The sequence below is a fragment of the Variovorax sp. J31P207 genome, from assembly GCF_030316965.1.
Taxonomy (GTDB): Bacteria; Pseudomonadota; Gammaproteobacteria; order Burkholderiales; family Burkholderiaceae_C; genus Variovorax; species Variovorax ginsengisoli_B.
In genome coordinates this window covers 275,069-329,169 of the sequence record NZ_JASZYN010000003.1, presented here as the reverse complement: position 1 = coordinate 329,169, position 54,101 = coordinate 275,069, and the positions used below count along the sequence as shown (strand labels likewise).

Sequence of the window (54,101 nt, the reverse complement as noted above, 5' to 3'; positions counted from 1 at the left end):
GCGACCATGCGATGCCGCAGGGCCTCGCGCCCACGGTGTTCGTGATGGTGAACCCCATGAAACCGGTCGCCGACGCGGTGCGCGCCCAGGGCGTGGCCTGCGTGAGCGCACCCGACTTCCGCTGGCAGAAGGCCCACATCAAGGCCACCAGCCTGCTCGGCGCGGTGCTGGCGCGACAGATCAGCGTCGAGGCCGGTGCCGCCGAAACGATCATGTTCCGCGACGAGGGGCTCAGCGAGGCCTCCTCCAGCAACGTCTGGGTGGTCAAGGACGGCATCGTCAGCGGCCCGCCCAAGGACCAGTTGGTGCTGGCCGGGATCCGCTACGGCCTGATCGAGCAGATCTGCGCCGACGCCGGCATCCCGTTCACGCTGCGCCGCATCACGCGCGACGAAGTGTTCGGCGCCGACGAGCTGCTGCTTTCGTCCGCCAGCAAGGAAGTCCTGCCGGTCGTGACGCTCGACGGCCGCACCATCGGCGCCGGCCGCCCCGGCCCGATCTACCAGGCGCTCTACGCCGGCTACCAGCAGGCCAAGGCCCGCAGCACGCAACGACAAGGATTTCAAGGAGTGCCCGCATGACCCAAGCCCCCGACACCCCGATCGACGCCCGCAAGGAATCGCTGATCGAGTACCCCTCCCAGTTCCCGATCAAGGTGATGGGCGCGAAGGCCGATGGCTTCGTGCATGCCGTGACGCTGATCGCCGAGCAGTTCGACCCGACCTTCGACGCCACCACCATCGAGCTGCGCAACAGCAAGGCCGGCAACTACCTCGGCGTGACCATCACCGTGACCGCCACCAGCCGCGAACAGCTCGACGACATCTATCGCGCGCTGTCGAGCCACCCGATGGTGAAGGTGGTGCTCTGACCCCAGCGCTCGCGCCGACGCTGCTCGGCCGCGTCGACTACGCCCCGACCTACGCCGCCATGCAGCAGGCGACGCAGGCGCGCAGCCCCGACAGTCCCGACCAGCTGTGGCTCTGCGAGCATCCGCCGGTCTACACCCAGGGCCTGGCGGGCAAGGCCGACCACGTGCTGAACCCGGGCCCGATTCCCGTGGTGCAGACCGACCGCGGCGGCCAGGTGACCTACCACGGCCCCGGCCAGGTGGTGGCCTACCCGCTGATCGACCTCAAGCGGGCCGGCTACTACGTGAAGGAATACGTCTACCGGATCGAGGAGGCCGTGATCCGCACGCTGGCCCATTTCGAGGTCACGGGGCACCGGGTGGCCGGCGCACCCGGCATCTACGTGCGGCTGGACGACCCGTTCTCGCATGCGGCGCTGACCGGCCCGCAGCATCCCGCCGACCCTTTCCGGGGCCTGGGCAAGATCGCCGCGCTCGGGATCAAGGTCAGTCGCCACTGCACCTACCACGGCGTGGCGCTCAACGTGGCGATGGACCTGGAACCCTTCACCCGCATCAACCCTTGCGGCTACGCAGGGCTTGAAACCGTCGATCTTTCTACAATCGGCGTTCGAACAACCTGGGACGAAGCCGCGCAGGTGCTTGGCCGCAAGCTGGCCGCCTACCTCGCGCCCTGAGCCCCGTCAAAGAGAGTTGCCATGAGCACCGTCGAAGTCGTCCGCGACGCACAAGGCCCCGAAAACTACAACCCGCTCGCCAAGCAGAAGGCCGCGGCCAAGCTGTCGCGCATCCCGGTCAAGGTGGTGCAGGGCGAGGTGCTCAAGAAGCCCGAGTGGATCCGGGTCAAGGCCGGCTCGCCGACCACCCGCTTCTACGAGATCAAGCAGATCCTGCGCGAGAGCAACCTGCACACGGTGTGCGAGGAGGCTTCGTGCCCGAACATCGGCGAGTGCTTCGGCAACGGCACGGCCACCTTCATGATCATGGGCGACAAGTGCACCCGGCGCTGCCCGTTCTGCGACGTCGGCCACGGCCGGCCCGACCCGCTCGACACCGACGAGCCGCTGAACCTGGCCAAGACCATCGCCAAGCTGCGCCTGAAGTACGTGGTGATCACCAGCGTCGACCGCGACGACCTGCGCGACGGCGGCAGCCAGCATTTCGTCGACTGCATCCGCAACATCCGCGAGCTTTCGCCGACGACGCAGATCGAGATCCTGGTGCCCGACTTCCGCGGCCGCGACGACCGCGCGCTGGAGATCCTCAAGGCCGCGCCGCCGGACGTGATGAACCACAACCTCGAGACTGCGCCGCGCCTCTACAAGGAAGCGCGGCCGGGCAGCGACTACCAGTTCAGCCTCAACCTGCTGAAGAAGTTCAAGGCGCTGCACCCCGACGTGCCGACCAAGAGCGGCATCATGGTCGGCCTCGGCGAGACCGACGAAGAGATCCTGCAGGTGATGCGCGACATGCGCGCCCACGACATCGACATGCTGACCATCGGCCAGTACCTGTCGCCCAGCAACAGCCACCTGCCGGTGCGCCGCTACGTGCATCCCGACACCTTCAAGATGTTCGAGGAAGAGGCCTACAAGATGGGCTTCAGCCATGCGGCCGTCGGCGCGATGGTGCGCTCGAGCTACCACGCGGACCAGCAGGCTGGGCACGTCCTGGCCGGCGCGCCTTCGCTCGGCTGAGAGTGCGCACCACTGCGCCGGGCCCGGCTGCCGGGCGCCCCCTGAACATCCTGCTCGCGATGTGCTATCTCGTGCATCGCACGGGTGCGGAGATGTTCACCCGCGATCTGGCACTTTGGCTGCGTCGGCGCGGGCATGCGGTCACCGTCTTCGCCACCGCCTTTGGCGACATGGCCGACGAACTGCGATACGCCTCGATCGCCTGTGTCACGGACGTGGCCGACATGGCCGCGCGGCCCGACGTGATCATCGGCAACACCCTCCACGAGACGGTGCGCGCCCTGCTTCATTTCCACGACGTGCCGACTCTCACGATCTGCCACGACCGCAGCGCCGACCACGGGCGCCCGGCCAGGTTCGCCCAGGTCCTGTGCCACGTGGCCGTCGACGAGAACTGCGCCGAGCGCCTGGTGCACGAATTCGGGATCACGCGCGAGCGCATCGAACTGATCCAGAACGGGGTCGACCTCTCGCGCTTCCTGCCGCGCCCCGCGCTGCCGGTGCGGCCACGCAGCGCGCTGGTGTTCAGCAACTACGCGTCGCACGATGCGCAACTCGAAGAAGTCCGGGCCGCCTGCGCGCAGCGTGGACTGACTCTCGACGTGATCGGCAGCGGCAGCGGCAACCACATGCCCGACCCGGCGGCGGCGCTCGGCCGCTACGACGTGGTCTTCGCCAAGGGCCGCTGTGCCACCGAGGCGCTGGTGACCGGCAATGCCGTGGTGGTGCTCGACCCCAGCGCGGGGATGGGCGAGATGGTGACGGCGGGCAAGGTCGCGCACGCACGGCGCTGGAACTTCGGCCGCGGCTTGATGGTTCGCCCGATCACGCGGGACAACGTGGGCGCCGAACTCGACCGGTATGACGCGCAGGACGCGGGCGCCGCCGCTGCGTGGGGCCGCGCAAAAGGTGGACTCGATGTGACGCTGGGCGCGCTGGAGGCCTGCGCACTGCGACTCTCGCAGCAATACCCGACTGTCAAGGTCCCTTCGGACCAACGCGCACGCGAGATGGCGCACTACATGGACGACTGGATCCGGCGCGGCAGCCCCACGGCAGCGCATCTCGCCATGGCGTCGTTGCAGCAGCAGCTCGCGGTGCTGCATCAAGCCCTCAACGACCGCCAGCGCGTGCACCAAGTTGAGCTCGACGCGCGGCAGGCCCAGGTGCAGGGTCATGCGGACCGAGCGACCTCGCAGGCCGAGCAGTTGCGAGCCACCGAGGCCGCATGCAGCGCCAGGCTGGCCGACGCCGAGCAACAGACCCGGCAGGCGCGCGCCGAACTGGCGGGCCTGCAGGCGCAGTTGCGCGAGGTCCACGCCAGCCGTTCATGGCGCGTGACCGCGCCGATGCGCCGGATTTCGACCTTCCTCCTGTCGAGAAGCCAGCGCGCATGAAATCCCTCGTGATCGCCGCCCATTCGGGGCACGAACTGCTGCTGTGGAAATGGCTGCGCAACGAGCGGCCCGATTTCGTGGTGCTGACGAACGGCGCCGGATCGAGCGGCGTGCCGCGGCTCGACCCCACGCTCGCCAACCTGGCCGGTGCCGGCGCGAACTGGCTGCCGGAGGTCGTGCAGCCCGTGGCCGACGCGGATATCTACCGGGGGCTGCTGGAGGGCGACAGCCGCCTCTTCGCCCGGTGGCTCGAGGCCTTGACGACGCATGTGCTCGCACGGGGCATCGACTGCATCGTCGCGGACGAGGCGGAGGACTACAACCCGTCGCACGACCTCTGCCGCCTGTTGGCCAACCAGGTCGCGGCGCGCTGTGCGGCGCGCGGCCATGCGGTCGCCGCGTTCGGCTATCCGACCGTGGGCCATCCGAGTCCGCCGGCCCGCCTGGCTGCGGAGCAGCATCTGATGATCGAGCTCGATGAACGCGAGCTGCAGGCCAAGCTCGACGACATGCACGGCTACGCACGCAGTTTCGGTGGCCAGTTGGAGCGCGAACTCGACGGCTTCATCGCCGAGTTCGGGGCCCGGGCCTATGGCCGGGAGTGTCTCTTCGCCGCACAGCCCACCCGCTACGAGCGGGCCGAGGCGGCGCTCGCCAAGCCGGCGTTCGAAATCTTCGGCGAAGAACGCGTCGCTGCCGGCGTCTACCGCCACGTGATCCGCGGCGCCCACCTCCAAGCCGTCGCCGACCGATTGCGCGGACCGGCTCGCTGAAGCGCCCCCCGGAATCGATGACTTTCTCGACCCCCGCCTTCACAGACGGCCCGATCGACGCGCCCACGGGGCAGCCGCCGTCTCGTCGCGTCGAAGCCGACCTCCTCCATGCCGTCGTCGGTCTCGGCCGCTTCGGCCGCACGCACGCGCGCAAGCTGGCCGGGCTGCCGGGGTTTTGCCTGCGCGCCGCGGTGGATCGTTCGCCGGCAGCCGATGCCGAGCTTGCGGCGCTGCCGCTGCTGTCGCACGTGGACGAACTGCCGTCGGACATCGCATCGGCCACCGTCGCCACCAGCGACGCGGCGCATGCCGAGGTCGCGCTGGCCCTGATGCGCCGGGGCTGTCACGTGCTGGTCGAGAAGCCGTTGTGCATCGACCCGCGCGAAGGCGCCCAGATGATCAAGACCGCCCGGCAATGTGGTGTCACGCTGAGCACCGGGCATATTGAACGCTTCAATCCGGTGTTCGACGACGTCACGCTGGCGCGACTGCGGCACGCGGCAGCGGACCACGGCCGCCGCGATAGCGCCCATCCGTTCCTGCGCTTTCGCCGCTATTCCACGCGCGATGCCGCGGCCGCCGACAGCATCCTGGATCTGATGGTGCACGACATCGACCTGCTGGCCTGGCTGTGCGCCGTGCCCACGGAAGCGCCACTGCGGGTCATCGCCCGAAAGATCGGCATGCGCAGCGTCAGCGCGCGCGTGCAATTGGGCGGCCTCGTCGCCGACCTGGAAAGCGGCTATGACAGCGCGTCGCCACAGACCCGGCTGCAGGTCGACGAAGCCGGCCGCGAGCTCATGCTCGACCTGCGCGAGGGCGGGCGCCGTCTGGCGTCAGGCGACGACGCGCTGGCGCAGCAATACCAGGACTTCCGGCGCGCGATCCACGGTCAGGGCCGCCGCATCGCGTCGGGTGCCGACGGACTGGCAGCCGTAACTCGGGCTTTGCAGGTCCTGGACGCGTGAAGAAGACGATCCCGCTGTTCCGCTCGGCGGCCGCCGCCGAACCGATGGCGGCCCACCTGGGAAAGCTTTGCGCCGACGTGCTGCGAAGCGGGATCTACATCCTCGGCCCCCAGGTCCGGATGCTCGAAGCGCGGCTGTCAGGCTTGCTGAAGGGTCGCGAGACCGTGGCCGTGGGTTCGGGTTCCGAAGCGCTGCTGCTGGCCTTCAAGACCCTGGGCATCGGCAGCGCAGGCGGGGGAACCGCGCAAGACGAAGTCCTCCTTCCGTCCTACACCTTTGTCGCCTGCGCGGAAGCCGTCATCGTGGCCGGCGCGCGCCCGGTCTTCGTCGACAGCGCCGCCGATGACTTCTTGCCCTCGCTTGCAGATTTCCGCCAGGCGCGCTCGCCGCGCACGCGCGCCGTTCTCGCGGTCGGCCTGTTCGGCGATCCCACCGGCCTGCCCGAGCTCGCCGCCTACTGCCGGGGCGAGCAACTGCACTTGATCGAGGACGTGGCGCAATGCCTGGGCGCCGGCACGGGCGACGCAACGGGTTGCCTGGAACCGGCAGGCACCTGGGGCGACGCCACGGCGATGAGCTTCTATCCGACCAAGACGCTGGGCGCGGCCGGTGATGCCGGCGCGCTGGCCTTCCGCGATCCGCGCCACGCGCAACAGGCGCGCCTGCTGCGCAACCACGGCTGGAGCGACGACCGCCATCATTGCCTGGGACACAACAGCCGCATGGACGAACTGCAGGCCTGCCTGCTCAACGCGGCGCTGGATGGCTTTCATGCGGCGATCACGCGGCGGCAAGCGATCGCGACGCGCTACCTCGCAGCTTGGTCTGGCTGCCCGATGCGGCTGCCGCGCGATGCCGCGGGCCACGCCTGGAACTATTTCGTCGTCGCCTTGCCCGAACGGCGCGAGCGCGACAGGCTCGCGGCTCGGCTGGCCGAATCCGGCGTTGCCACCCGCATCTACTACGAGCAGCCGCTGCACCGGCACGAAGCGCTTCGTGCCTGGCACGGCACGCGCGCCTTGCCACACAGCGAAAAGCTGGCAGACTGCTCGCTGGCCCTGCCGCTCTATCCCATGCTCGAAGACGAGGAAGTCGAATACGTCATCCGTGCGGTACGGCAAGCCGCCGTCGAGATCGCGGATCCGGGTCTCCGCGGAGACCCATGCGACTTCAGCTAGTCTTTCCAGCGCACTTCCGAATCCGGACGGATCTAACGATGGTGCGCTCGAGCTACCACGCGGACCAGCAGGCGCACGCCGCGGGCGTCTAGCCTCCCCCGCCCAGCCGCAGCGCAAAGAACGCCAGGATCTCGTCGCGCGCCGCGATCGTGGGCTGGCCCGCTTCGTCGATCAGGTGGGCGGTCACGACGCTGTGCGGGCTGGCGACCACCTGGGAGAAGAAGGGCGGCAGGGCGTGGCGATTGGCCGCGCTGTCGGGCAGCACGCGCGCCACGAAGCGCTCCCCCAGGGCATCGGCATAGGCGGCGAAGCGCTGGGCGGTGCAGAACCGGTCGCCTTCGAAGCGATAGGCCAGGACGGTCAGCTGGTCCCGCTCCAGGCGCTGCCGAACCGCCGCGAGCTCGTCCGGCGGGCTCTCGACGGCCGCCGGCTGGTCCAGCGGCAGCGACGGCTGGCACAGGACCGGCGCGAGCACCGACGCATCGAGCGCCATCGTCAACGCGAAATTCCCCGTGAAGCACATCCCGATCGCGCCGACGCCCGGGCCGCCGCACTGCCGATGGGCCAGGCGCGCGAGGGCGCGCAGCCATTGCGTCACGGGGCTGGCCCGGTCGGCCGCGAAGGCCCGGAACTCGGCGCTGACGCAGGCTCGCCGGACGATGGCCGTGCCCTCCTCGACCTCCGGCACGGCCCCGTCGCGGCCGAACAGCGACGGCATGTAGACGGTGAACCCCGCGTCGCGGACCCAGCGGGCGAATCGAGCGACATGCGGACTGATGCCCGGCATCTCGGCCATGACGATCACGGCCGGGCCGGTGCCGGCCACGTGCACCCGCTTGGCGACGCCATCCAGCGTGATCTCGCGCGGATCGAAATCGTCCAGCGGATCGGGCAGGTTCGGGTCGCGGTCCGACTTCATCGGGGCTCCTGGCCATGGGGGATGTCGACGAGGATCGTGGACACGGGCGTCCTTTTTCCGGGTGGCGGATCGCATTGGAACCGGCGCCATCTTAGACTGCTGGTGGCGCGACTGACGCAGTGCATCGGGGCGGCTCCGTCGCGTCGGCCCCGCGTGTCCGACGCGTAAGATTCATGCGGCCCCTCGCGGCCATCGCCCGACCCCTAGAAGCTGAAGAGACCATGAGCAATTTCGAGGCAGCCATCCAACGCGACTTCGGCCTGATCGCCGATCTGATCGCCATCCACGCGCAGCAAGCGCCCGAGCGGCCCGCCCTGGCCGACGCCACGCATGAACTCAGCTACGGCGCGCTCGACGCCTTGATGGACCGCATCGCGGCCAGCCTGCAGCGCGACGGCCTGGCGGCCGGCGACGCCATCGCCATCTGCGCCGCATCGAGCGTCAACTACGCGGCCGTGTTCCTGGGCGCACTGCGCGCCGGCGTCGCGGTCGCTCCGCTGGCGCCCGGCTCCACACAAGCCAGCCTGGCGCGCATGATCGAGGACGCGGGCGCACGGATCCTGTTCGTCGACCAGGCGGCGGCCGAGGTGATCGGACCGGCGGCGCCGGGCGCCATCCCGCGCCTCGCGCTCGACGGCTCGGCCGCCGGCGGCGACTTCGAGGCCTGGCTCGCACCAGCCGGCGTGCGGCCCGCCCCGGTCGAGCTGCAGCGCGCCTCGCCCTTCAACATCATCTATTCGTCCGGCACCACCGGCGAGCCCAAGGGCATCGTCCAGGGCCACGGTATGCGCTGGGCGCACGTGCAGCGCGGCGCCAGGTACGAGTACCGCCCCGAGACGGTCACGCTGCTGTCGACGCCGCTCTACTCCAACACCACGCTGGTCGTGTTCTTCCCGACCCTGGCCTTCGGCGGCTGCGTGCTGCTGATGCCGAAGTTCGATGCGGCCGCCTACCTGAAGCTCGCCGAAAGCCGGCGCGTGACCCACACCATGCTGGTGCCGGTGCAGTACCAGCGCCTGATGGCCCGCCCCGATTTCGACGCCCACGACCTGGCCAGCTTCCAGTACAAGTTCAGCACCAGCGCGCCCTTCAATGCGGCCCTCAAGGCCGACGTGCTCCAGCGCTGGCCCGGCGGCCTGATCGAGTTCTACGGCATGACCGAAGGCGGCGGCACCTGCATCCTCGAGGCCCACCTGCATCCGGACAAGCTGCACACCGTCGGCCAGCCGGCCGAGGGCAGCGACATCCGGCTGATCGACGAGGAAGGCCGCGAGGTGGCGCGCGGCGAAGCCGGCGAAGTGGTCGGGCACTCGGCCGGCATGATGGTCGGCTACCACCGCCAGCCCGCCAAGACGCGCGAAGCCGAATGGTTCGACCCGAGCGGCAAGCGCTTCATCCGCACCGGCGATGTCGGCCGCTTCGACGACGACGGCTTCCTGACCCTGTTCGACCGCAAGAAGGACATGATCATCAGCGGCGGCTTCAACATCTACCCGAGCGACCTCGAGACCGTGGTGCGGGCCCATCCGTCGGTGGCCGACGTCGCGGTGGTCGGCGTTCCGTCGGAGCAATGGGGCGAGACGCCAGTGGCCTTCGTGGTGCGCCGGGCCGGCGACGACACCGCGGCCGAGACGATCCTGCAATGGACCAACGAGCAGCTCGGCAAGACCCAGCGCCTGGCTCGGCTGCAGTTCATCGACGAGTTGCCGCGCAGCGCGATCGGCAAGGTGCTCAAGCGCGAACTGCGTGAACTCGTCGCGCGCTGAACCTACCCCGGAGGCCGCGCCGCACGAAGGCGGCGGCAACGGCCTGCTCTGGGTGCTGATCGCCGCGGCCGTCCTCTTCGCCCTGGTCCGGCCGCGCGCACCGATGGACTACATCCGGCTGGTCGACTGGCAGACCATCGGGTCCTTGGCCGGGCTGCTGGCGATCACCCAGGGCGTCGAGCGCAGCGGCATGCTGCAGGCCGCCGCGGCGCGGCTGCTGGCGCGCACGGACGACCTGCGCAGCCTGGTGCTGCTGCTGGCCGCCAGCGCGGCCGTGTTGTCGGCCCTGGTGACCAACGACGTCAGCCTGTTCCTGCTGGTGCCGCTCACGCGGGTGCTGGCGACCCAGGCCCATCTGCCGCTGGCGCGGCTGGTGGTGATCGAGGCGCTGGCGGTCAACGCCGGCTCGGCGCTGACGCCGATCGGCAACCCGCAGAACCTGTTCCTCTGGCATCGCTCGGGCGAGAGCTTCATCGGCTTCGTGGCCATGATGGGGCCGACCGTGGCGGTGATGCTGTTCTGGCTCTTCGCGGCCATCTGGTTCGGCGTGCCGCGGGCACCCATCGCGCTCAAGCCATCGGAGGACACCGCGCCGGTGCAGCCGCGCCTGCTGGCGCTGTCGGGCTTGCTGTTCGTGGGTTTCGTGATCGCGCTCGATCGCCACTGGCTGCTGGCCGGCCTCGGCGTGGTCTTCGGTGCCTTCCTGCTGCTGCGCCCGCGGGTGCTGCTGGGCGTCGACTGGGCGTTGCTGGCCATCATCGCGCTGATGTTCGTGGACCTGCGGCAGCTGGCCGAACTGCCGGCGGTGGCGACCTTGCTCGGCGGCCTGCCGATCGGCGAGGGCTGGCGCGCCTACCTGGCGGCGATCTTCACCTCGCAGTTCATCAGCAACGTGCCCGCCACGATCGTGCTCGACCCCTTCGTGCACGACCTGCCGGCCCTGGCCGCGGGCGTGAGCGTCGGCGGCTTCGGCTGCGTGCTCGGCTCGCTGGCCAACCTGATCGCACTGCGGCTGGCGAAGCTGCCGAACGGGCTGCGCGAATTCCATCGCCTGAGCATCCCGTTCCTGCTCGTGTGCGGGGCCTCGGCGCTGCTGCTGCGGCTGGGGTGATGCGCTTCATGGGCGCCCACCGGCGCTGCGCTTAAGCTCGGCGCCCATGTCCCCGACCCTCAACGCCCTTGCCGCCATCGCCCTCTGGGCCACCCTCGCCTCGCTGGGCACCGCGCTCGCCCACCTGCCGCCCTTCCTGCTCACCGGCCTCGCCCTGATCATCGGCAGCGTCATGAGCTGGCCGCTGGCGCTGCGCGACCGCAAGGCCTGGGCGATCCCGCCGCGCACGCTGGCGCTCGGCGTCTACGGCCTGTTCGGCTTCCACTTCCTGCTTTTCATCGCGCTGCGCCATGCGCCGCCGGTCGAAGCCAACCTCGTCAACTACCTCTGGCCCTTGTTCATGGTGGTGCTGGCGCCGGTGCTGCTGCCCGGCATGTCGCTGCGTCCCCTGCACGTGCTGGCGGCGCTGCTGGGTTTCGCCGGCGCGGCGATCGCGATCCTCGGCGCGCGCGGCGGCGCCGGCGCGTCGGGCGCGACCTCGTACTGGGGCTTCCTGCCGGCGCTGGGCTCGGCCTTCATCTGGGCCAGCTATTCGCTCTGGACGCAGCGCGTGCCGGCCTTCCCGACCACCGCGATCGGGCTGTTCGGCCTGCTGTCCGGGGCACTCTCGCTGGTCTGCCATGCGCTGCTCGAGCCTTCGGTCGCGCTGTCGCCGCGCGACTGGATGCTGGTCGTGCTCTGCGGGCTGGGCCCGCTGGGCGCCGCCTTCTTCTTCTGGGACCTGGCGCTCAAGCGCGGCGATGCGCGGCAGATCGGCATCCTGAGCTACCTCACGCCGCTGGCCTCGACCGCGCTGCTGATGCTGGTCACCGGGCGGGCCCTCAGCTGGAGCATCGCGCTGGCCGCGGTGCTGATCATCTCGGCTGCCGTGATGGGCACGCGGGCGCGCTAGGGCGTGTTCACCCTATTTCCAGGGTCGCGAAGGCATGCCAAGGCGGGCCAGTCAAGGAGCGCGACGCCGCATGTGCGTTGGCACATGCAAGGAGTGCAACGCGGAGTGGCACGCCTTGGCATGCCTTCCCTTCGGGTTGGCCGGGCAACGCGATCCCTGGAAATAGGGTGAACACGCCCTCGCGGGGATCAGTCGCTGACCTTGAGCACCAGCTTGCCGAAGTTCTCTCCCGTGAAAAGGCGAGTGAGCGCCTCCGGGAAGGTGTCGATGCCCTCGACCACGTCCTCGCGGCTCTTCATGCGGCCGTCCTTCAGGTAGCCCGACAGTTCGGCCACTGCCTCGCCGTAGCGGTCGGCGTAGTCGAACACGACGATGCCCTGCATCCGCGCGCGGTTGACCAGCAGGCTGAGGTAGTTCTTCGGGCCCTGCACCGGCGTCGTGTTGTTGTACTGGCTGATGGCGCCGCAGATGATGATCCGGGCGCCGCGCGCCAGCTTCGCCAGCACCGTGTCGAGGATGTCGCCGCCGACGTTGTCGAAATAGATGTCGACGCCTTTCGGGCAATGGGCCTTCAGGCCCTCGCGCACGGCCGAAGGCCCGGCCTTGTAGTCGATGCAGGCGTCGAAGCCGAGCTCCTTCACGACCCAGTCGCACTTGGCGGCGCCGCCGGCGATGCCGACCACGCGGCAGCCCTTGATCTTCGCCAGCTGGCCCACGGTCTGGCCGACCGCGCCGGCCGCCCCCGACACCACGACGGTCTCGCCGGGCTTCGGCTGGCCGACGTCCATGAGGCCGAAGTAGCCGGTCATGCCGGGCATGCCCAGCACGTTGAGCCACTGGCCGATGGTGCCGGCGCGCAGGTCGATCTTGACCAGGCCGTTGCGCTTGATCTCCTCCTGCGGGATCAGCGCGTACCGCTGCACGCCGAGCGTGCCGTACACGGTGTCGCCGACCGCGAAGGCCGGGTTGCGCGAGGCCACCACGCGGCCGACGCCGCCGGCGCGCATCACGGCGCCGATCTCGACCGGCGCGATGTAGCTCTTGCCTTCGTTCATCCAGCCGCGCATCGCCGGGTCGAGCGAGAGCGACAGGGTCTGGACCAGAACGCCGCCTTCGGCCGGTTCGCCGACCGGCTCGTCGGTGAACTGCCAGTTGTCGCGCGTCGCGGCGCCTTCGGGTCGCTTGGCCAGGCGCACCTGGCGATTGGTGAGGGTGCTCATGCGCGGGTCTCCTTGGGGTGTCTGATGCCGGCGCATCGTAGACCCAAGCCGCCCGGCGGCCGGTAGCGCAGGCGACAACGCCCGCGCGGTTCAGAACGGGTAATGCCGCGGCGTGGTCTGCACCGTGATCCAGCGCAGCTCGGTGAAGGCCTCCACGCCGGCCTTGCCGCCGAAACGGCCGTAGCCCGAGGCCTTGACGCCGCCGAAGGGCATCTGGGCCTCGTCGTGCACCGTCGGGCCGTTGACGTGGCAGATGCCGGCCTCGATCCGGCGCGCCACGTTCCAGGCCCGCGCGACATCGCGCCCGAACACCGCGGACGAGAGGCCGAACTCGTTGTCGTTGGCGGTGGCGATGGCCGCCTCGACGCCGTCGACGCGCACCACGGCCTTCACCGGCCCGAAGGACTCCTCGCGGTAGATCTGCATCGCCGGCGTCACGTGGTCGAGCACCGTGGCCGGCATCAGCGTGTTGCGCGCCTTGCCGCCGCAGACCAGCGTGGCGCCCTTGGCGAGCGCATCGTCGATCAGGGCGTTGCAGCGCACCACGGTCGCCATGTCGACCACCGAGCCCAGCACCACCGGCCCTTCGCGCGGATCGCCCAGCGGCAGGCTCTGCGCCTTGGCCGCGAAGCGGGCGACGAATTCGTCGGCGACCTGGCGGTCGACCACGATCCGCTCGGTCGACATGCAGATCTGGCCCGAATTGGCGAAGGCGCCGAAGGCGGCGCCGGCGACGGCGGCGTCGATGTCGGCGTCGTCGAGGATCACCATCGGGGCCTTGCCGCCCAGTTCCAGCACCACCGGCTTGAGGTACCTGGCGCAGGTCTGCGCGATGATCCGGCCGACCTTGGTCGAGCCGGTGAAGTTCACGCGCCGCACCGCCGGATGCGCCACCATGGCCTCGACCACCGCGCCCGCATCGGCCGGCGCATTGGTCACGAAGTTCACGACGCCGGCCGGCAGGCCGGCCTCCTGCAGCGCCTCGATGATCAGGCCGTGGGTGGCCGGGCACAGCTCCGAGCCCTTGAGCACCACCGTGTTGCCGCAGGCCAGCGGCGTCGCGATGGCCCGCACCGCGAGGATCACCGGTGCGTTCCACGGCGCGATGCCCAGCACCACGCCGGCCGGCTGCCGCACCGCCATCGCCAGGCTGCCCGGGACGTCGGAGGGGATCACCTCGCCGTTGATCTGGGTCGTCAGCGAGGCCGCCTCGAGCAGCATGCCGGCGGCCAGGTGGACATTGAAGCCGGCCCACATGCCGGAGGCGCCGGTCTCGGCCGCCATCGCATCGGCAAAGGCAGCGCCCTTGGCCTCGAGCGCGACGGAGGCCTTGAGCAGCAGGCCGCGGCGTTCGCCCGGGCCCATCGCGGACCAGGCCGGGAAGGCGGCCGCGGCGGCCTCCACGGCGGCGACCGCATCGGCCGGGCTGGCCGCCGGGGCGACGGTCGCGACGCTGCCGTCCAGCGGGTTGCGGCGCTCGAAAATGGCGCCGCCCTCGGCCGAGCGGCGCTCGCCGTTGATGAGCATCGAAATGGAAGTCATGGGTGAAGTCCTTGAAGAAAAGCTGGTCAGGCGACGCCGAGGTAGGCCTTGCGGATCGCGTCGGATTCGAGCAGCGCCCGCGCCTCGCCGGCGGCGACGATGCGGCCGCGCTCCAGCACGTAGCCGCGGTCGGCGGCCTGCAGCGCCTTGCGCACGTTCTGCTCGACCATCAGCACGGTCACGCCCTGGGCCGCGATGCGCCGGACGATGGCGAGCAGTTCGTCGACCATGCGCGGCGCCAGGCCGAGCGAGGGCTCGTCGAGCATCAGCAGGCGCGGCCCGCTCATCATGGCGCGCGCCACCGCCACCATCTGCTGCTCGCCGCCGCTCATCGTGCCGGCCAGTTGCGCGGCGCGCTCCCGCAGGCGCGGGAAGTCGTCGAAGGCGCGGGCCAGGCGCTCGCTGCGCAGGCGAGCCGGCGTCAGCCAGCCGCCGAGCTCGAGGTTCTCGGTGACCGTCATCTGCGGAAAGAGCTGCCGCCCCTCGGCGACCAGCGCCAGCCCCTGGCGCACGCAGGTCGTGGCCTCGCCCGAGGGCAGCGCGACACCGTCCAGAGTGGCGTCGCCGACCCGCGGCAGCAGCCCGGCCAGCGCCTTCAGCAGGGTCGTCTTGCCGGCACCGTTCGGCCCGAGCACGACCGTGATGCCGGGCCGCACGTCGAGATCCAGGCCCTGCAGCACCTGGAAGCCGTGGTAGCCCGCCGCGAGGCCGCGCACCGTCAAATTGGCACTCATCCGGCGGCCTCCATTTCGTCGCCCAGATAGGCCTCGACCACCTCCGCATTGCGCACCACTTCGGCCGGCGTGCCGTCGGCGATCTTGCGGCCCTGGTGCAGCACCAGCACCCGCTCGACATACTTCAGCAGCGTGGTCACTGCATGTTCGATCCAGACCACCGTGAGGCCGTGGTCGTCGCGCAGCGCGCGGATGCGGCGCGCCATCGCGTCGACCTCGGCCTCGGTCAGGCCGGCGGCGACCTCGTCGAGCAGCAGCACGCGCGGCCGGGTGCCGAGCGCCATGCCGATCTCCAGCAGCCGCTGCTGCGAGGGCGTCACGTCGGCGGCCAGCTGGTCGGCGAGCGCGTCCAGGCCCAGCATGGCGAGGATGTCGCCCTCGGTGCGCAGGCCGGCGACCGGCGTGCGGTGGCGGCCCGCGAACTGCATGCCGAAGCGCACGTTGTCGGCCAGCGTCATGTCGGCCATCACGCGCGGCGTCTGGAAGGTGCGCGCGATGCCGTGCGCCGCGTACTTGTGCGGGCCGCGGCCCGTGAGGTCGATGCCGCCCTGCACCAGCAGCTGGCCCGAGGTCGGCGCGACGACGCCCGAGATCGCATTGAAGAAAGTCGTCTTGCCGGCGCCGTTCGGGCCGATGATGCCGACCAGCTCTCCCTGGTGCAGGCGGACGCCGACCGCATCGACCGCGGTCAGGCCGCCGAAGCGCACCGTGAGCGCGCGGGCCTCCAGCAGCAGTTCAGCCATGGCTGCGCCCCTTCGCCGCGGCCCGGCGCTGCCACAGCGAGGCCAGCCCGTTGGGCAGGTACATCACGCACAGGATCAGCAGCAGGCCGAGCACCATCATGTAGCCGTAGGGCAGCTGCAGCCGCAGGGTCTCGGCCAGCAAGCTGAAGACGATGGCGGCCAGCACCGGCCCGCCGATGCTGGCCGCGCCGCCGATCAGGGCGATCAGCACGGTCTGGAAGCCGATGAAGGGGCTGAACACCGCGGCCGGCTCGATGTAGGTCCAGCGCACCGCCATCGCCGCGCCGATCGCGCCGGCAAAGGCGGCGGTGAGTGCGAAGCCCGCGACCTTGATGCGGCGGGTGTCGACGCCCAGCGTCTGGGCGCGCTGCTCGTCGGCGCCGATGCCCGCCAGCGCCAGGCCGAAGCGGCTTCGCTTGACGACGATCGCGGTGGCGATCGCGCCGCCGGCGATCGCCAGCACCGTCAGGTAGACCGTTTCGTTCGACGGCACCACCGCCAGCACGCGGCCCACCGTGCCCGAGACTTGCTTCTCGACGAAGGTGACGGCATGGCGGATCAGCTCGGTCATGCCGAAAGTCAGCACCGCGAAGTAGGTCCCGCGCAGGTGCAGCACGGCCGCGCCCATGAGCACCGCCACCGCGCTCGCGATCGCCGCGCCGCAGAGGATCACCAGCGGCCATGGCAGCAGCTCGAGCAGGGTCGCGCTGGCGTAGGCGCCGAGCCCGAAGAAGGCCGAGGTCGCGAGCGACAGGTAGCGTGTGGCGCCGCAGAACAGCGACCAGCTGGTCGCCAGCGCGATGTACATGAGGCAGCTGAGCGCCACCGAGGCGACGAAGTCGGAGGCGATCCAGGGCACGCAGCCCGCGCCCAGCATGCCGATGCCCAGCCACAGCCAGGGCTTGTTCGCGAGTTGCGCCTTCATCGGGAGAACAGTCCGTTGGGGCGCCAGATCAGCACGCCGATGAACACCGCGTAGGACAGCAGCATCTTGAGCGAGGGGCTCGTGAAGTGCATGCCGAGCGCCTCGACCACGCCCAGCAGCAGGCCACCGACCAGGCTGCCCGCAATGCTGCCGAAGCCGCCGAGCGTGATGACGATCAGCGCCGTCACTGTGTAGGGCTCGCCCATCGAGGGCGAGATCTCATAGGTCATCGACAGCAGCGCCCCCGCCACCCCCGACAGGCCGAGGCCGATGCCGAACATCAGCGGATGCAGCCGCTTGGTGTTGATGCCCACCAGCTGCGCACCGACCGGCGACTGCATGAGCGCCCGCACGGCCTTGCCCAGCAGGGTGAGCTTGAGCAGCGCGATCAGCGCGAAGCTGAGCGCCAGCGCGACGCCGAACAGCACCAGCTTGTTGGCGGTGAAGCGCATCTCGCCGAACTGCACCGGCTCGGCCAGGTACTCGTAGCCGCGCAGGTCGCCGCCCCAGATCAGGAGCGCCGTGTTCTGCACGAAGAACATCAGGCCGAAGCCGACCATCAGGCTGCGGGCCTCGAACACCTCCACGCTGGGCGCGCGCGCCGCCACCTGGCGGAAGCACAGCCAGTGCACCGCCATGCCGAGCGCCATCAGCGCGACGAAGGCCAGCGGCAGGAACAGCAGGGGCGAGATGCCCAGCGCCGTATGGGCCCACCAGGTCAGGAAGGCGCCGAGCATCAGGAACTCGCCGTGCGAGATGTTCATGATGCGCATCAGGCCGTACTGCAGGTTCAACCCGATCGCCACCAGCGCGTAGATGCCGCCCGTGATCAATCCGCCGGCCAGCAGCTCGGCCCATCCGCTCAGCGACACGCTACTTCCACGCCGGCTTCGGCTTCAGCTGCGCGGTGGCGCGGTCCTTGGGCCAGACCACCTCGAACTCGCCGTTCTGCCATTGCGCGACGGTGCCCGGGATCGAGGCGTTCTCGCCGCCGTCGAAACGGATCGGACCGAGGATGGTCTTGAACTCGCTCTTGGCGATGTTGTCGCGCAGCGCCTTGCGGTCGAGCCCGACCTTGGCCACCGACTGCTGCAGGATCTCGAGCCCGGCCCAGGCGTGGCCGCTGGCCCAGCGGTCGGGCTCCTTGCCGAACTTCTTGCTGTGGGCCTCGAAATAGGCGCGGGCCTCGGGGCTGGTGTTGGCGTTCCACGAACCCATGCCGATCACGCCCTCGGCGTTGCCCGCCATCACGTTCTTGTAGAGCTGGAAGGCGGTGCCGACCGAGGCGTAGAAGAACTTCGGGTTGAAGCCCACTTCGCGCGCCTGCCGGCTGGCCAGGATGGTGTCCGGCGGGTAGGTGATGCCGATGAAGGCGTCCGGGTTCAGGTCCTTCATGGTGCGCAGCACCGGCGCCAGGTCCTTGACGCCCAGCGGATAGCTCTTGCGGTCGACCACCTGGATCGAGGTCTTCTTGAGCGCGCTGTTGAGGGCGGCGAAGTTCTCCAGCCCGAACAGGTCGTCCATGTAGACGATGGCGATGGTCTTGACGTTGTTCGCGACCATCAGGTCGACCAGCGCGCCCATCATCTTGTCGGGCTGCTGCAGCAGCGAGAAGAAGTACGGCAGGTGCATGTCGATCAGCTTGCGCGACAGCGCGGTCGGCGCCAGCAGCGGATAGCCGAAGCGGTTGGCGAGCGGCGCCACGGCGAAGTTCGCGCCCGAGCCCCAGGGCGGCAGGATCAGGTCGACCTTGTCGCTGCCCATCAGCTTCTCGAAGGTACGCACGCAGGTCTCGGTCTCGCTGCGGTCGTCGTAGCCGATCAGCTCGATCGGCCGCTTGGCGCCCTTGACCGAGAGTCCGCCGGCGGCATTGACCTGCTCGGCCCACAGCAGGTAGTTGGGCTCCTGGCTGACCTGGGCGCCGGCGGCCCAGGGGCCGGTGCGGGCGATGGCATAGCCGATGCGCACCGGCGCGCCCTGCGCCCACAGGCGGGGAGCGACGGCGGCGGCGCCGAGCGCGGTGGCGGTGCCCTGGATCCAGCGGCGGCGATTGGCGAGGTTTGGCATGCGGTCTCCTTCCGGGCGTCGTTTGCGTCCGGTCCCGCCATCGTAGGAAGCGGCGCGCCCGGGCGCTGTGCCCGCTGCGCACAATGCGCTTGTCGCAGCGTGCACGCCGCTAGTGGTTAACCCGCAAGTCGGGACCGGCGCGGCGGGCCGGAAAATAGCCGCTGTTCTTCCAGCAAGCCCCATGACCGCCTCCCTGGTTCTGTCGACCGACGAAGTCCCGCCGCGCGAGCGTGCGCCGGTCTGGCGCGAGTGGGTCTGGCGCCATTTCGGCGGGCTCGATTCCGACCTCTACGGCGACAGCGACTTCGACGGCCACCTCGCTGCCTCGCAGGCCGGCGACGTGATCCTGACGCGGCTCGAAGCCAACCGCCACCGCGTGCTGCGCACGCCGCAGATGGCCCGCGGCAGCGAGGCCGCCTACCTGAAGATCGTGGCGCCCTGGCAGGGCTCGGCCGAGGTCGCGCAGCGCGGCCGCGAAGCCGCGGTGCGCGCCGGCGGCTGGACGCTCTACGACACCACCACCGACTACACGGTCGCGAATCCCGAGCGCAGCGACCACCTCATCGTGATGCTGCCGAAGCAGCAGCTCGCGACGCCCGGACTGCCGCTCGACCAGCTGATGGCGCGCCGCGTCGGCGGCGGCAGCGGCATCTCGCGGGTGGCGCTCGAGACCATGCGCAACACCTACCTCGAGCTGCCCCACATGAGCGAGGCGGCCGCGCGCGGGGCCGGCGACCTGATCATCCAGCTGGTGCGGCTGTCGCTGATGGAACTGGCCGGCCAGGACACGCCGCGGACCCAGCGCGAAGCCCTCAAGGACCGGATCCGCCAGCACGTGGCCCGGCACCTGCGCGACCCCGCGCTGTCGATCGACGGCATCGCCCAGGCCCTGCGCTGCAGCAAGCGCCACCTGCACAACGCCTTCGCCGGCGACGACGACACGCTGACCGGCTACATCCTGCAGCAGCGACTGGCCTGCAGCATCCGCGAGCTGCTCGACCCGGCGAACGCGGCGCGCCCGATCACCGACATCGCGCTCGCCTCGGGTTTCAGCAACCTCTCGCATTTCAGCAGGGTGTTCCGCGAACACACCGGCGGCAGCCCGAGCGACTTCAGGCGCCAGGCAGCCAGACGCTGACCGCCAGCCCCGGCTGCGCATTGCGCACCGCGAGCCTGCCGCCGTGCGCCTCGGCCACCAGCCGGCACAGGTACATGCCGAGGCCGACCCCGCCGGTGGCGCGCTGGCGCGCACCGTCGGTGCGGTAGAAGGGCTCGGTCAGGTGGACCAGCTGCGCCGGGGCTACACCGGGCCCGAAGTCGCGCACTTCCAGTTCGACGCCCGCGTCGTCGCGGCTCAAAGCGATGCGCGGCGGCTGGGCCGCGTCGGCGCCGTGGCGCAGCGCGTTGTCGAGCAGGTTGCGCACCAGCACCTTGAGCCGCGATCGGTCCAGCGCCAGGGCCGGCAGGCCCTCGGCCAGGTCCGCGGCCACGCGGCTGCCCTCGGGATGCTCGGCCACCACCTCGCGCACCAGCGCCGCCAGGTCGACCGGCTCGCGCTGCAGCGCGGCATGCGGGCTGGCCAGCCGCTCGCTCTCGAGCAGGTCGCTGATCAGGTCGCGCATCTCGGCCAGGTCGCGCAGCAGCGCGGCGCGCTCGGCCGCGCCCTCGGGCGTCGCCGGCAGCAGCTCGGCATTGAGCCGGGCCCGGGTCAGCGGCGAACGCAGCTCATGGCTCAGCGCCAGCAGCAGGCCGCGCTTGGCATCGAGCATGGCCTGGATGTCGTGCGCCATGGTGTTGATGCGCTGGGCCAGGTCGCCGAGCTCGTCGCGACGGCGCAGCGGGATCGGCGTGTCGAAGGCGCCGCGGCCGAAGCGCTCGGCGCCGGCGCGGATGTCGTCGAGCGGCCGCAGCAGCTTGCGGACATAGGCATAGGCCAGGGCGATCAGGGCCAGCAGCAGCGCCAGCGTGATCCAGCCGATGCCCTGGGGCTCGCGCTGCCAGGGCAAGGTGCCGATGCCGAAGCTCACGCGATGGCCGTCCGCGGTACTGCGGCTGAGCCAGTCGCCGCGCGGGCCGAAGCCGTAGCGATGCCTGTCGGGGTGCGAATCCCAGTTGACGAGCGGCCCTTCGATGCGGATCGAGATCGGCAGCCGTTCGACCAGCGCCTGGGCGCGGGCGACATCGGGCGGCGTCCCGAGTTCGGCCATGATCCGGTCCATGTAGTCGGCCACGACCGGCCGGGCAGCGTCGCGCCAGCCGGTCGAGAAGGCCCGCTGCGCGCCGCCGAGGAACACCGCGGTCATCGCCAGCGCCAGCAGCACGAACACCACGATCAGGCGCACCCTGAGCGAATGCCGCAGGCTGTGGCGCCAGCGGCGCGAGCGCCTCGGGCCTGCCGGCCTCACGGCGGCGTGCTCCGCCCGACGGCCAGGGCGTAGCCGGCATTGCGCAGCGTCTTGATGCAGTCCAGCGGCTCCAGTTTCTTGCGCAGCCGGCTGACGACGATGTCGACCGCGCGCGTGTAGAGCTCGGCCTCGTGGCCGCGCAGCCGGTTCAGGATCTCGTCGCGGCTCCAGACCCGGCCGGGCGGGTCGGCCAGCAGTGCCAGCAACTCGAATTCGGTGCCGGTCAGTTCGATCCGCTCGCCGTGGCGCAGCACTTCGCGCTTGTCGAGGTCGATCGCTAGGCCCTCGAACAGCCGCTGCTGCGGCGCCGCGGCGGGCGGCGCCACGGCGCGCCGGCGCCGCAGGATGGTCTGGACGCGCGCCACCAGCTCGCGCGGCTCGAAGGGCTTCGGCAGGTAGTCGTCGGCGCCGATCTCGAGGCCGACGACGCGGTCCATCACGTCGCCGCGCGCCGTCAGCATGACGATCGGGATGTCGCTCTCCCGGCGGATCTCGCGGCACAGCGCGAAGCCGTCCATCTCGGGCAGCATCACGTCGAGGATCGCGGCGTCATAGTGCCCGGCGCGCAGCTTCGCCAGGCCTTCGCTGGGCCGGCTGGCGCTGTCCAGCTCGAAGTCGAAGCGCGCGAAGTAGCTCGCCAGCGGGGCACCGAGGTGCTCGTCGTCGTCGATCAGGAGGATGCGCATCCGCTGCATTTTGGCCCACCGCCCGCGCTGCTCACCAAGGGTCCGCGGGTCCGAGACGGCCGAGGTGCGTGTCGCCGAAGCCGCTCGCGTACTTGAGCCCGTAGCCCAGCATCCGGTCGAAGCCGATGTGGGCGCACCAGACCAGCCCGAGCGCCAGCGCCACCGGCTGGCCGCCCAGGCCGCCGAGCGCCAGCAGCGCCACTGGCCCCAGGTAGGAATGGGCCGCGTTGTAGGCCGCCGCGCCCTGCCGCGGGCCGGCGAGGTAACCGAGCCACGACAGGTCGGGCAGCAGGAACATCAAGGCGAAAGAGCCCCAGCCGGCGCCGAGTTGCGAATAGCCGGCCAGCGAGGCCGCGAGCACGACCAGTCCTTCGAGGCGCAGCAGCAGGCGCACGCCACCTGCGGCGGCGCCTGCCGACGGCACCGCGTCGGATTCGGCCGGTCGCGGGCGGCGCCCGGCCGCCCCCCAGGCGACAGGGGCCTCAGCCACGGCGCCCCCAGCGCGGACGGTCCATGAAGTCACGCACCTTCTGCTGCTGGGCCGGGTTCAGGTTGTCGAAGAAATCCGCCGCTGCGGCGATCACCTCCGGACTGCCCGCTTGCACCGCGGCGGTCTTGTCGTCGACCAGCTGCTTCGCCCGCGCCTGGTCGAGCTTGGCGCCGGCGAACAGGCCGCGGAACTCGGCCCGCGGGTCGCCGCCTCCGCGCAGCGCCGCCCGCTGCGCCTGCAGCTTCTCGGCCAGGACGGTGAGTTTCTGCTTCTGGGCGGCGTCGAGGTCGAGCTTGCTGCCCACCCGTTCGACCATCCGGGCCCGGAATTCGGCCCGGTCCTGTTCGGAGCCGCTCCAGCCGTAGCGATGGCCGCCGCATCCGGCCAGGCTGCCGGCCAGCAGGGCGGCACCGGCGATGCCGAAAAGAGAGCGTTTGAACCAGCGTTTCATGAGAGTCTTCCTTCAGAGGGGATCGGGGTGATCCGGAAGACTCGATGGTCGGCTTGGGGCCCGCCGAAGTCCTTTCGCGGCGGTTTCGGCGTGTTTCGTTTTATTGCAGCGGATCTGGCTACGGACGCACCAGCGCCGCCGCCGGGTTCTCCGACTCCAGCACCTCCTGCGCCCAGGCCTCGAGCTTGCTGGTGTCGGCCCGCAGCACCTCCTGCTTGACCGCCAGGATCTGCGACGGATGCATCGAGAAGCTGCGCAGCCCCAGGCCCAGCAGCAGCCGGGTGAAGACGACGTCGCCGGCCATCTCGCCGCAGACGCTGACGCCCTTGCCCTGGCGCCGGCACTCGGCAATGGTCTCGGCCACCAGGCGCAGCACCGCCGGGTGCGCCGGGTCGTACAGATGCGCCACCGATTCGTCGGCGCGGTCGATCGCCAGCGTGTACTGGATCAGGTCGTTGGTGCCGATCGACAGGAAGTCGAAGTACTTCAGGAAGGTCTTGAGCGTCAGCGCGGCGGCCGGGATCTCGATCATCGCGCCCAGCTTCACGTTGCCGTGCACCGCCCCGCGGTTGTCGAGTTCGGCGCGCGCGAAGTCGATCAGCGACAGCGTCTGGCGGATCTCGCTGACATGCGCCAGCATCGGGATCAGCAGGTGGATCTCTCCGTGCGCCGCGGCCCTGAGGATGGCGCGCAGCTGGGTCAGGAACATCGCCGGATCGGCCAGGCTCCAGCGGATCGCGCGCAGGCCCAGCGCCGGATTCAGGTGGTAGTCCTCGCGCTGCTGCTTGCCGTCCAGCGGCTTGTCGGCGCCGACGTCGATGGTGCGGATCGTCACCGGCATGCCCTTCATGCCGTCGACCGCGCGCCGGTAGGCCTGGTACTGCTCCTCCTCGTCGGGCAGCCGCGCGAGGTTGTGCGCCTCGCGGCCCATGAACAGGAACTCGCTGCGGAACAGGCCGACGCCGACCGCCCCGGCCTTGACCGCGCCGATCGTGTCCTCGGGCATCTCGATGTTGGCCAGCAGGTCGATCCGCTGGCCGTCCAGGGTGACGGCCGGCTTGTGGCGCAGCCGCGAGAGCCGGCCGCGTTCGAGGTCGCCCTGGCGCTGCTTGAAGCCGTACTCGGCGAGGATGATCGGCGACGGGTCGACGATCATCACGCCGGCATCGCCGTCGATGATGACCCAGTCGTCCTGGCGCACCAGCTGGCTGGCGCTGCGAGCGCCGACCACGGCCGGGATGTCCATGCTGCGGGCGATGATCGCGGTGTGGGAGGTGCGGCCGCCGACGTCGGTCACGAAGCCCGCGAACACGCTCTTCTTGAACTGCAGCATGTCGGCCGGCGACAGGTCGTGCGCGATGAGCACCAGCGGCGCATCGAAGGCATCGCCGGCGATCAGGTCGTGGTGGTCGTCCTCGTCGGCGGTGCGCTTGCGCCGCGGCGGTGTCGGCGCCAGCACCGCCGCCGTGCCCTTCATGCGGTGCAGCAGCCGCTCGACGACCTGCTCCAGGTCGGCCTTGCGCTCGCGCAGGTATTCGTCCTCCATCTCGTCGAACTGGCGCGCCACCACTTCGAGCTGGGTGGTGAGCGCCCACTCGGCGTTGTAGAGCCGCTCGACGATCCAGTGCTTGACGCCGCCCGTCAGCACCTCGTCCTGCAGCAGCATCTGGTGCACTTCGAGCAGGGCCGCGAGTTCGTGCGGCGCGTCGTTGGGGCCCATCAGCGCGACGTTGGCCTGCAGCTTCAGCAGCTCTTCGGCCACCGCGTTGCGCGCAATGCGGACCCGGTCGATCTCGGCCTCGATCTGCTCCGGCTTGATGAAGTAGTGAGCCACGTCGATGCGGCTCGAGACCACCAGCACCGCCCGCCCGATGGCGATGCCTCGGGCAACGGGAAGGCCGTGGACGACGAAGGTCACTCGCCCTCGCCGAATTTGTCGTTCATGAGGGCGACGATGGCATCGAGCGCCTCCTGCTCGCTGTCGCCGATCGTCTCGACGTCCACCGTGACGCCCATGCCCGCAGCCAGCATCATGACGCCCATGATGCTCTTGGCGTTGACGCGGCGGTCGCCGCGCGACAGCCAGACCTCGCACGGAAAGCTGCCTGCGAGCTTGGTGAGTTTCGCCGAGGCGCGCGCATGCAGGCCCAGCTTATTGCTGATGGTCACGGATGTCTTGGTCACTGTGCTTTCTTCTTGCCTGGTTCTGCGGCGCCGCCACGGCCACCTGCATGACGCCGGCCGTTCCGCCGGTGACCGCCCGCTGCACCAGCGTGTCGAGCGGCTCGTTGCGGTAGCTCACCGCGCGCAGCAGCATCGGCAGGTTGACCCCCGCCACGAGACGCGAGCGGACGCCGTCGACCAGCTTCTGCGCCACGTTGCAGGGAGTGGCACCGAACACGTCGGCCAGCACCAGCACCTGCGAACGCGGGGCGGTCTGGAGCTGGGCCAGCATGATGCGGGCGGCGGCGAGGGTTTCGTCCGGCGATACGTTGGGCAGCACGTCGAGCGCGACGATCGACGCTTCGCTGTCGGGAAAGACATGCAGCGCGCACTGGCGCAGCGCCTGGGCGAGCGGCGAGTGGGCGATGATGAAGATGCTGGTCATGCGGATCGGTGGACGGTCTCTCGATTATGCGGGGGCGGGCTCGTCAGGCAACCTCGGTAGGGTTCATGGCAGGCGCAAGCCCTCGAAGAAGGTGGCGAGCGCTTCGGCCGACGACGGCCTGCCGAGCACGGTCGCCTGGTAGAGCGAGACGCCGTCCGGACGCTGCTGAGCGAACCACAGCACGTGCAGCCCGCCGCCCTCGGGCGTGTCGAGCCGGACCGGTGGCGGCGCGGAGGCCGCCCGCGGCAGGTCGGCCGGGCGCTCGGTCGCCGGGGCCCCGGCCAGCTGGCTGCGCGTCGCCGCCCGCCAGGCCCGGGCCCAGCCTTCGGCCTGCGCCGGGCTGCCGGCGACCGCATGGGCCACCGCGAAGGTGGCGCCGCCGGCCTCGCAGCCGGCCATGTCCACCGTGACCGCCTCGACACCCAGCGGCAGCGCGCGCGTCGCCCGGTCCGGCTTGCAGGGCAGCAAAACGATGACACCCTCGCTGCCGATCGGCACTTCGCGCCAATTGAAGGTCGGGCTGCAGCCGGCGAGCGCACCGGCCAGGGCCAGGGCGGCGGCGTGGGAACGGGTGGACAGGGGCATCGGGAGATCGATTATCGAACTGCGGCCGATCGGAACTAAAATCCGGCGGCCCGCTCCATCCCTTGCCCATGAAAAAAGTCATATCCGCCGCCGCTGTCGCGCTCGCCCTGGCGGTCGGGGTCGGCGTCTACCTGAACACCGGCGTCTCGGCGGCGCCGGCCTCGACTTTCGTGCTGCTCGACGGCAGCAAGAAGAGCACCGAGGACCTCAAGGGCAAGGTCACGCTGGTCAATTTCTGGGCCACCAGCTGCGTCACCTGCGTCGGCGAGATGCCCAAGGTCATCGCCACCTACGACAAGTACAAGGGGCGCGGCTACGACACGCTGGCGGTGGCCATGAGCTACGACCCCCCGAGCTATGTGGTCAATTTCGCCGAAACGCGCAAGCTGCCGTTCAAGGTCGCGATCGACAACACCGGCGCAGTCGCCAAGGCCTGGGGCGATGTCCAGCTGACGCCCACCACTTACGTGGTCAACAAGCGCGGCGAGATCGTCAAGCGCTATGTCGGCGAACCCGACTTCGCCGAACTCCACAAGCTGATCGAGAAACTGCTCGCCGAAGCGTAGCCGCGGTCTTCAACGGCTGCGGAAAGTGTCGTGGCAGGTCTTGCAGGTCTCGCCGACGCTCGACACGGCGGCCTTGACTGCGTCCAGGTTGCCGGCCTTGGTGGCCGCTGCGAGCTTTTCGGTCTCGGCCATCAGGCGCTCGTTGAGTTCCTTGAACTTGGCCTGCTCCTTCCAGATGTCGGGTTTGGCCTTGCCGCCCTCGGTGCCCGGCCCGAAGCCGGCCCAGGGCAGCTTCGAGATCATCGCCACCAGCTCCGCATTGGCGGTCGCGGCCGCCGCGTCATAGGGGACCCGACCGGTCGCCATCGCCGCAACCCGGCCGAAGTGCTGGCTCTGGATGAACATCGCGCTCTGGCGGTACTTGACCGCATCCTCGGGCTTGGCGAACTGCGCAGAAGCCGGCAGCGCCAGCGCGAAAGAGGCGGCCGCCAGGGCCAGCAGGGCTGAATTCTTCATTCGTGGGTCCTTCTTCTTGGGCGCGGGCGATGCCGCCGGGCCAGTTTAGGGATTTGCCGCCGCATACGACTAGAGACAACCCGCAGGTCTCGGGCCCCGGAAGTTTGCTAATCTGCGCATCCAGCCGCTTCTTTCCCACCGATGACCGCTTCCATCCCGGCCCAGGCGCAGCGCGCGGGGCTGGACGCCACTCCCGCCACGCAGACCCGCATCTGGGACCTCCCGACGCGCGTGTTCCACTGGGTGCTGGCCGTGGCAGTGATCGCCCAGATCGCGACCGGCTTCGGCGGCGCCATGGAATGGCATTTCCGCATCGGCTACGCGCTGCTGGCGCTGCTGCTGTTTCGCATCGCCTGGGGCTTCGTGGGCGGGCGCTGGTCGCGCTTCTCGTCTTTTCTCTATTCGCCGCGCTCGCTGCGCGACTACCTGCGAGGGCGGGCCCATCCCGACCACCTGGTCGGCCATTCGCCGCTCGGCGCGCTGTCGGTGTTCGCCCTGCTTCTGCTGCTGGCGCTCCAGGTCGCGACCGGGCTGGTGGCCGACGACGAGATCGCCGCCTCCGGGCCGCTGGCGCAATTCGTTTCCGGCGCCATCGTCAGCGCAGCGACCTTTTGGCATGCGGTGATCGGCAAGTGGATCGTGATCGGCCTGGCCAGCCTCCATGTGCTGGCGGTGCTGTTCTACGTGGGCGTCCGGCGCCAGCGGCTGGTGCGGCCGATGATCACCGGCGACAAGCGGCTTGCGGACGGCGGCACGGCGCCGAGCCGCGACGATGCCGCCTCGCGCCTGCTGGCGATGGCCGTGTTCGCGGCCTGTGCCGCTTTCGCGACCTGGATTGCGTCGCTGCGCCCTTGAGCCGCCAATGAGCCATTCCCTGTCGCGTCCGCTGCCCCTGGCAGACACGCCGGAGATCGTCATGATCACGCCGGACGAGGCGCACGAGCTGGACGCCGTGCGCGCGATCTTCCGCGACTATGCCGATTCGCTCGGCATCGATCTCGGCTTCCAGAATTTCGACCAGGAACTGGCCAGCCTGCCGGGCGAGTACGCGGAGCCGCGCGGTGCCTTGCTGCTGGCCGTGGTCGATGTCGGCGAAGTGGCGGTGCCGGTCGATGCCGAGCCGCTGGCAAGGACGCAAGGCCAGCTGGCGCACGTGGCCGGCTGCTGTGCGCTCCGGCCGCTCGACACAGCCGACTATCCCAATGCCGCCGAGATGAAGCGGCTCTATGTCCGGCCGCAGTTCCGGGGCGTGGGGCTCGGCCGCCAGCTCGCCGAGGCCATCCTGGATGCCGCCCGCGGCGCCGGCTATGCCTGCGTGCTGCTCGACACCCTGGACGACATGGAGTCGGCCCGGGCCCTCTACGAGGACCTGGGCTTCTCCGAAGTGCCACCCTATTATCACAACCCCATCGCGGGGTCGCACTACCTGAAAGTCGACCTTTAGCCCTTGGCCTGGGCCAGCAGGGTGTCGGCGTCGCTGACTTCGAACTTGCCCGGGCCTTCGACGTTGAGGCTCGCGACCTTGCCGTCCTTGACCAGCATCGAATAGCGGTTGCTGCGCACGCCCATGCCGCGCGAGGTCAGGTCGAGCGTGAGGCCGGTGGCGGTCGCGAAGGCCGCGCTGCCGTCGGCCAGCATCCGGACCTTGGCGCCGGTGTTCTGGTCGCGCGCCCAGGCGCCCATCACGAAGGCATCGTTGACGCTCACGCACCAGATCTCGTCGACGCCGGCGGCCTTGAAGTCATCGTAGTGCTGCACGTAGCCCGGCACGTGCTTGGCCGAGCAGGTGGGCGTGAAGGCGCCGGGCAGCGCGAACAAGGCAATGGTCTTGCCTGCGGCCGCCTTGGTGACGTCGACCGGGTTCGGTCCGATGCTGCAGCCCTCGCCTTCCACCTCGGAATACTCCTGCAGGGTGGCCGAAGGAAGGGAATCGCCGACTTTGATCATGTGTGTGCTCCAGAAAAAGAAAAACGGCCCACATTGTGGGCCGCTTTCGGGTTGGACGTACACGCTGGTACGACCGGGGGCGATCAGACCAGAACGGCCTTCTGCACCAGGCGGGTCACGACCCAGTTCTTCGACTTCGAGATCGGCCGGCTTTCGGTGATCTCGATGGTGTCGCCCAGCTTGTACTCGCCCTTTTCGTCATGGGCGTGGTACTTGCTGGTCTTGGCCACGATCTTGCCGTAGAGCTCGTGCTTGACACGACGCTCGACCAGCACGGTCACGGTCTTCTGGCGCTTGTCGCTGACCACCTTGCCGATCAAGGTGCGCTTGAGGGATTTTTTAGCTTCCGTCATGGTCACTCCTTACTTGGCGGCTTCTTGCTGCTTCTGAGCAAGAATGGTCTTGGCGCGCGCGATGTCGCGGCGGGTGACGCGCAGCGTCGAGGTGTTCGACAGCTGCTGCGTGGCCTTCTGCATGCGCAGGCCGAAATGGGCCTTCTGCAGGTCCTTGATTTCGGTTTGCAGGCCGGCGACGTCCTTGTCGCGAAGCACTGCGGCCTTCGAAGTCTTGGCCGGGGCCGCGACTTCCTTCTTTTTACGTGTTGCCATGGTGTTGTCCTCGATCAGGCGCCGAGCTGGCGTGCGACGAAGGTCGTGCGCAGCGGCAGTTTGGCAGCGGCCAGACGGAAGGCCTCGCGAGCGAGTTCTTCGGGCACGCCGACGATCTCGTAGATCACCTTGCCAGGCTGGATTTCGGCGACGTAGTACTCGGGGTTGCCCTTGCCGTTACCCATCCGCACTTCTGCGGGCTTGTGGGAGATCGGCTTGTCGGGGAACACACGAATCCAGATGCGGCCACCGCGCTTGACGTGGCGCGAGATCGCGCGACGTGCGGCTTCGATCTGGCGGGCCGTCAGGCGGCCGCGGTCGATCGACTTCAGGCCGAAGTCACCGAACGACACTGCGTTGCCGCGCGTCGCGATGCCGGTGTTGCGGCCCTTTTGTTCCTTGCGGAACTTTCTGCGTGCAGGTTGCAGCATTTTTGTTACTCCGTAGTTCTAAGACCGATCACTCGGTCTTGGCACCGTCAGCTGCTGCAGCTGGCGCGGCTTTGCGTACGCGCTTAACGGCGGGTTTCGAGTCTGCACCCGGTTGAGCCGGAGCTCCACCAGTGGCTTCTGCGGGCTTGTCGCTGCCATCGGCCGGCGCGGTGTTGCCACCGATCGGGCCACGGGCACCGGCGCGCGGGCCAGGACCGCGACGGTCCGAACCCGGACGGTCGCCACCCGGGCGGCCATCGCGACGCGGACCGCGGGGGCGGCGCTCGTCGTCGGGACGCGGCGTTTCGACGGCCGGCAGGTCGTTGCGACCCAGCGTGTCGCCCTTGTAGACCCAGACCTTGACGCCGATGACGCCGTAGGTGGTCTTGGCTTCCGAGGTGCCGTAGTCGATGTCGGCGCGCAGCGTGTGAAGCGGCACGCGACCTTCGCGGTACCACTCGCAACGAGCGATTTCGATGCCGTTCAGGCGGCCCGACGACATGATCTTGATGCCGAGGGCACCCAGGCGCATGGCGTTCTGCATGGCGCGCTTCATGGCACGGCGGAACATGATCCGCTTTTCGAGCTGCTGCGTGATGCTGTCGGCGATCAGCTGGGCATCGATTTCGGGCTTGCGCACTTCTTCGATGTTGACCGCGACCGGCACGCCGAGCTGGCGGCCGAGTTCACGCTTGAGGTTCTCGATGTCTTCGCCCTTCTTGCCGATCACGACGCCCGGACGTGCCGAGTAGATCGTGATGCGGGCGTTCTTGGCGGGACGCTCGATCAGCACGCGCGAAACCGATGCGTTCTTGAGCTTCTTCTTCAGGTACTCGCGCACCTTGATGTCTTCGGCCAGCATGCCGGCGAAGTCTTTGTTGCTTGCGTACCAGCGGCTGGACCAGTTACGGCTGACCGCGAGGCGGAAGCCGGTTGGGTGGATTTTCTGTCCCATATTTCTTCCAGCCTTAATTGCCAACCGTCACGTACACATGGCACGTGGGCTTGCTGATGCGATTGCCGCGACCCTTGGCGCGCGCGGTGAAGCGCTTGAGCGTGGCGCCTTGCTCGACGTAGATGGTCTTGACCTTCAGTTCGTCGATGTCGGCACCGTCGTTGTGCTCGGCGTTGGCGATCGCCGACTCGAGCACCTTCTTGATGATCACAGCGGCCTTCTTCTGCGTGAACTGCAGAACGTTGAGCGCTTGATCGACCTTCTTGCCGCGGATCAGGTCAGCGACCAGACGGCCCTTGTCGACCGAGAGGCGGACGCCGCGGAGGACTGCACGTGTTTCAGACATGGTCGTTCCTTACTTCTTCTGGACTTTCTTGTCCGCGGGGTGCCCCTTGAACGTGCGCGTGAGCGCAAATTCGCCGAGCTTGTGGCCGACCATCTGGTCGGTGATGTACACGGGCACGTGCTGCTTGCCGTTGTGCACGGCAATGGTCAGGCCGATGAACTCGGGCAGGACCATCGAGCGACGCGACCAGGTCTTGATCGGCTTCTTGTCCTTGGTCGTCACGGCCTTGTCGGCCTTGGCCACGAGGTGGTGGTCGACGAACGGACCCTTTTTGAGAGAGCGAGTCATGTGCTAACCCTTACTTCTTGCGACGCGACACGATGAAGACTTGCGTGCGCTTGTTGTTACGGGTGCGATAACCCTTGGTCAGATTGCCCCATGGGTCGACAGGATGACGGCCTTCGCCGGTCTTGCCTTCGCCGCCACCGTGCGGGTGGTCGACCGGGTTCATCACCACGCCGCGAACGGTCGGGCGGATACCCATCCAGCGCTTCACACCGGCCTTGCCGAGCTGGCGCAGGCTGTGTTCTTCGTTGGCGACTTCACCGATGGTGGCGCGGCATTCGACGTGCACGCGGCGCACTTCACCCGAGCGCATGCGGACCTGGGCGTAGACGCCTTCGCGGGCCAGCAGCGTTGCGGACGTACCAGCCGAGCGAGCGATCTGCGCGCCCTTGCCGGGTTGCAGTTCGATGCAGTGGATGGTCGAGCCGACCGGGATGTTGCGGATCGGCAGCGTGTTGCCGGCGCGGATCGGGGCTTCCGAACCGCTCAGCAGCGTTGCGCCGGCTTCAAGACCGCGCGGGGCGATGATGTAGCGGCGTTCGCCGTCGGCGTAGCACACGAGCGCGATGTGGGCGGTGCGGTTCGGGTCGTACTCGATGCGTTCGACCTTGGCCGGGATGCCGTCCTTGTTGCGCACGAAGTCCACCACGCGGTAGTGGTGCTTGTGGCCACCACCCTTGTGACGGGTCGTGATGTGACCGTTGTTGTTGCGGCCGGCCTTCTGGAATTGCGGTTCCAGCAGGGGGGCGTGAGGAGCACCCTTGTACAGGTGGTCCCGCGAGATCTTCACCGCGCCGCGTTGGCCCGGCGAAGTGGGTTTCATCTTGATGACGGCCATGATTAAGCGCCTTCCCCGACGAGGTTGAGCTCTTGACCAGCCTTCAGCGTGACATAGGCCTTGCGAACGTTGTCGCGGCGACCCATGGACTTTCCGAAGCGCTTGGACTTGCCCTTGGTATTGAGCACCGACACGCCCTTGACTTCGACCTTGAACATCAGTTCAACAGCGGCCTTGATCTCAGGCTTGGTGGCGTCCTGCAGCACCTTGAAGGTGACGGCGTTGGACTTCTCGCCGACCATCGTGGCCTTTTCGGACACGACCGGGGCGACCAGCACGTTCATCAGGCGACCTTCGTCGAACTGACGCTGCTTGGGCGTAGGGTTCATGCGGCTCATGCGAACATCTCCTTGAGCTTGTCGACCGCACCCTTGGTGACCAGCACCTTCTTGTAGTGGACCAGCGACACCGGATCGGCGTAGCGCGGCTCGACCACGAGCACGTTGACGAGATTGCGCGAGGCCAGGTACAGGTTCTCGTCGACTTCTTCGGCAATCACGAGCACGGACTCGAGGTTCATCGCCTTGAACTTGGCGGCCAGCGCCTTGGTCTTGGGCGAATCGACGGTCAACGAATCGACCACGGCCAGACGGCCTTCGCGAGCGAGCTGCGAGAAGATCGACGCCATGCCGGCGCGGTACATCTTCTTGTTGATCTTCTGCGAGAAGTTTTCGTCAGGCATGTTCGGGAAGATCCGGCCACCCCCGCGCCACAGCGGCGAGGACGTCATACCGGCACGGGCGCGGCCCGTTCCCTTTTGCTTGAAAGGCTTCTTGGTCGAGTGCTTGACCTGCTCGCGGTCCTTCTGGGCGCGCGTGCCTTGGCGGGCGTTGGCCTGGAATGCGACGACGATCTGGTGAACCAGGTCTTCGTTGTAGTCACGGCCGAACACGGTCTCGGGGGCGTCGTACTTCGACGCGGCCTGGCCTTGTTCGTTCAGGAGTTCGAGTTCCATTACTTGGCTCCTTCAGCGGCTTGCGGCTTGGCCTTGACGGCCGGACGCACGGTGACGAAGCCACCCTTCGAGCCGGGGATCGCGCCCTTGATCAGAAGCAGTTGACGTGCTTCGTCGATGCGGATCACGTCGAGGTTCTGGGTCGTCACGGTGACGTCGCCGAGGTGGCCCGTCATGCGCTTGCCGGGGAACACGCGACCAGGATCCTGCGCCATGCCGATCGAGCCGGGCACGTTGTGCGAACGGCTGTTGCCGTGCGACGCGCGCTGCGAGCTCATGTTGTGGCGCTTGATGGTGCCAGCGTAGCCCTTGCCGATCGAGGTGCCTTGCACGTCGACCTTCTGGCCCACCGCGAACACGCTGGCCGCGGCAATGACGCCACCGGCCTTGTGCTGACCGGCCGTATCGGCGGTCACGCGGAATTCCTGGATGATTTCACCGGCTTCGACACCCGCCTTGGCGAGGTGGCCTGCTGCCGGCTTGGTCACGCGCGATGCTTTGCGCGAACCGAACGTCACTTGCAGGGCGACGTAGCCATCGGTCTCTTGGGTTTTGATCTGGGTCACGCGGTTGTTGGACACATCCACCACCGTGACAGGAACTGCGTCCCCGTCATCGGTGAAGAGACGCATCATCCCCACCTTGCGGCCCAGCAACCCGAGGGAGTTGCTCAGACTCATTTGTTTTCTCCAAAAATGGAAGTCCTCTTCCGCCGCTGCCACTTCAATTGGCGACAGCGTTGGGCCGGCGACGAACGTTGGCCCACGAAAGAGGGTTGGTAAAGTTTCTGCACTCTGCTCTAACGAGCGCCAAGAAAGACGCAAGTTAGGCAGAGCCGAAGATTATAGCCCGCGAACGGGAGAGGACGCAAGAGGGGCCGGCGCAGGCCCCAGGCGGCCCTATTTCACCTGCATCGGCAGGATCTTTTCGCCGTCTGTCGACTGCTTGAGCGCCCCGCTGGCCGGCATGGTGGCCGACGGCTTGCCCACGGACACCGGGATCGACGTGGCGCTGGTCGCCCCGCCCTGGGTCGTGAAGACGTTCAGGTAGCCGATGCCGGTGGCGGCCGGCAGCACCTCGACGGTCCAGGTGGTGGCCTGCCCCGCCGGCAGGCTGCGGGTGGTTTCGGTGCCCGAGAGCGCCAGGCCGCCCTCGGTCGCGATCCGGACCGTGGCGCCCGCGGCGGCGATGCCGTCGAAGCCGAGCACCACCGCCACCGGACGGCCGGCCTCGGGCGTGCCGTCGACCCGGTACTGGACCTGGACGCCGGATCCGTTGGACTTCATCGGCGCGGTGGTCATCGCCTTGCCGGCCGGACCGGCCGCGCTGGCGGTCAAGGGCAGGGCCAGCGCCAGGGCGCAGGCCAGGGCCGCTGCGGTTATCACTGGATGCTGACGTTGAAACATGTGTTGGCCGAGGAGTTGTTGTAGTCGTTGATCACCAGAACGTTGTCGCCGGCCGGCAGGCTGACCGCCTTGGTCTCGCTGACGCCGAATCCCAGGCTTTCGTCGACTTGGCGGCCGGCGTAGACCGCGAAATCCGGATCGGCGGCGGACGGACCGGAGACCGTGATCGTGCGGGTTCCGGCGCTTGGCAACGAAAAGCGCAGGTAGACGTAGCTGCCGAGCTTGTTGCCGGCGCCCGCCGCATTGGTGACGCAGGCCGTGGTCGAGCCGCCGACGGTGGCCGGCCGGTACATCGGCAGCACGCCGGCGACACTGCCATCGTTCGTTTCGTTGACGCCGAAGGGATCGTTCGCGGCGGCGCTGATCTGCTCGCCGGACAGCAGGCCGGCCAGCACCGAAACGCTGCCCGGGGCCGCGAGCCCGAAGGCGGCAGTAAACGGATGGATCGAGGTCACGGCCACGCCGTTCTTGAACGCCGCGCTGGTCAGCGTGTCGTTGATCGGCTTGAAGCCGACCTGGCTGTTCAGGCGCCAGAGGATCGAATGGACGGAGGCTTCGCGGAACCACCCGGGGCCGGCGACACCGCTGGCCGTCAGGTCGATGTTGGCGCCCTGCCCCTGGGCCTGGCCAACCGAATCGGTGTAGTTGTTGCGCGCCAGGGCGATGCCCGACCAGGCATTGCCCCACCCTTCGGAAAAGGCCGCGCGCCGGTCGAGCTTGTCGGTCAGGGCATGGCTGCCGCCCGGCGAGTCGTCGCGGCTGAAGGCCGACTGGTAGTAGTGCCCCCATTCATGGGCGACGACCGAGGCGTCGTATTCGTCGGTATCGACGTTTTCCTTGCCCAGCACGTAGATGGCCCGGGCGCCGTTGCTCATCGTGAACGAGGTGGTGCCGATCTGCCCGAGTGCAGGATTGCCGACCGCCGGCACGTTGTTGGCACTCCAGTAGAGCTTCAGCGCCGGGAACGCCGTGGCGGGCGCGACCGACAGCATCTTGGCCTGCGCCGCGTAGACGGTGTCGAGCACCGCGAACGGTGCGGCCACCCGGGTCGAGGCATAGCGGCTGCCGTCCCAGCCGGACGGCGCCTGGACGTCGCGCGTGACGGCCGCGATGCCGGTGGAGAACGACGGCGTCTCGAGCGCGAAGATGGCATCGGACTGCGTGTTGTCGCGCACCGTCACATCCCAGGTGGCGCCCGATCCGCCCTGGGTCATCTGCGCCTTGATGCGGACCAGCACCTGGGTGCTCGAGGGCAGGCTGACCGAATAGGCGCCGTTGGCATCGGTGGTCGCGGTTGCGATCACCGCCGCGGAGGCGCCGCTGACGATCTCGACGCTGGCGCCGCGGATCGGCTTGGGCGTTGCCTGGCCGTAGACCAGCGCCCCATTGGGGTTGGGAATCGACACGTAGGTCGCCGTGCCGCTCAGTGTGACCGTGCTGCTGGCAGCCGGAAACCCGGCGAAGCCTCCTCCGCCGCCACCACCACCACCGCAGGCCGCGAGCATCGCCACCGCCATCACTGCCACGCTTCGCCTTGCCCACACTGCCTGCATTCGGAACTCCCTGATGGAATTTTCGACTGATCTTCCATCAATATCCGAAAATTCCCAATTCACATTCCTCCTGATCCTATCAAATTTCAGACTTTTCTGGTTTTTTAGACACTTTTCGACACTTTTTCACTCGAATTCTTTTGTTCGCTAGCCGTCCGGCACGAACATGTAGCCGGCGTTGCGCACCGTGCGGATGCAGCGCGGTTCGCCGGCCGGCTCGGGCTCGATCTTGCGGCGCAGGCGTCCGATGCGGATGTCGATCGAGCGGTCGAATGGCTCCCACTCGCGGTTGCGCGTGTGCATCAGCAACTGGTCGCGCGACAGCACGCGGTTCGGATTGGCGAGAAACACCCGGAGCAGCTCGTACTCCATCGCGGTCATGGCCACTTCCGCGCCGTCGGACTCGAACAGGCGGCGGGCGTCGATGTCGAGCTCGCAACGGCCGAAACGCTGCCGCGCCCCCTTGGGCGCGGCAGGCGGCGGGGCTTCCGCCGGAGGCTTGGCCTGCAGCCGGCGCAACACGCTCTTCACCCGCGCCAGCAGCTCGCGCGGATCGAAAGGCTTGGCGATGTAGTCGTCGGCCCCGAGCTCCAGCCCGACCACCCGGTCGATCACGTCACCCGAGGCCGTGACCATGATGATGCCGAGGTCGTAGTGCTCGCGCAGGTACTTGGCCAGGCTGAGGCCGTCCTCGCCCGGCAGGCGGATATCGAGCAGCACGGCGTCGGGCAGCTCGCGCTCGATGCGCTCGCGCATCTCGGCACCGCTGCCGGCCTCGGCGACGCGGAAGGCGTGGTCTTCGAGGTACTCGCGCAGCATCGCGCGCACCGACGGATCATCGTCGACGATCAGCAGACGGGCGGTCGCGTCCATGGCGCGATTCTGCGCCGAGGGGTCGCGATTGCACCAGTGGCGCGCTACGCAACGGCTACACGGCAGCACCCGACGGATGCACGCCCGATACCAGCGGCCCGCAAAGTGGGCCCATGCAACGCGCTCCGCAGCCCGCCACCGAGTTCGACGATGCCGCCGCCGCCGCGGCCTGCCGGCAGGCGCTCGAACTGCTGCATGCCGGGCAGGGAAATCCGCAGGCCGTCATCGAACCGGTGCTTCGGGCGCGGCCCGATTTCGCCGCCGCGCACTGCCTGCGCGCGGCGGGGCTGGTGATGGCCTCCCGCGAGGACGCGCTGCCGGCGCTCGGCGCCACCTTGCAGACCGCCCGCGCGCACCTGGCGCGGGCCAGCGAGCGCGAACGCGCCCATTTCGCCGCCGCCCAGGCCTGGCTGGACAAGGACATGGCGCGATCGCTGCGCCTGTACGGCGAGATCGCCGCAGCCGACCCGAAAGACACGCTGGCCTTGCGTGTGGCCCATTTCGGCGATCTCCAGTTCGGCCGCACCGAGTGGCTGCGCGCGCGCATCGTCGCGGCCCTGCGGCACTGGCACCCCGACGAGCCCGGCTACGGCCACATGCTGGCGATGTACGCCTTCGGCCTGGCCGAGACGGCCGACCCGGTGTCGGCCGACGCGGTCGGGCGCGAGGCGCTGCGCATCGAACCCCGCCAGTGCGGTGCGGTGCACGCCGTGGCGCATGCGCTCGAAATGCAGGGGCGCAGCGCCGACGGCGCCGCCTGGCTCGACCACACGCGCGGCGTCTGGTCCGACAGCCCCGCCTTCGCCACCCACCTGTCCTGGCACGAATCGCTGTTCCGCCTCGACCAGGGCGATCTCGGCGCCGTGCTGGGCATCCTCGACCGCCGGCTGATGGACTGCCGCGATCCGGACACCGCCACCCTGGTCGACAGCTCGGCCCTGTTGTGGCGCCTGCACCTGCGGGGCCAGGACGTGTCGGACCGCTGGCAGCGGGTCGCCGACGCCTGGGAGGATCGCGCCACCACCGGCCTGCGGCCCTTCAACGACGTGCACGCCATGCTCGCCTTCGTCGCCACGCAGCGCTGGGCCAGCGCCCGCCGCCTGCTCGACACGCTGCGCGACTGCGCGCGGAAGGCGCCGGACCTGCGGCGGGCCGTGCATGACGCGGCGTTGCCGGTGTGCGAGGCCTTCATCGCCTTCGGCCGGCAGCGCTATGCGGCCGCCGCACGGCAGCTGCAGGCCCAGCAGCGTCTGGCGCGCGGTTGCGGCGGCAGCCGCGCGCAGTGCGACCTGCTGCACCTGACCTGGCTCGAAGCGGCCCTGCGCGGCCACCAGCCGGCACTGGCGCAGCGCCTGCTCGGCGAACGCGTCGCCAGCCGGCCGCAAAGCCCCTTCAACGCCCGCCTGCGCGAACGCGTGGCACAGGCGCTGTCGCGGCCGCTCTCGCGGGCCCGCTACACAACGGCGACACAACCGCGATCCGCGGATGCACGGCGGATACCGGCGCCGACCAGACTGCCTGCCATGCCTTGACCCGGCGGCGCCGAAGCGCACCGGGCCGGCATGGCCCCCGGGCCGACACGCGGCAGGGCACCGCCCCGCCATTTCCATCAGCAAAGGAGCATCACCATGTCGACATCCACCCCCACCGACCGCTACGCCAAGGTCATCGAGGTGTCCAAGCGCGTGCGCTGGGACATCGAGCGCGACGTCATTCGCGGCCGCCAGTTCGACTACGCCAGGACCTTCCTGCCGAAGGGCCTGACCCTGGCCGACGAACTGGCGTTCCTGAGCCCGGAGGACGAACGCCTGATGAGCCAGGTGCAAGGCCGCACCTATGCCTACATCTTCGGCCTGGCCGAACGGTTCATCTCGTCGAAGGTCATCGACCTGAGCCGCGAACACGTCTTCGGCGACCAGGTGGCGCTGGAAGCGCTGGTCCGCATGGCCGACGAGGAAATCAAGCACCAGGCGCTGTTCCGCTGCCTGGAAGAGATGATGGCGGCCGACATGCCGGCCGGCTACGTCATGACCGCGCAACCGAACGCGGTGGCGCAGGCCGTGCTGGGCAAGAGCAGTTGGGCCGTGCTGGCATTGACCCTCGACATCGAGCTGTTCACGCTGGCGCACTACCGCGCCAGCATCGAACCGGATGCCAACCTGTCGCCGCTGTGGAAGGACGTGCTCCTGTTCCACTGGCGCGAGGAGTCGCAGCACGCGATTCTCGACGAGCTCGAGTTCGTCGCCGAGAACGCGCGGCTCGGCGCCGCCGAGCGCGATGCCGCGGTCGACGACCTGATCGCGCTGGTCGGCGCGGTCGACGGCATCCTGCAGGCGCAGGCCATGGCCGACGCGCGCTATTTCTGCGCCATCGCCGGCACGCTCTTCAGCGACGCGCAGCAGGCGCAGATCCACGACACGATGCTGAAGGCTTACCGCTGGCAATACATCGTCTCGGGGGTGATGGCGCCGCGCTTCCAGCAGGTGCTGTTCCCGATGCTCGACGAGGCGCAGGGCGAACGCATCAAGAGCGCGCTGGCACCACTGGCCTACGCGATGCCGCGGCATCCGGAGATGCCGCTTCCGATGGCCGCCTGACCCCCCTGGCCCGCCACGCCCTGCGACCCCGGGCGTGGCGGGCGGGATGGCTCAGGCCTTGGGCAGGATGTTCTGGTTCTGGCTGAAGAGGTTGGTCGGGTCATAGCGCGCCTTCAGCGCTGCCAGCCGCGCATAGTTCGACCCGTAGGCGCCGGTCGCCACGCGCTGGGCCTCGTCCTCCGGCATGAAGTTCACGTACACCCCACCGGTGGCATGCGGCGTCAGCGCATCGAAGAGCCCGCGCGCCCAGTCGATGCACCGGCGGTCGTCGCCGGCATCGCGCCAGCGGGTGTGGACGTTGAGCACGAACTCGGCATCGCGGTGGGGGTAGGCCGTGTCGGCCACCGCCGTCCGGTTGACCTGGCCGCCCAGGTGCCCGATGAAGGCCTCGCATTCTTCGGTCGGCAGCTTGACGATGGCATCGCACAGGATGCGCTCGACATCGGCGTTCAGCATCTTGAAGTCGTGCGACTTCCAGTAGTTGCGCGCGCCCGGCTGCAGCAGCGGGTCGAAGGCGGTCTGCCAGCCGGCGAAGGGCATCGGTCCCACGTGCTCGCCGACGGGCGTGCCGAAGCTGCGCAAGGTCTGGGCCATGGCCTCGCCCTGGGCAGGCTCCCCGATCCAGCAGAAGGCGACCACGATCACTTCCTTGCCATGCACCTCCGCCGGCAGGAAGGGCAGCGGAGGCGCCTTGCGCATCACCATCCAGGCCGTCATGTCGTCGCTGGCCGCGGCGGTGAACTTGCGATAGCCGTCGAACACCTGCCTGGCCTGGGCGAACGGATAGACGATCAGCCCGGCCAGCACCTGCGGGCCGAGCGGATGCAGGCGGTACTCGAACGAGGTGACGACGCCGAAGTTGCCGCCGCCGCCGCGCACGGCCCAGAACAGATCGGGGTTCTGCGTCGCGCTGGCCTGCACCAGCTCGCCGGACGCGAGCACCATGTCGACGGACTGGAGGTTGTCGATGGTCAGCCCGCGCTTGCGGCTTTGCCAGCCGAAGCCGCCGCCGAGCGTGAGCCCGGCCATGCCGGTGGTCGAGTTGATGCCGGTCGGCGTGGACAGCCCGAAAGCCTGCGTCTCGCGGTCGAAGTCGGACAACAGCGCGCCGGGCTCCACCCGTGCCATGCGGGCGACCGGGTCGACCCGCACCGATTTCATCGCCGACAGGTCGAGCATCAGCCCGCCATCGCACGCGGCCTTGCCGGCGATGTTGTGGCCGGCGCCCTTGACCGCCAGCAACAGCTTGTTCTCGCGCGCGAAGTTCACCGCCTGCATGACGTCGGCGGCGCCCGCGGCGCGCACGATCGCCGCCGGCCGGCGGTCGATCATGGCGTTCCACAGCGAGCGAGCGGCGTCGTAGCCAGCGTCTTCAGGCAGCAACAGGCTGCCGCGCAGCGAGTCGCGCAGCGCTGCGATGGGCGCGTCGGCAATGCCGATCGTGCCGCCTTGGGGGGTTTGAAAGTCGACCATGAAAATGCTCTCCTCGTCGGTGCGGCCGGAACCAGCGTTCGCGCATCGCGCAGCGTCCGGCCGCACTGCCGAAGCGAACATCGCCGTCGTCCGGGCGGAATGCGCGGTGCCACGACGTGCAAACGCAGTCTGCGAGGCCGCGGTATTCGCCGCGTGTCGCGGCGCCGCGCCTTTGTATCGGGCCGGTATCCGCCGGCCCTGTCCTCATGCGCCCGAGCAGGGGCCGCGGCGCGCCTTGCCGAGGCACGCCTTCATCAGCGCATGCAGGGCCTGGTTGTCGATCGGCTTGTGCAGCACGCCGCAGACGCCATGGCGCCTGGCCGCCGCTTCGTCGATGCCGTCGGCGTTGCCGGTGTAGAGCAGCACCGGCAGGTGGGGCCGCAGGCCGGTGGCTCGCTGGGCGAGCTGCAGGCCGTCGAGCTGCGGCATGGTCTGGTCGGTGATCAGCAAGTCGAGCGGCTGGCTGCTGTCCTCCAGCCAGGACAGCGCGTCCAGCGGACTGCGCTGCAGCACCACCTCGAGGCCCCAGCCCGACAGCAGTTCGACCATGAAGTCGCCGACCATGACTTCGTCGTCGACCACCATCACCCGCGCGCAGAGCGCCTCACCGGTCGCCGGGACGTCCGGCGCGCCGGGCGCGTCCGCCGCCGCGCCGGTGGCGGGCGGCAGCAGCACGCGAAACACCGAGCCGGCGCCCGGCGCGGTCTCGACGAGCACGTGGCCGCCATGGTCGTGCACGATGCCGTGCACCATCGCCAGGCCCATGCCCGAGCCGCGGCCGACCTCCTTGCTCGAGGTGAAGGGCTCGAAGATGCGTTCGAGCAGGTCCGGCGCGATGCCCCCGCCGCTGTCGGCGACGCTGACCTCGACCCAGTGGCCGGCGTCGACGTGGGCACGGCACGATGCGCAGGTCCAGGCGCCGCCGCGGCGGCCGAGCCGCACCCGGATCCAGCCCGACCCGGTGATGGCGTCGCGCGCGTTGATGCACAGGTTGAAGAGCACCTGCTCGAGGTGCACCGCATCGGCCGCAACCAGCAGCGCGTCGCCGCCGGCGGCCGGCGGCGTGGCGAAGTCCAGCGACACCGAGGCCGGCAGCGTGGCGCGCAGCAGCTGCAGCGTCTGGTCGACCAGCGGGCCCAGGGCCAGGGTGCGGCGCTGGCCGCGCTGGCGCCGCGCGAAGGCCAGCATCTGGGCGATCAGCTCGCGGGCGCGCTGGGCCGCGAGCTGCGCCTGCCCCAGCTGGCGCTGGAGCCGGGCATCGCCCAGGGTCTCGGCGCGCTCCTGGCCCAGCACCAGGTAGCCGATGACGCTGGTCAGGATGTTGTTGAAGTCGTGCGCGATACCGCCGGTCAGCTGGCCGATGGCTTCCATCTTCTGGGCCTGGCGCAGCTGGGCCTCGAGCCGCTCTCGCTCCGCCTCGGCGGCCTTGCGCTGCGTGATGTCCCGCGCCGCATACAGCACGTGCGGCTCGCCCCGGTAGGTCAGCGGCATGCCGCTGACCTCCAGGTAGAAGGGGCTGCCGTCCTTGCGCACGCCCGGCACCTCGAAGCGCACCGGCCGGCCGGCCAGGATGTCGGCATGCTGGGCCCGGTGGCGCTGCTGCAACGCTGGGTCGGGCTGCGTCAGGACCCGGGTCGCGCTCAGCACCTCGTCGCGCGCATAGCCGCTCATCGCCAGGTAGGCCGGATTCACGTCGACCGCGCGGTAGCCGGCATCGCGCACCACCAGCCCGTCGGCGGAGGCGTTGAAGATCGCCCGGTACTGCTCCTCGCTGTTGCGCAGCGCGCGTTCGGCGCGCTTGCTCTGCGTCATGTCGCGCCCGATGTAGAGCACGTGCGGCTCGCCGCGATGCAGCACCGGCACGCCGCGCAGTTCGAGGTCGTAGCGCTCGCCGTCGCGCCGCAGCAGCTCGGTCTCGAGCCGGATCGGCTCACCGGCCAGCGCCTGATCGTGCAGGGCCCGGATCGTGGCCATGATCTCGGGCGGGTTGGCCAGCACCCGGTCGACGCCCAGGACCTCGGACAGCCGGAAGCCGCTCATGCGCTCGTAGGTGGCGTTGGCGTCGACGATGGCGAAGTTGGCGGCGCGCAGCACCAGCGCATCGGCCGAGGCGTTGAAGATGCCGCGGTACTGCGCCTCGCTGGCACGCAACGCCGCCAACGCCTCCTTGCGTTCGGTGATGTCGCGCGTGAAGGCCACGACGTGATGGCGCCCGTCGATCATGGCCGGCTTCAGCCGGACTTCGTCCCAGCGCAGCGCACCGTCGGGGCCGCGCCGATGCCACTCGAAGGGCGGGCAGCGCCCGAGCTTGGCCAGCTGCATGTGGGCCAGCCCCTGCTCGGCCGTATAGGGCGCCTCGCCCGAGCGCAGGTCGGCCAGCGACAGCCGGCACAGATCGTCGCGGCTGCAGCCGTAGGCCTCGCAGGCCTTCGGGTTGGCGTCGAGGATTTCGCCGCTCGACCAGTCGAGGATGAAGATCGCGTCCTCGGACGCTTCGAAGATGGCACGGTAGCTGGCCTCCGAGCGCTGCAGCGCCTCGCGGGCGCCCAGCTGCTCGATCTCTGCCGCGGCCCGTCCGGCGAAGATTCGCAGCATCGACTCGATGCGTTCGATGTTGGTCAGCGCATGGCGCGAGACGATGCCGATGGTGCCGAGCGGCCGCCCGTGGGCGTCGTTCAGGGGCAGGCCGGCATAGCCTTCGGCGCCGAGCAGCCGGTCGTCCTGGTCGAGCGCGAACAGCGTGTGCAGGTTCGACGGATAGACGCAGAACTGCTGGCCGAGCACGTGCTCGCACGGGGTGCCCTGGATCGGGTAGCGGTAGCCTTCGCGCACCTCGCCGTCGCTCACCATCGCCAGCATGTGCAAGGTGGCGTCGTCGTCGGACTGGTGGCGGGAGATGAACGCCATCTCGACGTCCAGGATCGTCGCCAGGTAGCGCGCCAGCTCCGCAAAGACCGATCGGCCGCTGGCCGCCGAGACGGCCAGCGCCGCCGCGCGCAGGGCTTCGTCGGCGCTGCTGCGCTCGATCTCGGCGATCAGGCGGCTGGCGAAGATCTTCAGCAGGGCCTCGGCCAGCACCGCGTCCTCGATCGGCCGGGGGTCCATCGCCACCAGCAGTCCGAGCGGACGGCCGTCGCTGTCGTTCAGCGGAAAGGCGGCATACGAATCCATGCCCTTGGCCGCGAACATCGTGCCCGGCGGGAATTCGCGGGCGACGCCGGAGGCGACGAAGCGAAAGGCCCGGCCGACCACCTGGGCGCACGGCGAGCCCTGCAGCGGATAGTCGAAGTTGCGCAGGATCTTGCCGTCGAGCACGGCGGCCAGCGTGCGCAAGGTGCTCCGCGTGCCGTCGGTGAAGACCGCCACGAAGACGGTCGCCACGCCCAGGATCTGCGCCAGTTCCTGGACCAGCGCCGCCATGGTGCCCGGGCCATGGGCGCCGGCCACGGCCCGCGCGGCGCGATACATCGCCTCGGCCGCGTCGGTCCACGCGGGGGTGTCGGTGGCGCGAAGTCGGCGGTCCGGGGCCATGCCCGCAGTCTAGGCCGCCGCGGGCAGGCGCGCTGCGTCATTGCCTTGGCGATACCGCGCGGTTACATGGCGGATACGCGATCACCCGGCGGGAAGCCGAAATGAAAAAGGCCCGCCCACATTGCTGTGGGCGGGCCCTTGTGCAGGGACAGGCTGTTACTGCAGCTTGATCTCGACGTCGACGCCGGCCGGCAGGTCGAGCTTCATCAGCGCGTCCACGGTCTTGTCGGTCGGATCGACGATGTCCATCAGGCGCTGGTGCGTGCGGATCTCGAACTGGTCGCGGCTGGTCTTGTTGACGTGCGGCGAACGCAGGATGTCGAAACGCTTCATGCGGGTCGGCAGGGGCACGGGACCCTTGACGATCGCGCCGGTGCGCTTGGCGGTGTCGACGATCTCGGCTGCCGACTGGTCGATCAGCTTGTAGTCGAACGCCTTCAGGCGGATGCGGATTTTTTGCTTGGTAGCCATGGTGATTCCTTCGCTGCTTCGAATCAGATGTCGAGGATCTTCGCCACGACGCCCGAGCCCACGGTGCGGCCGCCTTCACGGATGGCGAAGCGCAGGCCTTCTTCCATCGCGATCGGGTTGATCAGCTTGACCGTGATCGACACGTTGTCGCCCGGCATGACCATTTCCTTGTCCTTCGGCAGCTCGATCGCGCCGGTGACGTCGGTCGTGCGGAAGTAGAACTGCGGACGGTAGTTGTTGAAGAACGGCGTGTGACGGCCGCCTTCGTCCTTCGACAGAACGTACACCTCGGCGGTGAAATGCGTGTGCGGCTTGATCGAGCCCGGCTTGCACAGGACTTGGCCACGCTCGACTTCTTCGCGCTTCGTGCCGCGCAGCAGCACGCCCACGTTGTCGCCCGCTTGACCCTGGTCCAGCAGCTTGCGGAACATTTCCACGCCGGTGCAAGTGGTCTTGACCGTCGGGCGGATGCCCACGATTTCGATTTCTTCACCGACCTTGATCACGCCGCGTTCGACCGCGCCCGTCACCACCGTGCCGCGACCCGAGATCGAGAACACGTCTTCGACCGGCATCAGGAAGGTACCGTCCACGGCGCGCTCGGGCGTCGGGATGTAGGTGTCCAGCGCTTCGGCCAGCTTCATGATGGCGCCTTCGCCCAGCTCGCCCTTGTCGCCTTCCAGCGCCAGCTTGGCCGAGCCATGGATGATCGGGGTGTCGTCGCCAGGGAACTCGTACTTGTCAAGGAGTTCGCGAACTTCCATCTCGACCAGCTCCAGCAGTTCCTTGTCGTCGACCATGTCGCACTTGTTCAGGAACACGATGATGTAGCCCACGCCCACCTGGCGCGCCAGCAGGATGTGCTCGCGGGTCTGGGGCATCGGGCCGTCGGCAGCCGAGCACACCAGGATCGCGCCGTCCATCTGGGCGGCGCCGGTGATCATGTTCTTCACATAGTCGGCGTGGCCCGGGCAGTCGACGTGCGCGTAGTGGCGGTTGGCCGTTTCGTATTCGACGTGCGCGGTGTTGATCGTGATGCCGCGTGCCTTTTCTTCAGGAGCCGCGTCGATCTGGTCGTAGGCCTTCGCTTCGCCGCCGAACTTGGCCGACAGCACGGTGGCGATCGCCGCCGTCAGCGTCGTCTTGCCATGGTCCACGTGACCGATCGTGCCCACGTTGACGTGCGGCTTCGTGCGGGTGAATTTTCCTTTTGCCATTTTCTATCCTTGAAAGAGCAGTGCCCGTGTGGGGTTTAACGTCTGCACCCTGTTGCTGGTTCTTCCGCCACGGGCAGCGGAAGGCACAAGGTCGCAGACGGCGGGGCGAGCCCCTGATGAATTACTTCGAGCGCGACGCCACGATGGCTTCGGCCACGTTGCGCGGTGCTTCGGAGTAGTGCTTGAATTCCATCGTGTACGTGGCGCGGCCTTGCGTGGCCGAGCGCAGCGTGGTCGAGTAGCCGAACATTTCCGACAGCGGGACTTCAGCCTTGATGAGCTTGCCGCCGCCGATCATGTCGTCCATGCCCTGCACCATGCCGCGACGCGACGAGAGGTCGCCCATCACGTTGCCGGCGTAGTCTTCTGGCGTTTCGACTTCCACGGCCATCATCGGCTCGAGGATGACCGGCGAAGCCTTGCGGGCGCCTTCCTTGAAACCGAAGATCGCGGCCATCTTGAAGGCCATTTCGTTCGAGTCCACGTCGTGGTACGAACCGAAATGCAGGGTGACCTTGACGTCGACGACCGGGTAGCCGGCCAGCACGCCTTGGGTCAGCGCTTCGATCACGCCCTTCTCGACCGCCGGGATGTACTCGCGCGGCACCACGCCGCCCTTGATCGCGTCGACGAACTCGAAGCCCTTGCCGGCTTCGTTCGGCTCGAGCTTGAGCACCACGTGGCCGTACTGACCCTTGCCGCCCGACTGGCGAACGAACTTGCCTTCGGCATCTTCGACCGTCTTGCGGATGGTTTCGCGGTAGGCCACCTGCGGCTTGCCGACGTTGGCTTCGACGCCGAACTCGCGCTTCATGCGGTCGACGATGATTTCGAGGTGAAGCTCGCCCATGCCGGAGATGATGGTCTGGCCGGATTCTTCGTCCGAACGAACGCGGAACGACGGATCTTCGGAGGCCAGGCGCTGCAGCGCGATGCCCATCTTTTCCTGGTCGGCCTTGGTCTTCGGCTCGACGGCCTGCGAGATCACGGGCTCGGGGAATTCCATGCGCTCGAGCGTGATGATGGCGTCGGGGTCGCACAGCGTTTCGCCGGTCGTGACGTCCTTCAGGCCCACGCACGCGGCGATGTCGCCGGCGCGGATTTCATCGATTTCAAGGCGTTCGTTGGCGTGCATCTGCACGATACGGCCGATGCGTTCCTTCTTGCCCTTGACCGGGTTGTAGACGGTGTCGCCCTTGCTCAGAACGCCCGAATAGACGCGCACGAAGGTCAGCTGGCCGACATAGGGGTCGGTCATGAGCTTGAATGCCAGCGCCGAGAACTTTTCCTCGTCGGTCGGCTTGCGGCTGGTTTCCTTTTCGTCGTCGTCGGTGCCTTCGACCGGCGGGATGTCCATCGGCGAGGGCATCAGCTCGATCACGGCGTCGAGCATGCGCTGCACGCCCTTGTTCTTGAACGCGCTGCCGCACATCATCGGCTGGATCTCGCCGGCGATCGTGCGGGTGCGCAGGCCGAGCGTGATCTCGGCTTCGGAGAGGTCGCCCTCTTCGAGGTACTTGTTCATGAGCTCTTCCGACGCTTCGGCGGCGCTCTCGACCATCTTCTCGCGCCATTCCTTGGCGGACTCGAGCAGTTCGGCCGGGATTTCGCGGTAGTCGAACTTCATGCCTTGCGAGGCTTCATCCCAGTAGATGGCCTTCATCTTGCGGAGGTCGACCACGCCCTGGAACTTGTCTTCGGCACCGATCGGGATCACGATCGGCACGGGGTTGGCCTTCAGGCGGTCGACCATCATCTGGCGCACGCGGAAGAAGTTGGCGCCGACGCGGTCCATCTTGTTGACGAACGCGAGACGGGGCACCTGGTACTTGTTGGCCTGGCGCCAGACGGTTTCGGACTGGGGCTGCACGCCGCCGACCGAGTCGTACACCATCACGGCGCCGTCGAGCACGCGCATCGAGCGCTCGACTTCAATCGTGAAGTCCACGTGGCCCGGGGTGTCGATGATGTTGATGCGGTGCTCGGGCATCGAGTGGTCCATGCCCTTCCAGAAGCAGGTCACGGCCGCCGAGGTGATCGTGATGCCGCGCTCTTGTTCCTGCTCCATCCAGTCGGTGGTCGCGGCGCCGTCATGCACCTCGCCCAGCTTGTGGGTCACGCCGGTGTAGAACAGGATGCGTTCGGTGGTGGTCGTTTTGCCGGCGTCGATGTGCGCCGAGATACCGATGTTGCGGTAGCGCTCGATGGGGGTCTTGCGTGCCATGAAATTTACTCCGTTAACGGATGAAAGCCCGCCCACCGCTCTCGGTGGGTCGGGCTTCCAGCCTGTCTGATTTGGGGGGACGAGCTCTTAGAAGCGGAAGTGGCTGAAGGCCTTGTTGGCTTCGGCCATGCGATGCACTTCATCGCGCTTCTTCATGGCGCCGCCACGGCCTTCCGTGGCTTCCATGAGTTCGTTGGCCAGACGCAGGGCCATCGACTTTTCGCCGCGCTTGCGGGCGGCTTCCTTGATCCAGCGCATCGACAGCGCCAGACGACGGACCGGGCGCACTTCGACCGGAACCTGGTAGTTCGCACCGCCGACGCGGCGCGACTTCACTTCGACCATCGGCTTCACGTTGTTGATGGCGATGGTGAAAGCTTCCAGCGGGTCCTTGCCCGGGTTCTTCTTCTCGATCTGGTCGAGCGCACCGTAGATGATGCGCTCGGCGATCGCCTTCTTGCCGCCTTCCATGATCACGTTCATGAACTTCGACAGCTCGACATTGCCGTACTTGGGATCCGGCAGGATTTCACGTTTGGGGACTTCGCGACGACGTGGCATGTTACTAACCTCTTTGCTTCAGTTGGCGCCTTTGCAGGCACCGCGAGAGCCAACAAGAACTCTCACTTACTCGACCCAATATCGGGTCACTTCGTTCGATGCGCCGGCCAGGGCACTCGAACACCGCTGAATGAAATACAGAAGGGCTTAAGCCTTCTTGGGGCACAGAAGGCTTAAGCCTTCTTGGGGCGCTTCGCGCCGTACTTGGAACGCGACTGCTTGCGGTCTTTCACGCCTTGCAAGTCGAGCGAACCGCGCACGATGTGGTAGCGAACACCGGGCAAGTCCTTGACACGACCGCCGCGAACCAGCACGACGCTGTGTTCCTGCAGGTTGTGGCCTTCGCCGCCGATGTAGGAAATGACTTCGAAGCCGTTGGTCAGGCGCACCTTGGCGACCTTGCGCAGCGCCGAATTCGGCTTTTTCGGGGTCGTGGTGTAGACCCGGGTGCAGACACCGCGACGTTGCGGCGAGTTCTGCATGGCAGGGCTCTTCGAATTGATCTTTTCGACCGTCCGACCCTGACGCACCAGTTGATTGATGGTTGGCATGAATGAATAAGTCCCAAAACTGCCCCGAAGGCCCTAGGCGTGAACCGGCCGGACGGGGAAACGACCAAGAACTGGTCGAAAACGTGAATCCCTTCGGAATTTCCGAAAAGCCCACGAGTATACAACACCCGTTGCCAGGTTGGGCTAACTTTGTGTAGCCGAGCCCGGCACTACTTGATCCAGAGCCGGACGGCGTCCCAGGCCCGCCCCAGGACGCCGGCTTGCTGGACCGCATCCAGTGCCACCAGCGGCACTTCGGCCACCGGCTCGTCGCCGAGCGTGACCTTCAGGGAGCCGACCGGCTGGAACTTGGTGAAGGGCGCGACCAGCGGATCGGGGCGCACCACCTGGGTCTTGATCTTGGCTGCCGCGCCGGCCGGCACGGCGACCACGATCGCGTCGGGACGGCCCAGCTTGACAGTGTTCTGATTGCCCTTCCAGACGGCGGGCGTCGCCACGGCCTGGTTGGCCTCGAACAGGCGGACCGCGTCGAAGGCGGTGTAGCCCCAGTTCAGCAGCTTCTGCGACTCGTTGGCGCGCGCGTTCTCGCTGGCCGTGCCCAGCACGATCGACAGCAGGCGGCGGCCGCCCGTCAGGTTCGGGAAGTCACGCTTGGCGGTCGCGACCATGCCGTAGCCGGCCGCCGGCGTATGGCCGGTCTTGAGGCCATCGACCGTCGGGTCGCGGAACAGCAGCAGGTTGCGATTGGTCTCGTTGGTCGAGGGCGTGCCCGGCAAGCGGTACTTCTTGATCGCGTAGTAGTGCAGGTACTCGGGGAAGTCGCGCATCAGGCGGGTCGCCAGGATGCCCAGGTCGCGCGCGGTGGTGGTGTGGCCCGGCTCGGTCAGGCCTTCGGGGTTCTTGTAGGTCGTGTTCTTCATGCCGAGGGCCTTGGCCTGCTCGTTCATGAGTTCGACGAAGTGCTCGACCGTGCCGCCCACGCCTTCGGCCAGCGCCACCGTGGCGTCGTTGCCCGACTGCACGATCACGCCCTTGAGCAGGTCCTCGACCGGGACCTGCATCTTCGGGTCGATGAACATCCGTGCGCCGGGCATCTTCCAGGCCCGCGCACTGACCGGCAGGGTCTGCGTCAGGGTGATCTTTTGGGCCCGCAGCGCGTCGAATACCAGGTAGGCCGTCATCAGCTTGGTCAGCGAGGCCGGCTCGACGGCGGCGTCGATGTCCTTCTGGGCCAGCGTCTGGTTGGCCGTGACATCCAGCAACAGGAAGCTGCGGGCCGCCACCTCGGGCGGCGTCGGCACCTGGGCCCCGGCGGCAAGACACGAAAATGCGGCAGCAGCCACTGCGAAGGCGCGCAGCGCTTCAACGAAACGATTCATGGGGAAGAAGACTAGCCCGCGCGCAGGTGGCGGACGACCAGATTCTTGAGCAGCGGCAATTGTCCGTGAAAGAAATGGCCGCCCCCGGGAACGACTGTGACAGGAAGTGACTGCGGCCGCGCCCAGTCCATGACGGCGGCCAGCGGCACCGTGTCGTCCTGCTCGCCGTGCACCACGAGCGCGCGCTCGTGGGCCGCGGGCGGCAAGCTCGCCACCGAGAAGCGGGAGGCCGCCGTTCCGACCAGCACCACCTGGCGGATGTCGCGCGCCGCCCAGAGCTTGTCGACGGCGCAGCTGGCGACGAAGGCGCCGAACGAAAAGCCGGCGATCGCCAGCGGCCCCTCGGGTGCCAGCTGCGCGACCACCTCACGCATGTCGTCGCATTCGCCGCGGCCTTCGTCGTGCACGCCGTCGCTGGCGCCGACGCCGCGGAAATTGAAGCGGACCGCGGTCCAGCCGCAGCCGACGAAGGCGCGCGCCAGGGTCTGCACGACCTTGTTGTCCATGGTGCCGCCGAACAGCGGATGCGGATGGGCGATCACTGCGACGCCCAGCGCCGGCGCAGCGTCGGCCGCACGGTCGCGCAGCACCTCGATGGCGCCGGCGGCGCCCTGGATCCGGAGCTTCTCGGTCTGCGAATTCATGGCCGGCCGCCCCTCAGCGCCCAACGTCGGGCGCGAGCAGCAGCCGCTCGACCACTTCGCCGTTCTTCAGGTGCGACTCGACGATCTCGTCGATGTCGTCGGCATCGACGAAGGTGTACCAGACCGCCTCGGGATAGACCACCGCGACCGGGCCGCCCGCGCAGCGGTCCAGGCAGCCGGACTTGTTGACGCGGACCTTGCCCGGCCCGGCCAGGCCGGCCTCCCTGACGCGCGATTTGCAGCGGTCGAAGCCGGCCTGCGCCTCGTGCTTGGAGCAGGAGTCCTCGTCGCCCTTGCGTTCGTTCAGGCAGAAGAAGATGTGGCGGCCGTAATAACCCGTCGGCGGGGGCGTGCTGGAACTCGACATCGTCCGATTCTATGGAGCCGGCGCCCCCGGCGCGCGACGCGAGAGAACGGCCAGCACGTAAGCGAGGGTTGCAAACGGCCAGAGCCATCCCACCCACTGCGCCAGCCCGTGGAAGCGGATGAACCGCCCCTGCTCCCAGGTCGCCAGCGTCTGGGCGAAATAGGCGCTCTCGGGCGCCTGATTCAGCAGGCTCAGGTGCACCACCAGCGCGATCAGCAGCAGGGCCGCGCAAAGCCGCCGCGGCGCGCCGAGCAGCAGCACGCCGACGATCAGCGCCGCCGCGATCCCGACCTGGACCGGCAGGCTCAGCCAGGCCCAGGCGTGCGGGGGGCCGTAGCTGAGGGCCGCCGACAGCGCCGAGGCCGCCACCCCGGCCAGCAGGATCGAGGGCAGCAGGATCGCCCGCCGGGCGACCGAGCGCGTGATCAGGAAGCCGAGCAGACAGGGCACCAGCGCGCCCAGCATGACGCACAGCAGTTCGACCCCCGGCACCAGCGGCTCGAGTTCGAACTGGCGCACCGGCATCCAGTCGATGAAGGGCGTGTCGACCAGCCAGTCGGCGATGGCGGCTTCGAGCCGCTCGAACACCTGGCCCAGGCCGAAGCTGACCGCGGCCGGAAAGAGCAGCGCGACCGGCCACAGGGCCAGCAGCACCAGGCCGCCGCGCGAATCCTCGAAGAACCAGTTGGATCGGGTCCGCTGCCAGTGCGCCACGGCGCCGAGGCGCTCGAGCGCCGCCGCCGTCACCGCGCCGGCCAGGGCGCCGGCGATGTTGAGCCCGAGGTCGACGTTGGACGGAATGCGCGCCGGCAGGTAGCTCTGCAGCGTCTCCATGGCGAACGAGATCGCCGCCCCGACCGCGGTGGCCCGCAGCACCGCGCCGACGGCGCCGGTGCCCGGCCGGTTGCGGATCACCGCGATCGCGGCCAGGAAGCCCAGCGGCATGTAGCCGACGACATTGATGCCTAAGTCGAAGGCGGTCCAGTACTTGGGCCAGGGCGCCGCCAGGTAGGCCCAGGGCGCGATGCCCTGGTCGCGCCAGTCGGCGAACGGGTAGAGGCTGGCGTAGACGATCAGCGCCGCATAGGCCAGCGCCAGGGGCAAGGCGACGGACTTGTGCTGCGTGGCCACCGCACTCAGAACGGCTTGACGACCACCAGGATCACGATCGCCAGCAGCAGCAGCACCGGCAGTTCGTTGAACCAGCGGTAGAAGCGGTGGCTGCGGCGATCGGTGCCGGCGACGAAGCGGCGCAGCAGCACGCCGCAGCCATGGTGGTAGCCGAGTACCACGACCACCAGGGCCAGCTTGGCATGCATCCATCCGTTGCCCGGTCCGCGCCCGATGCCGTAGCCAAGCCAGAGCCAGAGGCCGAACCCGAGCGCCGGCAGCGCCAGGAAGGTGGTGAAGCGAAACAGCTTGCGTGCCATCAGCAGCAGGCGGCTGCGCTCGGCGACCGATTCGGGCGCCACCAGCGCCAGGTTGACGAAGATGCGCGGCAGGTAGAACAGCCCGGCGAACCAGCTGGCGATGAAGACGATGTGCAGCGATTTGACCCAGAGCATGGCGGCAGTTTAGTGGCCGCGCGGTCGCGGCCGTCCGCTGGCGGACGCGCAAAAAAAAGCCCGACGTCAGAACGTCGGGCTTGGGAAGCCCTTTTGCTGTCACACATCAAGGCACCCGCTCAGGGAGGAAAAGCGGGGGGCAGCAAGCCGCCCAAGACAGAATTTAACAAAGGCAAAACAACCTATCAAGCAAGGATTGCCATTTTTTTGAACTTATGGCTGAAATCCTTAGTACAAACAGACTCGTTCTTGACTGGTTATAAACAGAAACGGACAGCAGCCCCCTCCAATGCGCCCTATTCCGGAAACGGCA

Annotated in this window: 60 protein-coding genes (1 of these 60 cut by a window edge); 17 read left to right on the top strand and 43 right to left on the bottom strand. The window is 68.6% G+C overall.

Features of this window, described 5'->3' with window-relative positions:
• The 8 genes in view from QTI68_RS12775 to QTI68_RS12740 are tightly spaced (at most 21 nt apart) and all read left to right on the top strand, a layout consistent with a single transcriptional unit that may run on beyond the window.
• Positions 1 to 581 carry the 3' portion of a D-amino acid aminotransferase gene (locus QTI68_RS12775; protein WP_286521898.1) on the top strand. Its footprint begins 334 nt before the window's first position, so only the last 581 of its 915 coding nucleotides appear in the window; the start codon falls outside the window, past its left edge; it ends in the stop codon at positions 579 to 581.
• Entirely contained in the window at positions 578 to 871 is a 294-nt protein-coding gene (locus QTI68_RS12770) for a YbeD family protein (protein ID WP_286521897.1), read from the top strand. Before QTI68_RS12775 ends, QTI68_RS12770 begins: the two co-directional genes overlap by 4 nt.
• Positions 868 to 1,548 carry a lipoyl(octanoyl) transferase LipB gene (lipB, locus tag QTI68_RS12765; protein ID WP_286522271.1) on the top strand — a complete coding sequence of 227 codons (681 nt, stop codon included), beginning with the start codon at positions 868 to 870 and terminating at the stop codon, positions 1,546 to 1,548. Before QTI68_RS12770 ends, lipB begins: the two co-directional genes overlap by 4 nt.
• Before the next feature lie 21 nt (positions 1,549 to 1,569).
• Complete coding sequence (gene lipA, locus QTI68_RS12760) at positions 1,570 to 2,568, top strand: lipoyl synthase (protein ID WP_286521896.1); 999 nt, start codon at positions 1,570 to 1,572, stop codon at positions 2,566 to 2,568.
• 2 nt (positions 2,569 to 2,570) lie between these two features.
• Complete coding sequence (locus tag QTI68_RS12755; protein ID WP_286521895.1) at positions 2,571 to 3,965, top strand: glycosyltransferase family 4 protein; 1,395 nt, start codon at positions 2,571 to 2,573, stop codon at positions 3,963 to 3,965.
• Entirely contained in the window at positions 3,962 to 4,738 is a 777-nt protein-coding gene (locus QTI68_RS12750) for a hypothetical protein (RefSeq protein WP_286521894.1), read from the top strand. The genes QTI68_RS12755 and QTI68_RS12750 overlap by 4 nt, the downstream gene beginning before the upstream one ends.
• Before the next feature lie 17 nt (positions 4,739 to 4,755).
• On the top strand, positions 4,756 to 5,706 hold the full coding sequence (locus QTI68_RS12745) for a Gfo/Idh/MocA family protein (protein WP_286521893.1): 951 nt from the start codon (positions 4,756 to 4,758) through the stop codon (positions 5,704 to 5,706).
• On the top strand, positions 5,703 to 6,884 hold the full coding sequence (locus QTI68_RS12740) for a DegT/DnrJ/EryC1/StrS family aminotransferase (protein ID WP_286521892.1): 1,182 nt from the start codon (positions 5,703 to 5,705) through the stop codon (positions 6,882 to 6,884). The genes QTI68_RS12745 and QTI68_RS12740 overlap by 4 nt, the downstream gene beginning before the upstream one ends.
• 88 nt (positions 6,885 to 6,972) lie before the next feature.
• Here the strand turns inward: QTI68_RS12740 and QTI68_RS12735 are convergent, their stop codons facing one another.
• Positions 6,973 to 7,803 carry a dienelactone hydrolase family protein gene (locus QTI68_RS12735; protein ID WP_286521891.1) on the bottom strand — a complete coding sequence of 277 codons (831 nt, stop codon included), beginning with the start codon at positions 7,801 to 7,803 and terminating at the stop codon, positions 6,973 to 6,975.
• 221 nt (positions 7,804 to 8,024) lie between these two features.
• Here QTI68_RS12735 and QTI68_RS12730 point away from each other — a divergent pair, with 221 nt between their 5' ends.
• The 3 genes from QTI68_RS12730 to QTI68_RS12720 are packed head-to-tail and all read left to right on the top strand — an operon-like array spanning position 8,025 to position 11,572.
• The gene (locus tag QTI68_RS12730; protein WP_286521890.1) at positions 8,025 to 9,569 is read left to right on the top strand and encodes a class I adenylate-forming enzyme family protein; all 1,545 of its coding nucleotides are present in this window, start codon (positions 8,025 to 8,027) and stop codon (positions 9,567 to 9,569) included.
• Positions 9,550 to 10,680 carry an SLC13 family permease gene (locus QTI68_RS12725; RefSeq protein WP_286521889.1) on the top strand — a complete coding sequence of 377 codons (1,131 nt, stop codon included), beginning with the start codon at positions 9,550 to 9,552 and terminating at the stop codon, positions 10,678 to 10,680. The genes QTI68_RS12730 and QTI68_RS12725 overlap by 20 nt, the downstream gene beginning before the upstream one ends.
• A 46-nt stretch (positions 10,681 to 10,726) precedes the next feature.
• Positions 10,727 to 11,572 carry a DMT family transporter gene (locus QTI68_RS12720; RefSeq protein WP_286521888.1) on the top strand — a complete coding sequence of 282 codons (846 nt, stop codon included), beginning with the start codon at positions 10,727 to 10,729 and terminating at the stop codon, positions 11,570 to 11,572.
• 188 nt (positions 11,573 to 11,760) lie between these two features.
• Here the strand turns inward: QTI68_RS12720 and QTI68_RS12715 are convergent, their stop codons facing one another.
• The 7 genes from QTI68_RS12715 to QTI68_RS12685 form a co-directional block, all read right to left on the bottom strand.
• The gene (locus QTI68_RS12715; protein ID WP_286521887.1) at positions 11,761 to 12,792 is read right to left on the bottom strand and encodes an NADP-dependent oxidoreductase; all 1,032 of its coding nucleotides are present in this window, start codon (positions 12,790 to 12,792) and stop codon (positions 11,761 to 11,763) included.
• Positions 12,793 to 12,882: 90 nt separating this feature from the next.
• Complete coding sequence (locus QTI68_RS12710) at positions 12,883 to 14,334, bottom strand: aldehyde dehydrogenase (protein ID WP_286521886.1); 1,452 nt, start codon at positions 14,332 to 14,334, stop codon at positions 12,883 to 12,885.
• Between the two features lie 26 nt (positions 14,335 to 14,360).
• Positions 14,361 to 15,068: an ABC transporter ATP-binding protein gene (locus tag QTI68_RS12705; RefSeq protein WP_286521885.1), complete on the bottom strand. Its 708-nt coding sequence runs from the start codon at positions 15,066 to 15,068 to the stop codon at positions 14,361 to 14,363.
• Positions 15,065 to 15,811 (bottom strand): ABC transporter ATP-binding protein, encoded by a 747-nt coding sequence (locus QTI68_RS12700; protein ID WP_286521884.1) that lies wholly within the window; start codon positions 15,809 to 15,811, stop codon positions 15,065 to 15,067. The genes QTI68_RS12705 and QTI68_RS12700 overlap by 4 nt, the downstream gene beginning before the upstream one ends.
• Entirely contained in the window at positions 15,804 to 16,736 is a 933-nt protein-coding gene (locus tag QTI68_RS12695) for a branched-chain amino acid ABC transporter permease (protein ID WP_286521883.1), read from the bottom strand. The genes QTI68_RS12700 and QTI68_RS12695 overlap by 8 nt, the downstream gene beginning before the upstream one ends.
• Complete coding sequence (locus QTI68_RS12690) at positions 16,733 to 17,608, bottom strand: branched-chain amino acid ABC transporter permease (RefSeq protein WP_286521882.1); 876 nt, start codon at positions 17,606 to 17,608, stop codon at positions 16,733 to 16,735. Before QTI68_RS12690 ends, QTI68_RS12695 begins: the two co-directional genes overlap by 4 nt.
• Position 17,609: 1 nt before the next feature.
• A complete protein-coding gene (locus tag QTI68_RS12685; RefSeq protein ID WP_286521881.1) occupies positions 17,610 to 18,803 on the bottom strand; it encodes an amino acid ABC transporter substrate-binding protein in 1,194 nt (397 codons plus the stop codon).
• Positions 18,804 to 18,984: 181 nt separating this feature from the next.
• Between QTI68_RS12685 and QTI68_RS12680 the strand changes: the two genes are divergently transcribed.
• Positions 18,985 to 19,941, top strand: a complete 957-nt coding sequence (locus tag QTI68_RS12680) for an AraC-like ligand-binding domain-containing protein (protein WP_286521880.1) — start codon at positions 18,985 to 18,987, stop codon at positions 19,939 to 19,941.
• On the opposite strand, the gene QTI68_RS12675 is transcribed toward QTI68_RS12680, so the two are convergent.
• The 8 genes from QTI68_RS12675 to QTI68_RS12640 all read right to left on the bottom strand — a co-directional run bounded on the left by QTI68_RS12675 (position 19,916) and on the right by QTI68_RS12640 (position 26,028).
• Positions 19,916 to 21,208, bottom strand: coding sequence for a HAMP domain-containing sensor histidine kinase (locus QTI68_RS12675; protein ID WP_286521879.1), 1,293 nt, complete (start codon positions 21,206 to 21,208; stop codon positions 19,916 to 19,918). The genes QTI68_RS12680 and QTI68_RS12675 overlap by 26 nt on opposite strands.
• Positions 21,205 to 21,894 (bottom strand): response regulator transcription factor, encoded by a 690-nt coding sequence (locus QTI68_RS12670; protein ID WP_286521878.1) that lies wholly within the window; start codon positions 21,892 to 21,894, stop codon positions 21,205 to 21,207. The genes QTI68_RS12675 and QTI68_RS12670 overlap by 4 nt, the downstream gene beginning before the upstream one ends.
• 31 nt (positions 21,895 to 21,925) lie before the next feature.
• Entirely contained in the window at positions 21,926 to 22,384 is a 459-nt protein-coding gene (locus QTI68_RS12665; protein WP_286521877.1) for a DUF4260 domain-containing protein, read from the bottom strand.
• On the bottom strand, positions 22,377 to 22,835 hold the full coding sequence (locus QTI68_RS12660) for a Spy/CpxP family protein refolding chaperone (protein WP_286521876.1): 459 nt from the start codon (positions 22,833 to 22,835) through the stop codon (positions 22,377 to 22,379). Before QTI68_RS12660 ends, QTI68_RS12665 begins: the two co-directional genes overlap by 8 nt.
• A 118-nt stretch (positions 22,836 to 22,953) precedes the next feature.
• On the bottom strand, positions 22,954 to 24,753 hold the full coding sequence (ptsP, locus tag QTI68_RS12655; RefSeq protein ID WP_286521875.1) for a phosphoenolpyruvate--protein phosphotransferase: 1,800 nt from the start codon (positions 24,751 to 24,753) through the stop codon (positions 22,954 to 22,956).
• Positions 24,750 to 25,019: an HPr family phosphocarrier protein gene (locus tag QTI68_RS12650; RefSeq protein ID WP_286521874.1), complete on the bottom strand. Its 270-nt coding sequence runs from the start codon at positions 25,017 to 25,019 to the stop codon at positions 24,750 to 24,752. Before QTI68_RS12650 ends, ptsP begins: the two co-directional genes overlap by 4 nt.
• A complete protein-coding gene (locus QTI68_RS12645) occupies positions 24,988 to 25,443 on the bottom strand; it encodes a PTS sugar transporter subunit IIA (RefSeq protein ID WP_286521873.1) in 456 nt (151 codons plus the stop codon). Before QTI68_RS12645 ends, QTI68_RS12650 begins: the two co-directional genes overlap by 32 nt.
• A gap of 63 nt (positions 25,444 to 25,506) precedes the next feature.
• Complete coding sequence (locus QTI68_RS12640) at positions 25,507 to 26,028, bottom strand: hypothetical protein (RefSeq protein ID WP_286521872.1); 522 nt, start codon at positions 26,026 to 26,028, stop codon at positions 25,507 to 25,509.
• 68 nt (positions 26,029 to 26,096) lie between these two features.
• On the opposite strand from QTI68_RS12640, the gene QTI68_RS12635 reads away from it, so the two are divergent.
• A complete protein-coding gene (locus QTI68_RS12635; protein WP_286506358.1) occupies positions 26,097 to 26,594 on the top strand; it encodes a TlpA disulfide reductase family protein in 498 nt (165 codons plus the stop codon).
• Positions 26,595 to 26,603: 9 nt separating this feature from the next.
• On the opposite strand, the gene QTI68_RS12630 is transcribed toward QTI68_RS12635, so the two are convergent.
• Entirely contained in the window at positions 26,604 to 27,050 is a 447-nt protein-coding gene (locus tag QTI68_RS12630; protein ID WP_286521871.1) for a c-type cytochrome, read from the bottom strand.
• 141 nt (positions 27,051 to 27,191) lie between these two features.
• On the opposite strand from QTI68_RS12630, the gene QTI68_RS12625 reads away from it, so the two are divergent.
• Both QTI68_RS12625 and QTI68_RS12620 read left to right on the top strand, forming a co-directional pair.
• Entirely contained in the window at positions 27,192 to 27,905 is a 714-nt protein-coding gene (locus QTI68_RS12625; protein WP_286521870.1) for a cytochrome b/b6 domain-containing protein, read from the top strand.
• Positions 27,906 to 27,912: 7 nt separating this feature from the next.
• On the top strand, positions 27,913 to 28,494 hold the full coding sequence (locus QTI68_RS12620; protein ID WP_286521869.1) for a GNAT family N-acetyltransferase: 582 nt from the start codon (positions 27,913 to 27,915) through the stop codon (positions 28,492 to 28,494).
• Here QTI68_RS12620 and QTI68_RS12615 read toward each other — a convergent pair.
• The 14 genes from QTI68_RS12615 to QTI68_RS12550 form a co-directional block, all read right to left on the bottom strand.
• A complete protein-coding gene (locus QTI68_RS12615) occupies positions 28,491 to 28,997 on the bottom strand; it encodes a peroxiredoxin (protein WP_286521868.1) in 507 nt (168 codons plus the stop codon). The genes QTI68_RS12620 and QTI68_RS12615 overlap by 4 nt on opposite strands.
• Before the next feature lie 83 nt (positions 28,998 to 29,080).
• Entirely contained in the window at positions 29,081 to 29,350 is a 270-nt protein-coding gene (gene rpsQ, locus QTI68_RS12610) for a 30S ribosomal protein S17 (RefSeq protein ID WP_286521867.1), read from the bottom strand.
• A 9-nt stretch (positions 29,351 to 29,359) separates the two neighbouring features.
• Entirely contained in the window at positions 29,360 to 29,605 is a 246-nt protein-coding gene (gene rpmC, locus QTI68_RS12605; protein WP_286370948.1) for a 50S ribosomal protein L29, read from the bottom strand.
• 14 nt (positions 29,606 to 29,619) lie between these two features.
• Complete coding sequence (gene rplP / locus QTI68_RS12600) at positions 29,620 to 30,036, bottom strand: 50S ribosomal protein L16 (protein WP_028250943.1); 417 nt, start codon at positions 30,034 to 30,036, stop codon at positions 29,620 to 29,622.
• 28 nt (positions 30,037 to 30,064) lie between these two features.
• Positions 30,065 to 30,991 carry a 30S ribosomal protein S3 gene (rpsC, locus tag QTI68_RS12595; protein WP_286371178.1) on the bottom strand — a complete coding sequence of 309 codons (927 nt, stop codon included), beginning with the start codon at positions 30,989 to 30,991 and terminating at the stop codon, positions 30,065 to 30,067.
• Positions 30,992 to 31,004: 13 nt separating this feature from the next.
• The gene (rplV, locus tag QTI68_RS12590) at positions 31,005 to 31,337 is read right to left on the bottom strand and encodes a 50S ribosomal protein L22 (RefSeq protein ID WP_007838134.1); all 333 of its coding nucleotides are present in this window, start codon (positions 31,335 to 31,337) and stop codon (positions 31,005 to 31,007) included.
• 9 nt (positions 31,338 to 31,346) lie between these two features.
• On the bottom strand, positions 31,347 to 31,625 hold the full coding sequence (gene rpsS, locus QTI68_RS12585) for a 30S ribosomal protein S19 (RefSeq protein ID WP_007838132.1): 279 nt from the start codon (positions 31,623 to 31,625) through the stop codon (positions 31,347 to 31,349).
• Between the two features lie 10 nt (positions 31,626 to 31,635).
• Positions 31,636 to 32,460 (bottom strand): 50S ribosomal protein L2, encoded by an 825-nt coding sequence (gene rplB, locus QTI68_RS12580; RefSeq protein ID WP_286370947.1) that lies wholly within the window; start codon positions 32,458 to 32,460, stop codon positions 31,636 to 31,638.
• Positions 32,461 to 32,462: 2 nt separating this feature from the next.
• Positions 32,463 to 32,789, bottom strand: coding sequence for a 50S ribosomal protein L23 (gene rplW, locus QTI68_RS12575; RefSeq protein WP_286371177.1), 327 nt, complete (start codon positions 32,787 to 32,789; stop codon positions 32,463 to 32,465).
• Between the two features lie 5 nt (positions 32,790 to 32,794).
• A complete protein-coding gene (gene rplD, locus QTI68_RS12570; protein ID WP_286370946.1) occupies positions 32,795 to 33,415 on the bottom strand; it encodes a 50S ribosomal protein L4 in 621 nt (206 codons plus the stop codon).
• Complete coding sequence (rplC, locus tag QTI68_RS12565) at positions 33,415 to 34,095, bottom strand: 50S ribosomal protein L3 (protein ID WP_286370945.1); 681 nt, start codon at positions 34,093 to 34,095, stop codon at positions 33,415 to 33,417. The genes rplD and rplC overlap by 1 nt, the downstream gene beginning before the upstream one ends.
• A gap of 219 nt (positions 34,096 to 34,314) precedes the next feature.
• Complete coding sequence (locus QTI68_RS12560) at positions 34,315 to 34,821, bottom strand: hypothetical protein (RefSeq protein WP_286521866.1); 507 nt, start codon at positions 34,819 to 34,821, stop codon at positions 34,315 to 34,317.
• Positions 34,797 to 36,374: a hypothetical protein gene (locus QTI68_RS12555; RefSeq protein ID WP_286521865.1), complete on the bottom strand. Its 1,578-nt coding sequence runs from the start codon at positions 36,372 to 36,374 to the stop codon at positions 34,797 to 34,799. The genes QTI68_RS12560 and QTI68_RS12555 overlap by 25 nt, the downstream gene beginning before the upstream one ends.
• A 147-nt stretch (positions 36,375 to 36,521) precedes the next feature.
• Positions 36,522 to 37,247: a response regulator gene (locus tag QTI68_RS12550; protein WP_286521864.1), complete on the bottom strand. Its 726-nt coding sequence runs from the start codon at positions 37,245 to 37,247 to the stop codon at positions 36,522 to 36,524.
• A 113-nt stretch (positions 37,248 to 37,360) separates the two neighbouring features.
• Between QTI68_RS12550 and QTI68_RS12545 the strand changes: the two genes are divergently transcribed.
• Entirely contained in the window at positions 37,361 to 38,779 is a 1,419-nt protein-coding gene (locus tag QTI68_RS12545) for a tetratricopeptide repeat protein (protein WP_286521863.1), read from the top strand.
• 96 nt (positions 38,780 to 38,875) lie between these two features.
• Positions 38,876 to 39,844, top strand: coding sequence for a hypothetical protein (locus QTI68_RS12540; protein WP_286521862.1), 969 nt, complete (start codon positions 38,876 to 38,878; stop codon positions 39,842 to 39,844).
• Between the two features lie 51 nt (positions 39,845 to 39,895).
• Here QTI68_RS12540 and QTI68_RS12535 read toward each other — a convergent pair whose 3' ends face one another.
• The 12 genes from QTI68_RS12535 to QTI68_RS12480 all read right to left on the bottom strand — a co-directional run bounded on the left by QTI68_RS12535 (position 39,896) and on the right by QTI68_RS12480 (position 53,788).
• A complete protein-coding gene (locus QTI68_RS12535; protein ID WP_286521861.1) occupies positions 39,896 to 41,317 on the bottom strand; it encodes an FAD-binding oxidoreductase in 1,422 nt (473 codons plus the stop codon).
• A gap of 204 nt (positions 41,318 to 41,521) precedes the next feature.
• A complete protein-coding gene (locus tag QTI68_RS12530) occupies positions 41,522 to 44,848 on the bottom strand; it encodes a PAS domain S-box protein (protein ID WP_286521860.1) in 3,327 nt (1,108 codons plus the stop codon).
• A gap of 156 nt (positions 44,849 to 45,004) precedes the next feature.
• A complete protein-coding gene (rpsJ, locus tag QTI68_RS12525) occupies positions 45,005 to 45,319 on the bottom strand; it encodes a 30S ribosomal protein S10 (protein ID WP_028250951.1) in 315 nt (104 codons plus the stop codon).
• 23 nt (positions 45,320 to 45,342) lie between these two features.
• Positions 45,343 to 46,536: an elongation factor Tu gene (tuf, locus tag QTI68_RS12520; RefSeq protein ID WP_093060175.1), complete on the bottom strand. Its 1,194-nt coding sequence runs from the start codon at positions 46,534 to 46,536 to the stop codon at positions 45,343 to 45,345.
• 121 nt (positions 46,537 to 46,657) lie between these two features.
• Entirely contained in the window at positions 46,658 to 48,760 is a 2,103-nt protein-coding gene (gene fusA, locus QTI68_RS12515) for an elongation factor G (protein WP_286521859.1), read from the bottom strand.
• 87 nt (positions 48,761 to 48,847) lie between these two features.
• Positions 48,848 to 49,321, bottom strand: a complete 474-nt coding sequence (rpsG, locus tag QTI68_RS12510) for a 30S ribosomal protein S7 (RefSeq protein ID WP_286508375.1) — start codon at positions 49,319 to 49,321, stop codon at positions 48,848 to 48,850.
• Positions 49,322 to 49,494: 173 nt separating this feature from the next.
• Positions 49,495 to 49,872, bottom strand: coding sequence for a 30S ribosomal protein S12 (gene rpsL, locus QTI68_RS12505; RefSeq protein WP_013543948.1), 378 nt, complete (start codon positions 49,870 to 49,872; stop codon positions 49,495 to 49,497).
• Between the two features lie 170 nt (positions 49,873 to 50,042).
• A complete protein-coding gene (locus QTI68_RS12500; RefSeq protein WP_286521858.1) occupies positions 50,043 to 51,212 on the bottom strand; it encodes a D-alanyl-D-alanine carboxypeptidase family protein in 1,170 nt (389 codons plus the stop codon).
• Between the two features lie 11 nt (positions 51,213 to 51,223).
• On the bottom strand, positions 51,224 to 51,856 hold the full coding sequence (locus QTI68_RS12495; RefSeq protein WP_286521857.1) for an alpha/beta hydrolase: 633 nt from the start codon (positions 51,854 to 51,856) through the stop codon (positions 51,224 to 51,226).
• A 13-nt stretch (positions 51,857 to 51,869) separates the two neighbouring features.
• A complete protein-coding gene (locus QTI68_RS12490) occupies positions 51,870 to 52,223 on the bottom strand; it encodes a (2Fe-2S) ferredoxin domain-containing protein (protein ID WP_286521856.1) in 354 nt (117 codons plus the stop codon).
• Between the two features lie 9 nt (positions 52,224 to 52,232).
• A complete protein-coding gene (locus QTI68_RS12485) occupies positions 52,233 to 53,354 on the bottom strand; it encodes a VanZ family protein (protein WP_286521855.1) in 1,122 nt (373 codons plus the stop codon).
• A 5-nt stretch (positions 53,355 to 53,359) separates the two neighbouring features.
• Positions 53,360 to 53,788, bottom strand: coding sequence for a CopD family protein (locus QTI68_RS12480; protein ID WP_286521854.1), 429 nt, complete (start codon positions 53,786 to 53,788; stop codon positions 53,360 to 53,362).
• Positions 53,789 to 54,101 lie beyond the last annotated feature (313 nt).

Excerpts from the sequence above, each read along its gene's own strand:
- QTI68_RS12630 (WP_286521871.1), bottom strand. The coding sequence starts at position 27,050 with ATGAAGAATTCAGCCCTGCTGGCCCTGGCGGCCGCCTCTTTCGCGCTG.
- QTI68_RS12540 (WP_286521862.1), top strand. The coding sequence starts at position 38,876 with ATGTCGACATCCACCCCCACCGACCGCTACGCCAAGGTCATCGAGGTG.
- QTI68_RS12660 (WP_286521876.1), bottom strand. The coding sequence starts at position 22,835 with ATGAAACGCTGGTTCAAACGCTCTCTTTTCGGCATCGCCGGTGCCGCC.
- rpsQ (WP_286521867.1), bottom strand. The coding sequence starts at position 29,350 with ATGACGGAAGCTAAAAAATCCCTCAAGCGCACCTTGATCGGCAAGGTG.
- rplP (WP_028250943.1), bottom strand. The coding sequence starts at position 30,036 with ATGCTGCAACCTGCACGCAGAAAGTTCCGCAAGGAACAAAAGGGCCGC.
- QTI68_RS12550 (WP_286521864.1), bottom strand. The coding sequence starts at position 37,247 with ATGGACGCGACCGCCCGTCTGCTGATCGTCGACGATGATCCGTCGGTG.
- QTI68_RS12670 (WP_286521878.1), bottom strand. The coding sequence starts at position 21,894 with ATGCGCATCCTCCTGATCGACGACGACGAGCACCTCGGTGCCCCGCTG.
- rplW (WP_286371177.1), bottom strand. The coding sequence starts at position 32,789 with ATGAACCCTACGCCCAAGCAGCGTCAGTTCGACGAAGGTCGCCTGATG.
- QTI68_RS12720 (WP_286521888.1), top strand. The coding sequence starts at position 10,727 with ATGTCCCCGACCCTCAACGCCCTTGCCGCCATCGCCCTCTGGGCCACC.
- QTI68_RS12750 (WP_286521894.1), top strand. The coding sequence starts at position 3,962 with ATGAAATCCCTCGTGATCGCCGCCCATTCGGGGCACGAACTGCTGCTG.
- QTI68_RS12535 (WP_286521861.1), bottom strand. The coding sequence starts at position 41,317 with ATGGTCGACTTTCAAACCCCCCAAGGCGGCACGATCGGCATTGCCGAC.
- QTI68_RS12705 (WP_286521885.1), bottom strand. The coding sequence starts at position 15,068 with ATGAGTGCCAATTTGACGGTGCGCGGCCTCGCGGCGGGCTACCACGGC.
- QTI68_RS12500 (WP_286521858.1), bottom strand. The coding sequence starts at position 51,212 with ATGAATCGTTTCGTTGAAGCGCTGCGCGCCTTCGCAGTGGCTGCTGCC.
- rpsC (WP_286371178.1), bottom strand. The coding sequence starts at position 30,991 with ATGGGACAGAAAATCCACCCAACCGGCTTCCGCCTCGCGGTCAGCCGT.
- rpmC (WP_286370948.1), bottom strand. The coding sequence starts at position 29,605 with ATGGCAACACGTAAAAAGAAGGAAGTCGCGGCCCCGGCCAAGACTTCG.
- rpsG (WP_286508375.1), bottom strand. The coding sequence starts at position 49,321 with ATGCCACGTCGTCGCGAAGTCCCCAAACGTGAAATCCTGCCGGATCCC.
- rplD (WP_286370946.1), bottom strand. The coding sequence starts at position 33,415 with ATGGAACTCGAACTCCTGAACGAACAAGGCCAGGCCGCGTCGAAGTAC.
- QTI68_RS12635 (WP_286506358.1), top strand. The coding sequence starts at position 26,097 with ATGAAAAAAGTCATATCCGCCGCCGCTGTCGCGCTCGCCCTGGCGGTC.
- rplV (WP_007838134.1), bottom strand. The coding sequence starts at position 31,337 with ATGTCTGAAACACGTGCAGTCCTCCGCGGCGTCCGCCTCTCGGTCGAC.
- rpsJ (WP_028250951.1), bottom strand. The coding sequence starts at position 45,319 with ATGGCTACCAAGCAAAAAATCCGCATCCGCCTGAAGGCGTTCGACTAC.
- QTI68_RS12530 (WP_286521860.1), bottom strand. The coding sequence starts at position 44,848 with ATGGCCCCGGACCGCCGACTTCGCGCCACCGACACCCCCGCGTGGACC.
- QTI68_RS12745 (WP_286521893.1), top strand. The coding sequence starts at position 4,756 with ATGACTTTCTCGACCCCCGCCTTCACAGACGGCCCGATCGACGCGCCC.
- QTI68_RS12625 (WP_286521870.1), top strand. The coding sequence starts at position 27,192 with ATGACCGCTTCCATCCCGGCCCAGGCGCAGCGCGCGGGGCTGGACGCC.
- QTI68_RS12645 (WP_286521873.1), bottom strand. The coding sequence starts at position 25,443 with ATGACCAGCATCTTCATCATCGCCCACTCGCCGCTCGCCCAGGCGCTG.
- QTI68_RS12620 (WP_286521869.1), top strand. The coding sequence starts at position 27,913 with ATGAGCCATTCCCTGTCGCGTCCGCTGCCCCTGGCAGACACGCCGGAG.
- QTI68_RS12685 (WP_286521881.1), bottom strand. The coding sequence starts at position 18,803 with ATGCCAAACCTCGCCAATCGCCGCCGCTGGATCCAGGGCACCGCCACC.
- QTI68_RS12545 (WP_286521863.1), top strand. The coding sequence starts at position 37,361 with ATGCAACGCGCTCCGCAGCCCGCCACCGAGTTCGACGATGCCGCCGCC.
- QTI68_RS12730 (WP_286521890.1), top strand. The coding sequence starts at position 8,025 with ATGAGCAATTTCGAGGCAGCCATCCAACGCGACTTCGGCCTGATCGCC.
- QTI68_RS12695 (WP_286521883.1), bottom strand. The coding sequence starts at position 16,736 with ATGAAGGCGCAACTCGCGAACAAGCCCTGGCTGTGGCTGGGCATCGGC.
- QTI68_RS12495 (WP_286521857.1), bottom strand. The coding sequence starts at position 51,856 with ATGAATTCGCAGACCGAGAAGCTCCGGATCCAGGGCGCCGCCGGCGCC.
- rpsL (WP_013543948.1), bottom strand. The coding sequence starts at position 49,872 with ATGCCAACCATCAATCAACTGGTGCGTCAGGGTCGGACGGTCGAAAAG.
- QTI68_RS12680 (WP_286521880.1), top strand. The coding sequence starts at position 18,985 with ATGACCGCCTCCCTGGTTCTGTCGACCGACGAAGTCCCGCCGCGCGAG.
- tuf (WP_093060175.1), bottom strand. The coding sequence starts at position 46,536 with ATGGCAAAAGGAAAATTCACCCGCACGAAGCCGCACGTCAACGTGGGC.
- QTI68_RS12770 (WP_286521897.1), top strand. The coding sequence starts at position 578 with ATGACCCAAGCCCCCGACACCCCGATCGACGCCCGCAAGGAATCGCTG.
- QTI68_RS12490 (WP_286521856.1), bottom strand. The coding sequence starts at position 52,223 with ATGTCGAGTTCCAGCACGCCCCCGCCGACGGGTTATTACGGCCGCCAC.
- QTI68_RS12480 (WP_286521854.1), bottom strand. The coding sequence starts at position 53,788 with ATGCTCTGGGTCAAATCGCTGCACATCGTCTTCATCGCCAGCTGGTTC.
- lipA (WP_286521896.1), top strand. The coding sequence starts at position 1,570 with ATGAGCACCGTCGAAGTCGTCCGCGACGCACAAGGCCCCGAAAACTAC.
- QTI68_RS12615 (WP_286521868.1), bottom strand. The coding sequence starts at position 28,997 with ATGATCAAAGTCGGCGATTCCCTTCCTTCGGCCACCCTGCAGGAGTAT.
- QTI68_RS12700 (WP_286521884.1), bottom strand. The coding sequence starts at position 15,811 with ATGGCTGAACTGCTGCTGGAGGCCCGCGCGCTCACGGTGCGCTTCGGC.
- QTI68_RS12715 (WP_286521887.1), bottom strand. The coding sequence starts at position 12,792 with ATGAGCACCCTCACCAATCGCCAGGTGCGCCTGGCCAAGCGACCCGAA.
- QTI68_RS12560 (WP_286521866.1), bottom strand. The coding sequence starts at position 34,821 with ATGTTTCAACGTCAGCATCCAGTGATAACCGCAGCGGCCCTGGCCTGC.
- fusA (WP_286521859.1), bottom strand. The coding sequence starts at position 48,760 with ATGGCACGCAAGACCCCCATCGAGCGCTACCGCAACATCGGTATCTCG.
- rplC (WP_286370945.1), bottom strand. The coding sequence starts at position 34,095 with ATGAGTCTGAGCAACTCCCTCGGGTTGCTGGGCCGCAAGGTGGGGATG.
- QTI68_RS12735 (WP_286521891.1), bottom strand. The coding sequence starts at position 7,803 with ATGAAGTCGGACCGCGACCCGAACCTGCCCGATCCGCTGGACGATTTC.
- QTI68_RS12640 (WP_286521872.1), bottom strand. The coding sequence starts at position 26,028 with ATGCCCCTGTCCACCCGTTCCCACGCCGCCGCCCTGGCCCTGGCCGGT.
- QTI68_RS12710 (WP_286521886.1), bottom strand. The coding sequence starts at position 14,334 with ATGACTTCCATTTCGATGCTCATCAACGGCGAGCGCCGCTCGGCCGAG.
- rpsS (WP_007838132.1), bottom strand. The coding sequence starts at position 31,625 with ATGACTCGCTCTCTCAAAAAGGGTCCGTTCGTCGACCACCACCTCGTG.
- QTI68_RS12555 (WP_286521865.1), bottom strand. The coding sequence starts at position 36,374 with ATGCAGGCAGTGTGGGCAAGGCGAAGCGTGGCAGTGATGGCGGTGGCG.
- rplB (WP_286370947.1), bottom strand. The coding sequence starts at position 32,460 with ATGGCCGTCATCAAGATGAAACCCACTTCGCCGGGCCAACGCGGCGCG.